The following is a 57,671-nucleotide window of genomic DNA, read 5'->3' on the forward strand; positions in this document are numbered from 1 at the left end:
ATCCACGTACATTAAACGCACACAGAAGGATTACAGTTTAAGTTTAAAACTTCAAATCGTGAAAGAAGTTGAATGTGGAGCATCCACTATTACTAGTTGTCGTAAGAAATATGGTATTCAATCTCATGGTACTATTTTAAATTGGCTGAGAAAATATGGTAACTTTGATTGGGAAAACCAAAGACCTTATGCCATGGAAAAAACACCTGAACAACGTATTATGGAATTAGAAGCCCAGGTAAGGCTTCTTGAAAAGCAAAAGGCTTTTTTAGAAAAGCAGGCTTATATTGCAGATAAGAAGTCCATATTTTTTGATATGATGATTGATCTGGCTGAGAAAGAATATCACATTGATATTCGAAAAAACTCACCACCCGAACAATCGATTACTTCCGCAGTAAAGAAAAAGAAACTTTGATTTTTACTTGTGGATTGTTAGGGTTAAATAGACAAATCTATTATAGAAGTATCAAGCGTACGAAAGTTTGTAAAGATAAAGCTTCAGAGGTAGTAAAGCTGGTAGAGAATCTTCGTGTTAAGATGCCCCGGTTAGGAGGCAGGAAATTATATTTTATTTTACAGAGATCCTTAAGCTCCATTAAGGTAGGGAGAGATAAATTCTTTGCCATCTTAAAAGCTAATCATTTATTGATTGAACCTCGCAAAAGCTATCACATTACAACCAACTCTCATCATCGTTTTAGAAAGCATAAGAACCTGCTCCTTGACTATCAGATAACAAAGCCCAACCAGGTATGGGTTGCAGATATTACTTATATAGGGAACCGAAAAAATCCAAGCTATTTAAGTTTAATAACTGATGCGTATTCTAAGAAAATAATGGGACACTTTGTTGCAGACAATTTAAATACACAGAGTAGTATTATAGCTTTAAAAAGAGCTCTAAAGAAGTATAAAGGTATGAGAGAATCTTTAATCCATCATTCCGATCGTGGTTTACAATACTGCTCGAATGAGTATCAAAGACTTTTACAGAAACATCAATTAAAATGTAGTATGACACAAAACTCTGATCCTTATCAAAATGCAGTAGCAGAGAGAATAAATGGTATTTTAAAGCATGAGTTTGATATTGATAAACATGATATAAACAACAATTTAAGGAAAAAGATAGTAAATGAATCTATCGAAATCTACAATAATTTACGCCCACATTTTTCAAATCATTATCTAACTCCAAACCAAATGCATAAACAGTCACAAATTAAAATGAAAACCTATAAAAACAAAAACCAAAGCAATAGTAAAATTACTCTGGTTTAATTATTTATTTTTGTACTATAATCTGTATCAGATTTTCAGGACTAGTCACAGGAATTAACTTCCTGCTTCATTCTTCAAACTCCCAGCCTTTATAAAAGCTCTTCTTCCTGAAAATATTGTATAATCGCCTTTTTCATAAGCAAAGTCTGCTCATTAGGCTTTAATTCCGGAAGTTCTTCCAGGCTTTCAAACTGTGGCCATCCGTCTTCATAGTGTGTAAATTTATAATATCCAAAAGGTTCAAGCAATCTGCAGACTGCAATATGAATCAGATTTACCTTGTCTTCTTTCGTATATTTTTGCTGGCCGCTTCCCAATTCCTGTAACCCTATCAGAAATAAAAGGGTTTCAATGGGCGGATTCTTCTCAGTCTGAAAATTATCTTCGAAGAACTGTTCTATTTTTTTCCAATATTCGGATTCGTTAATCATTCTTTTTGATTTTCTAATTTTAATAAAAATGCGAATTCCAACGCATCTTCCTTCAGAGATTCAAATCTTCCGCTTGCTCCTCCGTGTCCGGAGCTCATGTCAGTTTTAAATACTAACATATTATCGTTTGTTTTTAGCTCTCTCAGTTTTGCTGTCCATTTTGCAGGCTCCCAATACTGTACCTGAGAATCATGGAATCCTGTAGTGATCAGCATGTGAGGGTAATCTTTAGCTTCTACATTATCATAAGGAGAATAGTCTTTCATATAATGGTAATATTCCTCGTCATTTGGATTTCCCCATTCATCATATTCTCCGGTTGTCAAAGGGATTGTATCATCAAGCATCGTAGAAACAACATCTACAAAAGGCACCTGTGCCACAATTCCGTTGAATAACTGAGGCTCATAATTCACCACAGCACCTACCAATAGACCTCCGGCACTTCCTCCCATCGCATACATGTGTTTTGATGAAGTATAATTTTCCTTAATTAAGTATTTTCCTGCATCAATAAAATCAAAGAATGTATTTTTCTTAAACAGCATTTTTCCATCCTCATACCATTCTCTTCCCAGATATTCTCCACCACGGATATGGGCAATAGCATAAATAAAACCTCTGTCCAGTAAAGATAATCTTACATTCGAAAAGCTGGCATCAACAGTGTGTCCGTAACTTCCATATCCATACAGAAGAAGCGGAGTGTCAGCAGACTTTTTGGTATCTTTATGATACACTAAAGAAATAGGAACTTTTGTCTTTCCATCTCTGGAGTCTGCCCAGATTCTTTCTGAAACGTAATTTTCAGGAGCGAACTTTCCACCCAAAACTTCCTGTTGTTTCAACAGCTTTGTAGTCTTGTCCTTCATGTTATACTCATAAGTGGAGCTTGGCTGTGTAAGAGAGGTGTAACCGTAACGTAAGATCTCTGTATCAAATTCCAGATTGATCCCGATATAAGCTGTATAAGTAGGATCGGAGAAAGGTAAGTAATAAGATTCCTGCGTTTTCTCATCAATGATTTTGATCTGAAGTAATCCTCTTTCTCTTTCTTCAAGAACCAGATAATCTTTAAAGATTTCAAAACCTTCCAATAAAACTTCTGCACGGTGTGGAATAACATCAATCCAGTTTTCCATACCGCAGTTATCAATCTTTGTCTTTACAATCTTGAAATTGATCGCATCATCGGCATTGGTAATGATATAAAACTCATCCTCATAATGTTCTACCGAGTATTCGAGGTCATCTATTCTTGGCTGGATCACTGTCCATTCTGCAAATACATTATCAGAAGGGATAAAACGATGTTCATCAGAAATAGTGCTTGAGCTTGCAATGAAAATATATTGTAACGATTTTGTCTTAAATACATTAACATCAAAAGTATCATCTTCTTCGTGGAAGATCAGTATATCTTCTGCAGAATCTGTTCCCAGCTTGTGTCTGTATACCTGAAATGCACGAAGGCTTTTGTCTTTTCTGATATAAAAAATATGCTGGTTATCATTCGCCCAAACAGCTTTTCCTGTCGTATTAGGAATAGTATCTGGTAAAATTTCTCCGGTCTTTAGGTTTTTAAAATTAAGCGTATAAATTCTTCTTCCTACATCATCAGAAGAAAAAGAAGCCAGTTCGTTGCTAGGGCTTACGGCAACACTTCCTACTTCGAAAAACTCTTTGCCTTCTGCGAGAATATTAACGTCCAGTACAATTTCCTCCTCATTGTCGAGGCTTTTGTGCTTTCTGCAGAAAATAGGATATTCCTTACCTTCTTCATAACGTACTATATACCAGTACTCATTAAAAAAGTAGGGCAAAGATTCATCATCCTTTTTATAACGGGCTTTCATCTCTTCGAAAAGCTCTTCCTGAAGGGCTTCCGTATCTTTCATGATGAATTCTTCGTAGGCATTTTCTTCCTCAATATATTGGATCACTTCAGGGTTTTCCCTTTCATTCAACCAAAAGTAATTATCGGTTCTTATATCGCCGTGGATTTCTAATATTTTTTCTATTTTTTTTGCCTGTGGAGCTTTCATCCGGGGTATTTTATTTTTTTACTGAATAGAATGTTCTTATACTTTTTCTTCTGAAATTAAGTAATTTAAGCAGAAATCCTTTCAATATTAATTTTTGTTCAAATTTAGGTAAAAAAAAACCATCTTTCCTTTATTGAAAAGATGGTTGGTAGTATTTTTATAATTAAAGCCTATTTATGAAGGACTTTAATATACTTTTCAAGGGCCATTGTCATAGAAGGAGTTTCCTTCGTAGGTGCCATTAAATCTACTTTTAAACCCGCTTCTTCTGCAGCTGCCAAAGTCGTGTTTCCAAAAACTCCGATCTTTGTTTCATCCTGCTTGAAGTCAGGGAAATTTTGTTGTAGCGATTTGATTCCCTGCGGACTGAAGAAAATCAGCATGTCATAATCTTTGACATTGATATCTGTAAGGTCGCTGCATACGGTACGGTACATAATTGCTCTTGTCCAGTCTACATTAGATGCATCCATGGTTTTTACAATATCCGGACTCAAAACATCTGAAGATGGCAACAGATATTTTTCAGTTGGGAATTTTTTGAAAAGAGGAAGCAGATCTGAGAAGTTTTTCTCCCCGAAGCTGATTTTTCTTTTTCTGTACACAATATGCTTTTGAAGGTAGTTGGCAATTGCTTCCGACTGGCAGATATATCTCATGGTATCCGGAACAGCAAAACGCAATTCCTCCGCGAGTCTGAAGTAATGGTCAATCGCATTTTTACTGGTAAAAATAATACCGGTATACTGCGTCAGATCTATTTTCTGTGTTCTGAGCTCTTTATTGTCAACCCCTTCGACGTGGATAAATGGACGGAAATCAATCTTTATTTTTTCCTTCTTCGCTATATCCAGATATGGAGAAGACTCACTAGGCGCTGGTTGAGAAACCAATATAGACTTTATTCTCATCATTGACTTTTATTAAAAAAATAACAACTTCCAAAGCAATAATAATGGTGCGATTTGGAGGGTGCAAATATACAAAAATTTATAATACCATTTCTCGGGAAGAATCTTGTTCTTGTGAAATAAATAGAAAAAGACTTTGAAAATGAATACAAAAGCGAAGAAGCAGAAATAATATAAAAACATTTTATTTCTGTCTATCGGGAAGTAATAGTGGGCTACACAAAGAATTATTAGCAAAAATGAAAGAATGAAATAAAATTTTGTGGAGGTAAAATAAAAAATAGTCCATTTTTTTCCATCCCCTATACTTTGGTAAAATAGAAATCCTAATGTTGATTTTGTTAAATAAAAAAGCAGCACTGCCAGAAAAGTATACCCGAATTTATTAAGCTGATACCCCAGAAGCTGAAGATCTGCAATATATTTCGGTACTATTGGAACATACTGTGAAATTAATACAGACAGAGTAAGTGTCGTTACACAGGACGTGATGATCCAGCTGGGAAGGTTGTTGCTTGCATCAAAATATTTCTGAAGCAGAAAATCCTTAAGGCTGGCATCCCTTTCTATGACGTTCATCATAAAAACATATAAAAATATACAGCCCACAAGGATAAAGATTACCCAATCATTGTTCTCAGGTATTCTTACGTGATTGATGAAGTGTTGTGATGATGGCAAAATTTAAGTTTTTTTTATTTATTATTTAACTTCAGATAACACAGCCCGGCACAGATTTTCCTGTCACAAGATCCGTGATTCTGCAGTTAAAATATTTGCTCTCATCGATTTTACGTATTGTTCAGATCTGTTGAATAAAAGTTTCTGTTTCATCCGCTTAATCCCCGAGAAATATTTTTGCAAAATTATAGATTATTTTGTATAAAATAAAAAGGTTAAATAAACTATCTTTGCAAACTGAAATGAAAAAACTCGTCATCATCCCGACATATAACGAAAAGGAAAATATTGAAAATATTATTTCCGCGGTTTTTGCATTGGAGGATGACTTTCATATCTTGGTAGTAGATGATTCTTCTCCTGATGGAACTGCAGAAATTGTAAAAGAATTGCAGAAAAAACATCCGCATTATCTGCACTTGTCAATAAGACACGTGAAAGACGGATTGGGAAAGGCATATATTCATGGGTTTAAATGGGCCATCGAAAATAAATACGATTATATTTTTGAGATGGATGCTGATTTTTCACACAATCCTAACGATCTGCCGAAACTTTTTGAAGCATGTAAAAATGCAGATATGGCGATCGGTTCCCGTTACTCAAAAGGAGTGAATGTAGTGAACTGGCCTATGGGAAGAGTTCTGCTTTCTTATTTTGCATCCAAGTATGTAAGGTTTGTATTAGGACTTCCAATTCATGATACAACAGCAGGATTTGTATGCTTTTCAAGAAAAGTATTGGAAGAAATAGGATTGGACAATGTGAAATTGAAGGGATATGGATTTCAGATTGAAATGAAATTCAGAGCATTTAAAAAAGGTTTCAGAATTGTAGAAGTTCCTATTATATTTACCAACAGAATTCTGGGAGAAAGCAAAATGAATGGTGGAATTATCCATGAAGCTGTTTTCGGAGTGCTGAACTTAAAATGGAAATCAATCATCAACAGATTATGAAACTGATGAAAAAGCTACTCTTTATTTTCGTTTTGCTGGGCCTGTTTTCGTGCGATGGTTATATTGATAAGCCTAAAAATCTGATCGATAAAGGGATGATGGCAGAAATCATTGCCGATCTTGCGATCAACGATCAGGCTATTTTTGTATATCCTGACAAAAATATGGAAGCAGGGACAAGGGCTGTTTTGAAATCACATAAGGTAAAACCGGATGATTTTGTAGACAGTTTCAAATATTATGTGATTAAAGAAGAAATGGATGGGATTGCCAATGATGCGCAGGAAATACTGCTGAAAAAAGATCCCAAAGCAGATAAATATGTAAAGGATAAGCTGAAACAGAATGGTGCTGTAATGCCTATAGTAAGGTAAAATAGACACAGAAACAGAAGTTTCTGCGATACAAAAAATCACTGGTAAAACAGTGTATAAACAAGTATAAAGATGAAATTTTTTAATATAGAAAAAACCTCTGAAGGAAAAGCAAGAGCAGGGGAAATTACCACAGATCACGGGAAGATTCAAACTCCTATTTTTATGCCTGTGGGAACTGTAGCAAGTGTGAAAACAGTTCATCAGAGAGAATTAAAAGAAGACATTAAAGCTCAGATTATTCTGGGAAATACTTACCACTTATACCTTCGTCCTGGCATGGAAACAATGCAGGATGCAGGTGGTTTACACAAATTCATGAACTGGGATCTTCCTATTCTTACCGATTCAGGAGGTTTTCAGGTGTTTTCATTGGCAAGCAACAGAAAGATGACCGAAGAAGGTGCGAGATTCAAATCTCACATCGACGGAAGCTATCACATGTTCTCTCCGGAAAGATCGATGGAAATTCAAAGACAGATCGGAGCTGATATTTTCATGGCTTTTGACGAATGTACTCCTTATCCTTGTGACTACAACCAGGCGAAATCATCGATGGAGCTTACCCACCGCTGGCTGAAAAGATGTATTGACTGGACGAATGATAATCCTGAATTATACGGACATAAGCAAAGGCTTTTCCCTATTGTTCAGGGATCTACTTATTCCGATCTTAGAAAAATTTCTGCAGAAGTGATTTCTGAAGCAGGAGCAGAAGGAAATGCGATCGGAGGACTTTCTGTTGGAGAGCCTGAAGAAGAAATGTACAGAATCACTGATGAAGTGACAGACATCCTTCCAAAAGAAAAACCAAGATACCTGATGGGAGTAGGAACTCCGTGGAATATCCTGGAATCTATCGGATTGGGAATTGACATGATGGATTGCGTAATGCCAACAAGAAATGCAAGAAATGCAATGCTTTTCACCTGGCAAGGGGTGATGAACCTTAAAAATGAAAAATGGAAGCGCGATTTTTCGCCTCTGGATGAATTCGGGACCAGTTTTGTAGATCGTGAATATTCAAAAGCGTATCTTCGCCACCTGTTTGTATCTAAAGAATATCTGGCAAAACAGATTGCTTCGATTCATAATCTTGCCTTCTATCTTGATTTGGTAAAAGTAGCCAGAGAACATATTATGGCAGGAGATTTCTACGAATGGAAAAACTCTGTAGTACCGGTTCTTAGACAAAGACTGTAAGAAAAATATGCTTAAAATTGTAGACAGATATATCATTAAAAAATACCTTGGAACTTTTAGTTTCATGTTGGTGCTATTGTCTATAGTCGTATTGGTAATCGATGTTCAGCAGAAGATTCCCAGGATAGAAAATGCCAAGGCCATTGATCCGAAACTGGATCTGACCTATTTCCTTATCCATTTTTATCCTTTCTGGATCATCAATCTTGTGGTGACCTTCCTTTCCATTCTGGTATTTATTTCGGTGATTTATTTTACCTCCAGAATGGCAAATAATACAGAAATTGTTGCTATTATCAGTAGTGGAGCCAGTTTTCACAGGTTTTCCAAGCCCTATCTGGTAACCTCTATTTTTATCGGATTGATTGCTCTTGTGGTATATCATATGGTGCTGCCGTGGGCCAATATCAAGAAAAATGAACTGGAAGCCTATACGTATAACGCGGCCAATAAAGAAAAGATTTTAGGAACAGCTCCTGCTTCTTCACAGCTGAGTAAAACGGAATATATCTTCGTTGACTCATGGAATAAAAGAGAAAAAAGAGGTTCTAGTTTTGTCTATCAGAAGTATGACAAAGACAGAAAAATGATCTATGAGCTAAAGGCAAGTGAAGTATACTGGGATAAAACCAAAAAACAGTTTGTCTTAAATAACTATCTGGAAAAAACAATCAATAAAGATAATACTGAAAAACTCGGTAACGGAATAGAATTAAGAAAAAACTACGGCCATTCGCCGGAAGAACTTTTCCCTAACGAACTTTTGGGACAAAATAAAACCACTCCTGAACTTTTGAAATTTATCGAAAGAGAAAAAGAAAGAGGAAACAGCAACCTGAATTCTTACCTGAATGAGCTTCACCAAAGAACTTCCATGCCTGTTTCAATCATTATTCTGACATTCCTGGCACTCTCCCTGTCATCACAAAAGAAAAGGGGAGGATTGGGAGTTAACCTCGCCATAGGGATCTCATTAGCCTTTATTTTCGTGTTTTCATTCGAAGCATTAAAAGTGGTTTCGGAAAATAAAAGTTTATCTCCGGCTGTAGCCATGTGGCTGCCTAATATGGTGTTTTTACCGCTTACTCTTTATTTGTATATCAAGAGAGCCAATCAGTAAAGGAGTTTTACTTCTTTGTGGTAAAAAGAACGCATTCCGTCTTCCAGTTCGATCCAGAGTTCACCCTTTTCGTCTGCATGTCGGATGATGCCATTTTGTCGCGCTTTTTCAATTTCAAAAACTGAGACCTGATCCTTTCTGAAAAGGTTTTTATTAAATCCATCCAGAATTTCCTGATCTGAAGGTATGTTTTTAAGCCTTTCAGACAAATATTCATGAAGGTTGAATGCAAGATCTTCCAGGTCAAACTGTACTCCTGTCTGTGTCAGAAGTGAACCTGCATTGGATATTTCATCAAAATCTTCCTGAAGGATGTTGATCCCGGCTCCGATGATGAAATAATTATTTTGATTAATTTTTTTCTTTTCTATTAAAATTCCAACGATTTTTTTACCTTTAAGGATAATATCATTCGGCCATTTGATTTTCACCTCAGAGTCAGACAATTTGGCAAGGAAATCCCGGATCACCATTGCGGTATAATAATTGAACATAAAGTCGGAGCACAGGATGTTCTGAATATTCACTGCCAGCGTATAAGCCAGATTTTTTCCGGCAGTCTGAGTCCAGATATTTCCATACTGACCACGGCCTTTAGTTTGATTAAAAGTATGAAGTCCTATAAAATTTGAATCTCCGTAAAGTAAAAACTTTGATATTTCGTCATTAGTAGAAGAACATTCTTTCAGGTAGAAGAGTTGGCTCATTTAAGAAAACTTTAAGAGATTAAGAGGGTAAAAGTAAGGTTAAAGTAAAGAAAAAACAATAAATTTGCAGATTATAGTATTTTTTTAATGAATAAAACAGCAGAAAAACAAGCGTTAATAGATAAAATCGTTGAAGCTATCCAGGATGTAAAAGGAGAAGACATTATGATCTTTGATCTTTCCAACATCGAAAACTCAGTAGCAGAAACGTTCGTGATATGTAGCGGAAACTCAAATACACAGGTAGCTGCATTGGCAGGAAGTGTAGAGAAGAAAGTAAGAAACGAACTACAGGACAGACCTTGGCACGTAGAAGGTACTGAAAATGCAATGTGGGTTTTGGTGGATTATGTTTCAGTGGTGGTTCATATATTCCAGAAACAGGTACGTGAGTACTACGACATAGAAGAACTTTGGGGTGACGCAGTCATTACCAGAATTGAAAATGAATAATAAAAATTTTAAAAAGTCTAAATGAATAATAAAGGATTCAACTGGTTCTTTCCTATTGCAATCGTAGCTCTTTTGCTATTCTTTGGCTCCAATTTCCTTGGAGGTGATGCAGCAAAATCTATTGATGAAGATGGTTTCTTTAGAGAAATGCAGGCGGGTAAAGTCCAGAATATAATTATATACAAAGACATAGAGAAAGCTGATGTTTTCCTAACAAAAGAAGCAAAATCGGCAATGGTTTCCAAAGCCGGAAAAGAAAACAACCCTCTTTCTGCCTTCGAAATGGCTCCTAAAGCAGATTTTTCTGTGAAATACGGAGATCTTCAACTTTTCCTTCAGAAATTTGAACAGGTCAAAGCCAGCAATCCGGTTATTAAAACAACTAAAGATTACGGTACAGGTAAGAGTGCATTAATGGACATCTTAGTTCCTGCATTGGTTTGGATTTCTATTCTGGGATTATTCTACTTCCTTCTTTTCAGAAAGATGGGCGGTGGCGGAGGCCCTGGCGGACAGATCTTTTCAATCGGAAAATCTAAGGCAAAGCTTTTTGACGAAAAAGAAAGAATTCAGGTAACATTTAAAGATGTTGCAGGATTGGAAGGAGCAAAAGAAGAAGTTCAGGAAGTTGTGGATTTCTTGAAAAACTCTGAAAAATATACAAAACTGGGAGGTAAAATTCCTAAAGGAGTTCTTTTAGTAGGGCCTCCGGGAACTGGTAAAACCTTATTGGCGAAAGCTGTTGCAGGGGAAGCTAAAGTTCCGTTTTTCTCACTTTCAGGTTCTGATTTCGTTGAAATGTTTGTTGGGGTAGGAGCTTCCAGAGTAAGAGACCTTTTTGCTCAGGCTAAAGCGAAATCTCCGGCCATTATCTTCATTGATGAGATTGATGCTATCGGACGTGCGAGAGGGAAAAATAATTTCTCTGGCGGAAACGACGAAAGAGAAAATACATTAAACCAGCTTCTTACTGAAATGGATGGTTTCGGAACAGATACCAACGTTATCGTAATGGCAGCAACCAACAGAGCGGATATCCTTGATAAAGCTTTGATGAGAGCAGGACGTTTTGACAGATCTATTTATGTAGACCTTCCGGAGCTTCACGAAAGAAGACAGATCTTTGATGTTCACTTGAAAAAGATCAAACTTGATGATAATGTAGACAGAGAGTTTCTTGCCAAACAGACTCCCGGATTCAGTGGAGCAGATATTGCTAACGTTTGTAACGAAGCAGCACTTATCGCAGCAAGAAACAACCATACTTCAGTAACAAAACAGGATTTCCTTGATGCTGTGGACAGAATCATCGGTGGTCTTGAAAAGAAAAATAAGGCAATCAAACCTTCTGAAAAAAGAAGAGTGGCTTACCACGAAGCAGGGCACGCTACGATCTCCTGGTTGGTAGAACACGCATCTCCACTTTTAAAAGTGACGATCGTTCCTAGAGGACGTTCACTGGGAGCAGCATGGTACCTTCCTGAAGAAAGACAGCTTACCACTACAGAACAGATGTTGGACGAAATGTGTGCAACATTAGGAGGTAGAGCAGCAGAACAGGTAATCTTTAACAATATCTCTACAGGAGCACTTTCTGACCTGGAAACAGTAACGAAGAGAGCTCAGGCTATGGTAACGATCTACGGATTAAGCCCGAATATCGGTAATATTTCTTACTATGACAGTTCAGGCCAGTCTGAGTACAATTTCGGAAAACCATATTCTGAAGAAACGGCAACCAAGATTGATGCAGAGATCAAATCCATCATCGAAAACCAATATGAGAGAGCAGTAAGAATTCTTGCTGATAATAAAGACAAGCTGGATGCTTTAGCCAGCAAACTGCTGGAAAAAGAAGTGATCTTCCGTGAAGACTTAGAAGAAATATTCGGAAAGAGAGCATGGGATCCTGAATTGACAGAGAAGCCTGTAACCAATACTATTCCTGAAAAAGATCAGCCCGTAGTAGTGGAAACACCTCAGATCAAAGAAAAAGAAGAAGAAAGCGAAATACAGGCTCCGGAAAGCCCAACACAGCTTTAGGATTCTTAAAAAATAAAATTCATAAAAACCTGACAACTGTAAAATTGTCAGGTTTTTTCATATTTAAGGAGATATTTTGGACACTATTGTAATTTATTTTCTATTTTTGTATAAAGTTGACTAAAAATAGATTAAGTTGAATTTATTCAAGAGGATTGTAAGCAAACTTACCAACCAGCCTGAAGAAGAGGACAAACAGAGCCTGGAGAAGCTTGGGGATTCGCTGAAAAATGCGGATCTTGACTATAAGTTTGCGCAATTATTTACGCATTCAGGGGGATTTTTTAATTATTGTGCAGATGAAGCGGAGGCTCTACAAACTTTAAATCAAATTATCAAAATAGAAGGTATCCACAATCTTTTTTGTTGGGATAAAGAACTTCAGAACTTTTTGAACGTTGTGAAGTCTACCTATACTTCAGAACTACAGCCGTCTAATGACGCCGCATTCATTACCTGTGAATATCTGATCGCTTATGACGGCAGAATCATGCTTTCACATAATAATATTCTTCATTATCATTCTTCAAGGCTTCCCGATAGAATTATCATCATCGCCAATGTTTCTCAGATTGTAAACAACCTGAATGACGCTATGGGGAAAATAAAAAGGAACGGAAATATCAAGAACCTTACTTCCATAAGCGGAAGCCAGTCAAAAATGGACAGTTCTTCCAATTCCAATACAAAACTGTTTTTATTGCTGCTTGAAGATTAAGCAACCACTTCTAAATTTTAAATTTTGGACAAAAATCTCATTCAAAGAACCCTGTCAGGTATCGTTTATGTAGCTATCATTATTCTTTGTTCTACTCCGCTGGGAGCACAGCTGCTGAATAGTATTGCACCTGGTCTTATCAAGCAACAGTATCTTTATCATGGATTAATGAGCCTGCTGCTGATTGTAGGAACATGGGAATGTGTCAAAATCATGAAGTTTGGAAACGGCTATGAAAAATGGGTCGTATATCCATTGGTTATTTTTATATTCTACATGTTTTCCAAAAGATATTTTAATCACGATTTCTTTTTTGATTTCAGGCTTAGTGAAATACTGGCACTGGCACTTATCGGGATTGCTGTGGTTACTCTATTCAAATATCCCAACGAATTATACTTCGACAGTGGGAAACTTATTTTTACTGTTATTTATGTGGCTCTTCCGTTCAGTTTTGCATTAGGATTGCCCAAGTTCTCCACTTATAATGGAACCTTTTCTCTGGAAGTTCTGTTCCTGTTTATCCTGATCTGGAGCAGCGATACCTTTGCGTATCTGGTAGGAAAATTCTTCGGTAAACATAAAATGGCTCCTAAAATATCCCCTAAAAAAACATGGGAAGGGTATGCCGGAGGTGTTGTTTTAACATTGGTTTTATCCTACTTTATTGAACAGTATCAGCCTGAGCTGAGAGGCAACTGGATGGTAGTAGGATTTTTGATTGCTGCCTTTGCTCCTTTAGGAGATCTGGTGGAGAGTCAATTGAAGAGAAACTTCGGTGTAAAGGACAGTGGAAACATTATTCCCGGGCATGGAGGAGTTTTAGACAGGCTGGATAGTTTTATTATCTGCGTTCCTGTCGTATATTTGTACTTTATTTTAGAAAAATTTATTTAGTCTCATGAAATTACATAGAGAATCCAAAGGAACAATTACCGTTGCAACCCTGCTTTTTATTATTCTGGGTGCTTTAGCAATTTATTTCCTTGAAATATGGTCACTGGTGATCATTATGCCTTTGTTGGTTATTTACGCTTTAGTCTTCTGGTTCTTCAGAGTTCCGGATCGTAATATTCTTGATCACAGAGAAAATGTTATTGCTCCGGTGGACGGAAAAGTAGTAATGATTAAAGAAGTGGAAGAGGATGAATTCATAAAAGGAAAAGCTCTCCAGGTTTCTATTTTTATGTCTCCTCTCAATGTTCACATCTGCAGATATCCGGTTTCGGGAGAAGTGATTTACAAAAAATATCATCCGGGCAAATATCTGGTAGCATGGCATGAAAAGTCTTCTACAGAGAACGAAAGAACTACGGTAGCTGTGCAGACGATGACTAATCATAAAGTAGTTTTCAGACAGATCGCCGGATATGTTGCAAGAAGAATTGTTTTCTATTGCAATGAAGGCGATAAAGCAAAAGCCGGACATGAGTTCGGATTTATTAAATTCGGTTCCAGAATGGATGTATTCCTGCCTTTGGATACTGAGATTATCTGTAAAATCGGAGATATTACAAAAGGAGGTGAGGATGTAATCGCCAAATTGAAAGAAAATTAATATTCTTATCGTATATAAAATCAAAAGAGGGCTATAAAAGCTCTCTTTTTTATTTGGCAGAAAAGTACCTCAATTGAGTGTTTTAAGTTTAAATTACGCATGAGTAATATTGCGTATCGGATGATGAATGCTTTTACGTTCAGATCAATAATTTTGCATGCTTAAAAACACAAGCTCATGCTTTTAAGTGATCTGAGGTAAATGCTTCTTAATTTATTGTCAAAAATGGTATTTCATTTGATAATTTTAATAAATTGTAACGAGAAACACCTTAATCATATCCTTTTTAATGCTGAAGAAGACTATACATTTCGTTTTGTAGATTTTTTATTTTGCATGAAAGGCTGTTAATATTGGGAAATTTATACTTTCAGGAGTACGAATGCCAACTTAAGCTTGTGAGAGCATAAAAAAACAACAAGATGATTTATAAGTTTTTCTTTAAGGTGATCAACGACGAAGCTGAGAATATGGATGATGATTTTGAAAGCAGTTATCTTCATCTTATTAACCGGTATTTGCTTTTATTGTTTTTCATATTCCTGTTTTATTCTATTTTTATTATTACTTTTTTCGGGGATATGCTGATCTCCATATTTCTTACTATTATTACATTTTTCTGGCTGTTTCTCATGGCTATCAAAGGAAAGACCAAACGGTTCAGAAAGGTTTTAAAACCTTCCATTATCGGAATATTTGTTTTACTCACATTTATCGTAAATTTTTTTAATATTTATACTTACAAAAACGCTGGAGTAGAGTACTTTTACTTTTGTCTTCTGTTTGCTGTTCCATTCTTTCTGAACTATAAAAAAGATTCTTTCGCCATCTTTTTCATTACTTTTATTATAAGTGTTAATTTTATTGCATGTCTGTATTTTGATTTTTCTTTTCTTCCAAAAAGCAGATTCATAGAAAAAGAAGATTTTAAAACAATAAAGCTGTTGAATATTTTATTTTCCGTAGCCTCTTTCCTGATGGATATTGTGTTTATTACCCAGAAAGATGCATTGATTCATGGATTGATTTCTGATAAAAAAGAAAAAGATTCTACGATCAAGGATCTGGTAAAAACCAACGCAGAACTCATGAAGCATCAGATGCTGATCAATCACCTGTCAGAAGAAAACATTCAGGAAATTTTAAATTTAGCAGAAAGCAATTCGCCTATATTTTTTGAAAAATTCCAGGTGTTTTTCCCCCACTTTATTCCTGATATTTTAAAAATAAATCCTAACCTTATCCATTCTGAACTCTATTTCTGTGCGTTGATGAAGCTTGATTTTGATACCAAAAAAATCGCACAGTGTACCAATAACAGTATTCGGGCTGTAGAAAGTAAAAAGTACAGAATCCGGAAAAAGCTCAATATTTCCTCAGACATCAATATCAACAGCTTTCTGATTAAAATTTAAATAAAATTCCGGTTTTTATTACTCATACGTAGTGTTGAGTAGTGTCAGGTGGTATTTATTGAGTTTCTTGTCGATATTTTTACTTAAAAATACTGTGATGAATATTAAGAACATTCATATTGGAAGTCTGATCAGGTCCAAAGTAGAAGAACATCAGATTTCAACAGAAAGGATTTCCCGATTTTTAAACAGGCCGGAAGACGAAGTAGAGAGTATGTATCATGCTAAAAGTATGGATACCGATGTTCTGTTGAAATGGTGTAAGCTTTTAAAATTCGATTTCTTTCGGTTCTATACAGGACATCTGATTTTGTATGCGCCACAGTCAAGAATTGATCATGAATTCTGTCAAAACAAAAATACGCTTGTTTTCAGAAAAAGCATTTATACACAAGAGGTTAAAAATTTTATTCTTGATAAAATAGAAACCGGGACAATGACGGCCAAGGAGGTTATGGAACGGTATAAAATACCCAAGACTACTTTATATAAATGGATGAAAAAAATATAAGATGATTCCTGATTACAAGCAGATTTATACCGATATTCTTGAAGAAAAGTTTCCTGAAAAATTACGGGATGCAGTCATAAGGCTTAAGCTGGAAACATTGCATTCAGCTTATGATATTCTGAAATTTAATCAGCTGATTTTTGGAGAGGCTGAATATGAAGTTGGCCTTAATAATCAGAAGCTCCGGTCCTATGATCGGGAATCTATTCTTCGAATTCTCAGTTATCAAAAAAGAAATGGACTGACCAATGTTCAGGTGAGTCATCATTTTAAGATAAGCCGAAATACCATTGCCAAATGGAAATCCATTTTTGAATCATAAAAAGTGTTGTATTCTGTTTAATCTAATTGTTTTATTTTTTTCTATTACATAAGAAAGAATTGATTTTATCCTGTTTTGATTTTATTTTTGAATATATGGTTGGGTTTTGTGTAATAACTCAACTTTTTTATTTGTGTCTGATGTTATGATAAGTTACTGGTGTTTTGTGAGTTTTACTACGCATGAGTAGTATTGCGTAGCGGAAATTAATCTGTAATCGTCTGTCGTTGATAATTTTGTGGAAGCTAAATGTCATGGTTAAAATTTTTAATTATCAAACAATTATAACTTATACAATGATGGAAACAAAATTTACAATGCCTCCAATCAAATTGCTGCTCATAGCAATGCTCTTTGTTTTTGGAAAATCTTTTTCTCAGACCAATAATGGTGCAGTAGGGATTAATACTACAACGCCGAACTCCAATTCCGTTTTGGATGTTGTTTCAGGAAATAATAACAAAGGTGTACTTATTCCCCGATTAACAGAAGCGCAGCGAAATGCCATTACAATTAATCAGTCCAAAGATGACGGCCTGACTATTTACAACACCACAGAAGACTGTTTCAATTACTGGAGCCTTGCGGATAACGAATGGAAAAGTGTCTGCGGACAATTGGGTAAATCTGTTTTTACTATAGACTGTTCCACTTCAAAAGCAATGGGAAGCTATGTAAAAGGAAAAGAGCTTGCCAACTCCAATTATCTGAGCATTGCCGTGAATGTGACAAAACCCGGTAATTATATCATTTCCGGAACCACCGCAAACGGATACAACTTCTATGGAAGCGGAGTGTTTCTGAATACCGGAACACAAACGATACAGATTCCGGGACAGGGAACTCCCCAGAATATTCAGACAGATAATGTTGCTCTTGAAGCCAACGGAACTGAAGTAACTTGTACTCCAGCTATATCTATTACGGTGCTGAGCCCTGCAGGTACCTATACCATGAGCTGTGGAACTGCAACAGTAAATGGAGTATACAAAGTGGGGACAGCTCTAACAGCTTCGAATACAATTACCTTACCTGTGAACGTTTCGGCATTGGGAAGTTACACGATTACTACCAATACCGTTGACGGAATTTCCTTCAGTGGATCAGGTACATTTACGTCTACAGGAAATCAGAATATTACATTAGGAGGAACAGGAACACCAACCTCTACATCGGTGAAAACAATTACAATTACTTCCGACAGCCAGGGAGGAGTATCTACAACATGTTCTGTAAATGTAGTGGTTGTTATTCCTAAAAAAACGGTTCTCCATATCGGATTAGAAACAGCGTACGGTTATAGCGCCTATACCGGTCCCTCTAGAAGTCTGATGGATTCTCCCACAAATTTCGGTACCGCTGCTTCCAGTATTGTTAAATATGAAGGGTTTACCCATGCTTCTTTAGGAAATTCCCCTTCATCAACGGCCCTTCAGACAGCGCTTAATAATAAGCCGGATATTGTTGTCATTGGCTACAACTATACACCTAATGCTACAGATGCAGGGTATATTGCTTCCTACCTTAATAAAAAAGGAGTTGTCATTGCGATGACAGATGATACGGGTACTGCACAGAACCTGTTCAGAGGGATATTCTCTGATCCTACCATTTCAGCATCTTATGGAGGCGGCGCAGGTTCTGTGTATGCGCTTACCAATTCTGATGATCCTATCCTTAACGGGCCTTTTGGAGATGTAAGAGGGAAAAACTGGGGTGAAGATGCTTCTACCACAGTAAATATTTCAGGACTGACAAGTGGATTTGTTCCATATAGTTATGCGCAGCCTATCAACAGCACAACTGCCAGAACAGGAATTTCAGGATTAAGAAATACAAGTTTAAACTTTGTATGGTTTGGGGATGGAGGCTTTCTAAGTAATGAAAATGCCAATGGAAATCAATATCCGAGTAATACAATAGAACCTTTTGTAGCACCAAGCTCAGGAGGATATTTCCCGGTTCAGAAGTCTTCTTATGGCTATGCTGGAAACGGATATACAACTGGAGGAATGCAGGTTCAGAATTCAATCCTTTTTGCGAATATGATTGCCTGGGCAATTAAGCAGGCAGAATTTAACGGAATAAACACACAATGATAAAAGGTTTTTAAAGATGACTGCGGCACGATTATTCGTGCCGCAGTTTTTTATTTTATATGTCTTTTAACTTCCTGTACAAGGTTTAATATGAATTCTACAGGAATATCCTCTTCCATATCAATAAGAAGGATTTTAAACTTCTTTCTGCCGTCCTGGACCAGTTCAGGATAATCAAGCCGGTCACCATGATAAAAACTCAGGTAATGTTTTTTATATTTTTTGCTGTAATAGAAATAGCACAGCATTTTCTTTTTGTATTTGATAAACGGAAGCCCGAAACTGAATGTTTCTGTAACATTTTCCGGATCTGAAGCTAAGATCGTATCACGCAAAAATAAAAGAGTACTTCTTTCAGGCTCTTCGATTCTGTAGAAATACTCTTGTATAGGGTTCATTTTAATTCAGTTAAAGATTAGTCGAAGTTTTGAAGTTCGACAAGCTTGTGATACATTCCTCTTTTTGCGATCAGATCGTGGTGAGTTCCCTGTTCCACGATATCACCTTTTTCCATTACTACAATCCAGTCTGCTTTCTGAATGGTTGAAAGACGGTGGGCAATGACTAAAGAAGTTCTGTTTTCCATCATTTTCTCCAGCGCATCCTGTACAAATCTTTCAGATTCCGTATCCAGTGCCGAAGTGGCTTCATCCAGAATCATGATAGGTGGGTTTTTCAATACCGCCCTGGCAATAGAAACCCTTTGTTTCTGACCTCCAGAAAGTTTACCTCCGTCATCTCCGATATTGGAATCATATCCTTCAGGAAGTGTGGTGATAAATGCATCTGCATTGGCAATTTTAGCGGCTGCAATCACTTCTTCTCTGGTGGCATCAGGTTTACCCATCAGAATATTATTGTAAACGGAATCATTGAATAATACTGATTCCTGGGTTACCATGCCCAATAGCTTACGATATTCCTGTAATTTTAAATGTTTGATATCTGTTCCGTCAATCAGAATTTCTCCTTCCGAAACATCATAAAATCTTGCTAAAAGATTGGCAATCGTTGTTTTACCACTTCCACTTTGCCCAACAAGAGCAACTGTTTTCCCTTTTGGAATAGAAAGGGAGAAGTTTTTAAGAATCGTATGATCTTTATCGTAATAAAAACCAATATTATTAAATTCGATAGAATGATTTAATGTGGAAATAGAAACAGGATTGGGTACTTCATCAATTTTCACATCGGCATCCAGAATGGCTAAAACTCTTTCAAGAGAAGCTTCACCCTTCTGTACATTCGAAATAGATTGAGATAAACTTTTCACAGGAGGTAAAATCTGGAAGAAAATACCCAGGAAAACCAAGAAATCTGCAGGTGAAATACTTTGCTCTACAATAATTTGTTTTCCACCGTACCAGGCGATAATTAAGAACGTCACCGATCCTAAAAATTCGCTCATAGGCGAGGCCAGTTCCTTTTTTCTACCTAAATTTATTGAACTGTTGATCCATTTCTGCATAGACTGCATAAAACGGTTGTCCATTATTTTTTCTGCGCTGAAAATCTTAATCACCTTTGTAGATTTTAGTGTTTCATCTACAATCGAGAAAATATTTCCCATCTCATTTTGAGCCTGGTGAGAATCTTTTTTCAGGCTTTTTCCTATTAAAGCAATCATGGTTCCCATGACAGGCAATACTAAAAGAGAAAAAAGCGTCATTTCTGTACTTAAAAAGAAAAGCGTAACCAATGTACTGATCAGCATGAAAGGTGCATTGATTAATTCAACTAAACTTCCTAAAATATTACCTTCAACTTCACCCACGTCATTGGACATACGGGACATCAGATCTCCCTTTCTGCTTTCTGTAAAAAAGGAAACAGGTAAAGCAAGAATCTTTCTGTACATTGCTCCACGAAGGTCTTTGGTAACCCCTACACGGTAATTGATCAGTAAAAATGAACCTAAATATCTGAAAAGGTTTCTCAGTAAAAACATAAACGCTGTTACCACACAAAGCCACGCCAAAACGTTAAGTGCTCCATATTGGGTTACTAAACTCTGAACATAATAATTGGCATATTCTTTTGCGTAGGAGAAAAAATCTAAAATTTCTCCCGAATACACAGGGGGATGGCTGTATTTTTTAGCCTCAATGGTTCCGAAAAGCATTCCCAGAACAGGTAGAATAGTCCCTAACGAAGCAATCTGAAATACAGAATACATAAGATTGAAAAACAAACTTCCGTAGATGTATTTTTGGTGAGGTCTTGCGAACTTTAGTATTTTAATATATTGGTTCATTCAATGAAAAAATTGGATAGCAAAATTACGTAAAATTAAAAGATAAGACGTTCTTAATCCTGTTTTACTTTACCGGATAAGTTTCAAAAAGTGTCTTTTTGTTACAACTCAGCGTTATGAAGCTTTATTTTTTTGAATAAATAAACCTGAATAGGGCTTAAGAAGGGGAGGTCGTAAGGTATTGCTGTTTAATAAAAAAACCGCTGAAACAGCAGTTTTTTATTATTTCACTTAAAATTTCACCTGGTCATTATACTTAGGAGCAAAATTTTTAGGACTCAGTTTATCCAGTGTTTTACCCAAATTATTGATAATCTGCGTCATATTATCAAAATCTACAACGTTGATATCATCATTTTCATGGTGATAATGAGACGCTTTGGTCATATCCACCGTAGAAAATGAATGGGCAATGATTTTCTTTTTGACAAAGCTTACATTGTCTGAACGATAGAATAGCTGCTGTTTTGCATAGGGATCAGCATTGATTTTTAATCCGTTTACTGCATTTTGATTGAAAAGTTCATCAAGATCAGAGAATCCGTCTCCTGTCATATATAATGCATTTTTTCCCCATTGTGATTCTGTAGCAACCATTTCAAAATTGAAAAGGGCTGTCATTTTATTATAAATGTGATCCAGATTTTTATCGGTGGAAATCGCTCTTGAACCCAGCATTCCTTTTTCTTCTCCATTGAATGCCATAAACACCATAGAGAATTCAGGTTTTTTGTTTTTAAAATAATCGGCGATACCTACCAGAGTCGTGATTCCGCTGGCATCATCATCTGCTCCGTTATAAATATTATCTCCGCTTTTATCACTGGTTCCGATATGGTCAAAATGTCCTGAGAAGCCCAGATACTGATCGGATTTTCCTTTTTTGATTCCGCAAACATTGTATACGGTCTTTCCGTTGTAGTCAAAAGGAACCAGATAAGATTTTCCGGTACAGTATTCCAGATTATTTTCTTTGAAAAGCTTAGCAATATAATTGGCCGCATTTTCATTTTCCTGAGTTCCGATTTCACGGCCTTTCATTTCATCTGAAGCGAGAGTGGAAAGAACTGTTTTTACTCTTTCCTTGGAAACTTCCTGTCCAAAAGTAAATATGGAGAATAGTGATAAAGTAAGATACGTTAGCTTTTTCATTGTCTTTTGTTAAAATTATATGATCTGTCGTGTTTTTAATCAAAAAGTTGCAATGAATTTACATAATTTAATTTAAGAATGAATGACAAATAAAAAAACAGCTCCTGAAAAGAAGCTGTTCTCACTCAAAAAATCGTTGTAAGGCTATCGAAGTCTGTCTACAGATTTTACGAGCCTCTCATCTTTACGGATGTAAATGTTTGCTATAAGCAGACAGATCACCGCAATCAATGGGAAAATCGGCTCAATACCCTTCTCAGGAAAATGAATTCCTCCGGATAAGTTTAGTAACCAGTACGCCAATACACCAATCAACAAAGCGTTTATAATGATGCTGATGGTATTCAGCAAAATTTGTCTTTTTCTGTTTTTGAAACTAAAAATACTTAATGCTCCGATAATAACAAGTACTATACAGCCTATATTAAGTAAAGGAATACTGTCTGAAATGACAACATCCTGTCCTGTTATAAAAAGGAAAACTGCAGCCAAAACTGCTAATAAAGTCCATATTGTTTGTATTCTCTGTAGCATTGAATATTAAATTCTTGGCAAAAATAATATAAATTTTGCACAATTCAAAAATAAGTGTAGATTTGCATTATACAATGTACTTGAAAACAAAAGTCACCGGACTTACTTTTCTTACTCACAATTAATTACATTTTTACATTAAATATGTTTAACATAGAAACGTTAAGGTCAAAATCCGTAACGGAACTGACTAAAATCTTAAAAGATTTGGGCGTTAAAGTTGCAAGAAACAGCAATGAAAATGACAAGATCTTTGCTATTCTTGACTTTCAGGCTTCTAACCCTAAAGTTGCAAAAGATTATTTCAACGCCACAGAAACCGCCAGTGTAAATACTGAAGAGGCTCCAGCAGAAAAACCTGCCAAAGCCCCGGCAAAAAAAGCTGCCCCGAAAAAAACAGCAGCCAAGCCAAAAGCACCAGCAAAAGCTCCGGTAGAACCTAAAACAGAGGAAATAGTAGAAGAAAAGGTAGCTGCATCTGAAGAAGTAAAACCGGAAGAACCAAAAGCTGAAACCGCTGCAGCAACAGTAACAGAAGAATCAGCAGCAACTGCCCAGGCAAAAAAGAAAAGAAAAAGAGTTTCTACCAATGCAGCTAACGCAGAAGTATCTCAGGAAAGAACTGAAACTCCAAAAAACACAGAACCTCAAGAGCCTGCTCAGGCTGAAGAAAAGCCTAACAATCCTCAACAACAGGCAAACAGACCTCAAAAAGGACACAACCATCCACAGAACAGTGGAAACCAACATAAAAATCAAAACCAACAACATCAACAGCACCAAAACCAAAATCAGAATCAAAACAGACATTCTGAAAAGGCAGAGGAGCAAAACGACCATAAAAAAGAATTTAATTTCGATGGATTGGTAAGTATTGAAGGTGTTTTGGAAATCTTACCGGATAACTACGGATTTCTACGTTCTTCAGATTTCAGCTATATCTCTTCTCCTGATGATGTGTATGTTTCTACAGCTCAAATCAGAAATTTTGGTTTAAAAACAGGAGATACAGTAAAAGGAATTGTAAGACTTCCAAAAGAAGGTGAGAAATACTTTTCATTATTAAGACCTACAGAAGTTAACGGACGTGATCTTGCATTTATTAAAGACCGTGTTGCTTTTGAATATCTTACTCCGCTTTTTCCTGAAGAGAAATTCAACCTTGCAGGAAGCGGTTCTACAGTATCCACAAGAATTGTAGATTTATTCGCACCTATCGGAAAGGGGCAGAGAGCAATGATCGTTGCACAGCCTAAAACCGGTAAGACGATGTTGCTTAAAGATATTGCTAATTCTATTGCAGCCAACCACCCGGAAGTATATATGATGGTTCTTCTGATTGACGAACGTCCGGAGGAAGTTACTGATATGGAAAGAAGCGTAAATGCAGAAGTAATTGCTTCTACATTTGATGAAGCTGCTGAAAAACATGTAAAAGTTGCCAATCTTGTTCTTGCAAAAGCACAAAGAATGGTAGAGTGCGGACATGATGTAGTCATCTTGCTGGATTCTATCACCAGATTGGCAAGAGCATATAACACGGTAACTCCGGCATCTGGAAAAGTACTTTCCGGTGGGGTAGATGCCAATGCACTTCACAAGCCGAAAAGATTCTTCGGAGCGGCAAGAAAGATTGAAGGGGGAGGATCTCTTACAATCATTGCAACAGCATTGATTGATACAGGATCAAAGATGGATGAAGTAATCTTTGAAGAATTCAAAGGTACAGGTAACATGGAACTTCAGCTAGACAGAAAAATTGCCAACAGAAGAATTTATCCTGCTATTGATCTTGTAGCATCAAGTACCCGTAGAGATGATCTTCTTCTTGATGAAGTAACTTCACAGAGAATGTGGATTCTTAGAAAATATCTTTCCGAGATGAACCCTGTAGAAGCGATGGAATTTGTAGATAAAAACATCAAAGGAACCCTGAATAATGAAGAGTTCCTGATGTCTATGAATAAATAATAAGTTAAATTGTTAATAGGCCGGGCTTCTATACTTTGAAATAAGGATGTAATAAATCCTCAAATTTATAGAAGCCTGGTTTTTTATTGATCAGATGTTCGGCAGCAAATAAAGCTCCGTTACCAAAGGCATCTCTTGAAATAGACTCGTGAATAAGCCTTACCGTCTGGAATGGAAAACCGAAAATAACCTCATGTTTTCCTACAATTCCACCGGCTCGGATCGTATTTATCTTCTCATCTTTCAAATCCAGAACATCTGCAATACGGATAGCTGTTCCTGAAATTCCCTGTTTATCTTTAAAATGCTCTTCCACTATTTCAATATCTACAGAAGGAGCAATCTTTTTTAAGAACTGAGCGGCATAAAGCAGATAATTAATACCCAAAGTAATATTAGGTGACCAGAATACAGTGGCTTTCTGAGCCAGTTTATTCAGGAAACGCACTTCCTTATCTGAATAATGTGAAATGGCGGATATGATTCTTACTTTCTTTTGTGCGGCAGATTCTCCGTAAGTATAAATTCCATCTTGTGATGAAAAGTCGATAATGGCATCTACGGGATGCTCTTCTAGTAATTCTTCCACACTCATTTTTTTCTCTGAATAAAAATGACCGGGATCATTACTTTCCACCCCAAGAAAATCTGCGGCATCTCTAGCAGACGATCTGCTTGATTTTCTGTAGATCCATTGCAGAGAATGATCTTTGTTTTGAAGAATAACTGAGGCTACAGCTTTTCCCGCTTTTCCGAATCCAAAAAGTCCAATTTTCATAATAATAAGTATATAAGGTTAAATATTCAGTGATAAAAGTGTTTTTGTATAAAAATTTACTTCATATTGTGGAAGTTACGAAATTGAAAATAAACGATGCTTTGAATAGGATATAATGCTTCGCAATGAAGAGTTTTTTTTGATGAGATTAAAAATATTTAAAATTTAATTCATTCTAAATCAATATATCAATGTTAAAGATTTATTAAAGTAATCCACAATCCTTGATAATACCTTAAATATTGGCTAATTTTGGAATATAACATTAAAAATAAAGATTATGTCATTTGAATTACCAAAACTAGGATATGCATACGATGCATTAGAGCCAACGATCGATGCAAGAACTATGGAGATCCACCATACAAAACACCACCAGGCATATATTGACAATTTAAATAAAGCCATTGAAGGAACTGAACTAGCAGGAAAAACTATTGAAGAGATCTGCCAGACAGGAACTGATAAGCCAGCAGTAAGAAATAACGGAGGAGGTCATTTCAACCACTCTTTATTCTGGGAAATTTTAACGCCTGGAGGAAGCAAAGAGCCTGTAGGAAATGTAAAAGCTGCTATTGAAAACTACGGAGGTCTTGATAAATTCAAAACTGATTTTTCTGAGGCTGCTAAAACAAGATTTGGTTCAGGATGGGCTTGGTTGGTAAAAAATGCTGACGGTTCTGTATCTGTTTCTTCTACACCCAACCAGGATAACCCATTAATGCCTGTAGTAGACGTTAAAGGAACTCCGGTTTTAGGATTAGATGTTTGGGAGCACGCTTATTATTTAAACTACCAAAACAGAAGACCTGACTATGTTTCTGCATTCTTTGATGTAGTAAACTGGGATAAAGTAGAGGAATTATTCAATAAATAATTTTCAGTTATTATAAAAATTAAAAGGAGACTGTCTCAAAAGGTAGACCAACACTCTGAGAATTTCTTAAATGACAAAATTTGTCAGACAAGAAGTTTTAGAGAAAGGTGCTTTTTAGACAGTCTCCTTTATCCTTTAATTTAAGAATAGATTGTCTTTTTTAAATTTTTCGTTAATAACCTTTGGGTCTGCTAATTGGACACTATTCCCCATATACATTTTAGCTTTTCCGGCAGGATCTGCATAAAAATCGGTTCTTTCTTTAATGAAATTTGCTTTTGTTGTTTCAATAAAGTTTTTTGGTAAAGTTATAATCAAGTTTTGTTTCTTAATACCAATCAAACTAAATGTAAAATAGGAGTTTAAATCATATACTTCAACAATCAGCCCTGGAAGACCTTTAAATCGGAATGGACCATCATTTGATGGAATATCAGACGTAAACCAAGCAATAAACTTTCTGTTGTCTAATGTACAAACTGCTTTTTGGCAATTAAATTCACCTATTTTCTTTTTCTCATTTTCTATTTTCCATGTTATTGTTTCAGCGGGATATCCGTAAAATTTGTTGACAATTTTATCAAGTATTTTGATTTTTTTATCTATACTATAAAATACTTCATGATTTACCCTTGCTTGTGGCATGGCGGCAAAGTTTATAGAGTAATTCCCTTTCGCAAAATTGCTTTGTACGATTGAATCTCTACGCATTTTTGAGAAGCTTTTATAGATAGATTCTTTACCATCTGAAAGTAGTACCATCGTTTCGTCAAATTTTCGGCCTTTATCTAAGGAATCACGCATGAATGTATATTTATAATAAAATGCAGTATGTGATTTCACTTCTTGTGCCTGAATGAAACTTGTAATACTAATAATAAGCATTAATACTATTTTTTTCATTTTTTACTTAATTATAAACTCAGATAGTTTATTTACTATCTGAGTTATTTTTTTTATTACTGATGGCAGTTAATTTGTTCAACGGCTTCTGCATCGCTCATTAAACACTCGGTCCCCCATTCGCTACACCATGTTGTGTATGAATTAAGCCCACAAGATGTTTGAACAAAAACCTGTATACACCCAAATGCTTTTACTTTGTTTTCCTTTTCTCTGATTTCTGTAACCTTGAAATTACTATTTGACATTAACATGCTTTTAGCATTTACTAATCCTGCAGCTCCGAAAGCTGCTAATAAAATAATTTTTTTCATAATGAGTTTTTTAATTCGGTACTAAAATATAAAATAAATCTAATTGTTTGTGAATTATTTTTTTTATGTTAAGTATCTGTTTTTTAGTTGTTTTCGCATCGTTTAAAAAGGATTGTATTTTTACTACGAAAATTCGGAATACTATTAAGAAATACTTTTTGTTGAGTATTTCAATAGAATTTTAACAGCATTCCTATAAAAAAGGTTCAGCATTACGCTGAACCTTTTTTATTAAGGATTATTAAAATCTATCTTATCGCATCGCTTCCGGATAATCCGTTCAGTCTTAGTTTGTATTTCCAGTTTACATACACGAAAACCTGATATAATTTATATTCAAACTTGATTCCGTAATTTTCCTTAGGATCATAATCGATTCCGGATTCAATAATATTTCTGTATCTGCCGGAATGATAATAGCTGTTCCACTCATTGACCAAAAATGTGTTTTTTGTCTTCAGATAAGATTCTGTGTACTGGCTGATAGGTCTGGCAACAGCGCTCAGAAAATAATCGAACTGGGTATCGATAACCGTAAGGTCCCATTCTCCGTCTTCATTTTTAGAAGGCTTCATTTCATGTTGCTCTTTATCTTTCTTTGGTGTTTCCTGAGAAAAACAGCTGAAAGGTACCCATGCAATTATTACTAACAAAATAATACTTTTCATGATATAGGTATTTATATAAAAAAAGCACTCCAATAAGAGTGCCTAACTTTTTTATGGTTCTTTCTGAAGAACTACAAATGCAGGAAAGTGGTCACTGTAGCCTCCTGTAAACTGGTCTCCATTCCATGATCTGAAAGGATATCCTTTGTAATTTCCTTCTTTATTGACAAGATAAGCTGGAGCGAAAATTTCTGCTTTGTAAACGGAGTATTCTTTAGTTACCTGGTCTGAAACCACATTTTTAGAAACGATAATCTGATCAAATAAGTTGGGAGCATCCTGATAAGCTAAAGAAGCAACTCCTTTCTTATATAAAGGATACATCAGGTTTAGATAAGGAGTTTCTTCACTTAAATCTTTAGGGTTTGCCTGAGCTTTCAAGTGGTTTTTTAAACTTGGGCTCACAGGATCATCGTTAAAGTCACCCATAGCAAAAAGCTTTGTTGTCGGATCTGCGGTTCTTACGCTGTCCATCTGTTGTTTTAACAAGGCAGCAGCTGCATTTCTTTTAGGCAGAGAAATGGCTTCACCACCTCTTCTCGAAGGCCAGTGGTTCATAAAAAATGCTACTTTTTCATTATCTAAAAACCCTGTTACCACAAGGATGTCCCTTGTGTATTCTCTTTTTCCGTTGTCACCGTAAATGACCAGTTCTTTTTTTAATGAATTGGTAGGGGTGAACCTTCTTTTCTGATAGATCAATGCCACGTCAATTCCTCTATAGTCATAAGAGTTGTAATGAATGATTCCGTAGTCATACTTCTTTAAAGCGGGTTCGTTCACAAGATCCTGAATGACCTGTCTGTTTTCAACCTCGATTAAGCCTACTACTGCCGGAGCTGTTTTGGTATATTGTGCTCCCATTTCAGAAATTACCTTAGCTTCGTTGGCCAGTTTTGCCTTATAAATTTTAGTTCCGTAGTTCTTTGCACTTTTCGGGGTAAATTCTTCAGAGCCACTTTGTATTCTTACTGCTTTTTTACCTTTTAATGCACCATCGCTCCATGGCCCGTCATATTTTTCAGCTTCCAGAAACTGGATTGAATCCATAGGAATACTTCTGTGGAAAGCAGGATTCTTAATGTCTTTGGTTCCATCTATATAATCTGCTGAACGAATAGTATCCCAAAGGTTTTCTACATTTAAAAACCCTACGGTTGCTACTTTTCTCAGTTTTCCTTGTTGTTGGGAGAATGCCACGATCGAAATAAACAGGGCAAACAGACTCGAAAATCTCTTCATCTCTTTGGAGTTTTATTATACTATTAATTACAAATTTACTTTTTTTTAACTCGCTGCGTTTTAAATATTTGTAAATTTAAAAGCAGTAATTTGAGTCTCTCTTTTATAATCATTCTTAAAAGATTGCAATGTTAAGGAAAAAATACGTTAAAAAAGTTCTGAATTGCAAAATTTGATTAAATTTGTGCCCCCAACTTTTAAACTGTTGAAAATTAACAATAAAAGTATTAAAAAAATAAATATACTCATGATTAAAAAATTATCATTGATCTCTTTATTTACTTTGCTGCCTGCGTCCTATTATTATGCGCAGACCACTGTGTTTGCGTATCTTAAGGATGCAGACGGCAAGCCAGTTGAGCAGGCAAATGTAGATCTAAAAGGAGCAGGAAATGATGCAAAGGCAGACAAAATCGGATATTTCCAATTTAAAGATTTGATGCCCGGACATTATCAGATTATGGTTACAAAACCCAATTTTGAAACTAAAATTTTTGAATTTGACGTAACCAGTGATGAGAAAAGAAAAGATCTTGGAGTAATTACTCTTTATTCTGCATTGAATGGTGCAGATCAAGGGTTGGCTATTATAGAAGATTCCGGAGAAAGTGATGGTGGTGGTGCACAGCAAACAGCAACAGTAGGATTATTACAGTCATCTCAGGATGTTTTCAGCAGAATTGCAAGTTTTGATTTAGGACCTTACTGGTTCCGTCCAAGAGGAATTGATAGCAGAACAGGTGAGAATATGATCAATGGGGTTTCTATGGCCGCAGCAGATAATGGAGATGTAGACTTCAGTACCTGGGGAGGATTGAACGAAATTACCCGTTATCCGGAAATTTCAGCTAACCATGCACCTTCAGAATATGCTTTCGGAGGAACTACCGGAGTATTTTATAAGAATACAAAAGCCAGCGAGTACAGAAAAGGAAGTCAGCTGACTTACTCTCTGACGAACAGAAATTATACCAACAGATTATCCTACAGATTTTCATCCGGAATGAATAAGAACGGATGGGCATTTACAGGAATGATCGCAAGGAGATGGGCACAGGAAGGGATCCAGGATGGTACTGCTTATGATGCATACAGCGGATATATTGGAATTGAGAAGAAATTCAGCGATAGTCATACGATGACTTTAAATGCCATTGGATCTAAATATGCAAGAAGCTCTTCAAGTCCAAGTACTCAGGAAGTATATGACTTCAGAGGTGTTCATTATAACTCTTACTGGGGATGGCAAAACGGAGATAAAAGAAATGAAAGAGTAAAAAGAGGTTTCCAGCCTATGATCCAATTGCAGGATTTCTGGAAAATTAATAAAAACTCTCAGCTTTGGACGTCTGTTTCTTACCAGTTTGGGAAAGAGTATAGCTCAAGATTGGATTGGTACAGAGCTAATAACCCGTCTCCAACCTATTACCGTAATCTGCCAAGCTATTGGTTAAACTATAAAAATCCGTCTCCTGAGCAGGCTGCCAACATCGGAATTACAAGAGACTGGTGGACCAATGATGATCAATCGCACACACAGATCAACTGGGATAATCTTTATAATGCGAACAGAAACGTAGAATACAATGCATTACTAGGCGGCAGAAGAGCGGCTTATTATCTTGTAGACGATGTAAAAGATGATAAAGTATGGAATGTGTCTACCCACTATACGTATAATTTCACGGATACTTCCCGTTTTATTTTAAATTTATCTTATCAGAACTACAGATCTGAACAGTACAGAGAAGTGAATGACCTTCTGGGTGCTGATTTTGCCCTGAATATGGATCCATTTGCATCCAATACCAATGCAGGAAGTGTCTGGGGAAAATTTAATACAAGAGAAAGCGATACGGATGTTGCCAAAAAAGAAGGTGACAAAATCGGATACAGCTATATTTTCAGAAGGCAGGAATTCAAAATAAACCCCGCTTTCAAATTCTCAACAGGAAAATTTGATGTTTTTATTTCCGGATTGTTCGGTTATACTACGAACAGCAGAGAAGGATTGTTCCAACATTATCTTTATGAGTCTTCTTACGGAAAAGGAGCAGACCAAAACTTCTGGAATGCTGGTGTTAAAGGACAGGTTACCTATAAAATCAACGGGAGAAACTTCCTGGTTTATAACGGAGCTTACTTTTCACAATCTCCTTTCTTAAATGATATTTACTTTAATACAAGAGTAAGTGGTGTTACCACTCCCGGAATCAAAAATGTTGTTGTTGATGCCAACGATCTGAGCTATGTAATCTCTACTCCGATTCTTAAACTTAGACTGACAGGTTACCTTGTTAATACACAAAATGAAACAAGCGTACAAAGATATTTCGCACAGGGCGTTAAATTAACGACTTTAACTGAAAGTGGAGAACAGGCTCCAATTCAGGATGGTGCTTTCATTACGCAGGTATTGGCAGGAGCCAATAAGAGAAATATGGGTATTGAGCTTGGGGCACAGGTAAAGGTAACTCCTACTTTAACAGCCAGTGGATTATTAAGTGTAGGACAATATACTTATACGAACAACCCTACCGTTTATTTTGCCTCTGATGCCGTTGGAACTTTCAGAGAGCTTGACGGAAATGGAAATATCGTATCAAGATCTTATACCAATATGGGCGAAGCAACCCTTAAAAACTACAGACAGGGTGGAACTCCTCAGGAGGCATATACACTAGGTCTTCGTTACAGCAGCCCTAAATACTGGTGGCTTGGAGCAACATGGAACTACTTTGGACATTCATTCCTGGATCCATCTCCTGTAACCAGAACAGAAAGATTCTATACCAATCCAAATACACCGGGAGTACCTTCTGATAATGTAACTGAAGAGGAGCTGGCAAGAGTTCTTACGCCTACAAAATTACCTTCAGCATTCTTCTTCAATGTGAATGCAGGGAAGTCCTGGATGATTGGTAAGTATTATGTATTGGTGTCTGCGTCGGTCAATAACATCCTTAACAACAGAAACTTTATTACCGGTGGATTTGAGCAGACGAGAAACGTTAACTATACTGACTATGCTAATGATTATGACAGCGGAAATATGGTATTCGCTCCTAAATATTGGTATAATCAGGGTAGATCTTATTTTGTTAACCTTCAATTCAGATTCTAAACAACTAAAATTAAAAATCGAAAACAATGAAAAATATATATTTTAAAGCGGCGATTTTCAGTGCTATTTCAATGCTGTCCTTCTCGTCTTGTGTAAAAACCGATGATTATGAAGTGCCGGAAATCAAATGTACCAACAGATTTGCAGCTGCAAATCACCCACTTACTGACCTTGCTACCATTGCAAAAGCAAAACCGGGTGAAGCTGATATTATCAAAGAAGACTACATTGTTGAAGCTTATGTTTCTTCAAGCGATGAGTCAGGAAATATTTACAAAATGATGTTCCTTCAGGATAAACCTGAAAACCCGACTCAAGGGATCGAGATTGATATCGATGGCGGAAACCAATATCTTGATTATCCTACAGGAGCTTTAGTAAGAATTAACCTGAAAGGATTGATCGTTCAGGGTGTTAACGGAAATATTAAAGTAGGTACTTATGATCCAAACTATCCTATCGGTAGAATTAACCCGAATAAAGTATCCAATTACCTGGCAAGAGTTTGCGATGGGCAAAAGCCTGTAGTAGCTGCAATGAAGCCATTGGAGTTTAACTCTATCTCTGATGCTTTGAAAAACGGTGCTCACATCAACCAGCTTGTAAAAATTAAAAACGTTCAGTTTGAAGAGCCTGAGCTGACAAAAACTTTTGCTGATGAATCAGCTACAGGTGATCGTTATATTACGGATAAAAAAGCAGGAAGATTAGACCTTCGTTTCAGCAACTATGCAACGTTTGCGAAATCTCCGATCTCTCCTAAATATGAAAAAAGTGGTGATATCGTTCTTCTTTTAAGCCGTTTTACGAGTTCAAGTAATGCGACAATTTTCACAGATCAGGCTTATATAAGAGATCTTAATGATATTAACTTCCCGAACGCCAGATTCACTCCAGGTGAGCCGGAACTTCCATCTGCTAATGCCGTTAATCTTTTCCCGAGCTCTGATTTTGAGAACTGGCCATCTTTCCTGTCAAGTTTAAATAGCTTTGGACTTATGTCTTATGCCTCTCAGGGTCTTGGTTTGGGATATAATGATACAAACTCCCTTCAGATTAAAGGTACACCTGCCAATAATGATTATGTATTTACAGCGAATGCGGCATCAGGAATACCAGCAGCTCCGAAGAGAATTACAATGTATATCAAAGGGACTGCATCAGGAAAATCACTTTCTTTCAATGTATACAGAGCAACACCGTTAGCTCCTAATACATCTGCTTTCTATACATTCAATTTAGCAACATTCTCTACAGGTGCTACTTTAAGCCCGGAAAGTACGAATTCATATAACGGATCTATCAATACGAACGGACAATGGAGACTGATTGAGCTTACGCTTACAGGTCTTACCGATCTTAATACTACCGCTGGAAAAACAATGTTTGCCCTTAAAACAGGAAAAGATGGAGTGTATGATCTTCAGATTGATAACATCAAAATTGAGTAATTCATTAGGATAAAATATATTCTAATATATTTATAAAAATCGGGCAGCTTTCAAGCTGCCCGATTTTTATTTATACTAGATTTTACTTGCGTTTATTTAACCGTAATTGTTGGATCCCAGTAAAAGTAACCGTACAGAATCTGTTTGTTACTGTCATTCGGATCTAGAATATAAAGTCCAAACTGTACATAGAAATTCTCTGTACCTGTAGCTTTTACTTTAGAATCGATACTTGCAAAAGTAATATCAGCGCTGGCAGCAGGAAGACCGTTTTGAGAATTCAGATTAGGTACCGCAGCCTGTCTTCTTTCAACAGAATTGTACATAAAGCTGTTAAAAACCTGATCACCGGACCAGTATTTAATATTGTAGATGATCACAGCATCATCAGAATTTTGATAGATTGATGTTCCTCTGAAAGAAACCATATCTCCGGCTCTTGCACTGAAGTTCAGATCAGCTGTTCCCTGTCCGGAAATAGCGTTGGCATTTGAAACGATCATATGCTGGCTGTTGTGATCAATTCCTGTAGGATTATTAGGATCCTTACTTGGATTTGGATAAGTAGATCTTACATAATCTGTGTCAATAACGATCAGGACATCAATTTCCTGACTGGATGATTTTAGTTCTATATCTTCCATGATATTTAGTTTTTGTCTGGTGTTTCTTACTCATTTGGCTTTTCAGATTCCGCCCCGTTATTTAAGTGATTCCGGCTTCACCTCTTGGTTGTAATTACATTACAAATGTACATTGCTGGAAATGAAAATATTAGAGTGAAAATGCTGAAATTTATGATTAGGTATTTGTACTTAATTAATCTCTTTTATGTGATTTGTTTTCCCAGACAAAAAAATACCCTGAAAATTTAATTTTTCAGGGTACCCATTTTATAATGGTTAAATCTAATTTTTGTTTAAAAAGAAACCTCGTTCACTTCTTTTCCTCTTTGGAAGTTCATTGTTTTCTGGCTGCCTTTATAGGCAATGTTTACCAGATTGATCTGCTTAGGAAAAGCGCTTAAAAGGATCGTATTTTTAATCTTTAAGGTATTGATATCCGAAACACCTCCGGTTTCAAAATATACCCATACTGTTTCTCCACTGACCTGACTTCCCGTAAAGGTAATCGTTTTGGGTGACCCATTGACAAATACATCAAAATTATTGTTCACATATTTTTTTACCTCTGCCTCAAATCCTGCCGTGTTAGGGTTAATTTTAATAGCGTCAGAGATATGGCTTGTATTCATTTTTGTGGTAAACTTCAATGTCTTGCTTCCATCAATATAGTCAACTTTGGTCATTGAAGAGAAAAAGTCTACATACATAAAACTCATTAACACAAAAAATGTTAAAATTCCTGATATATATAAAAGTTTTTTCATCTTAATTAATAGATTTACAATCATACTTGTTCGTTATAAGTCACAAATAATATGCCAATTAAAAATTTACATTCACAGAATATTTATCATAAAAGGCCTTAATATGCGCTACAGCTTCGTCAGCCGTATCTACCACACGATAAAGATCAAGATCATCTTCAGCAATCATTCCCTCTTTTAACAGAGTTGCTTTAAACCAATCCAGTAGTCCTCCCCAGAATTCACTTCCTACTAAAACAATTGGGAATTTTCCTATTTTATTGGTCTGAATCAGGGTCATCGCTTCAGTAAGTTCATCCAGCGTTCCGAATCCTCCGGGCATTACTACGAAACCTTGAGAGTATTTTACAAACATTACTTTTCTCACGAAAAAGTAATCAAAATTCATAGAATAGGATTTATTGATGTAAGGATTGAAATGTTGTTCAAATGGAAGGTCAATATTAAGTCCTATCGATTTCCCTTTGGCATTAAAAGCCCCTTTATTTCCTGCTTCCATGATCCCCGGGCCGCCTCCGGTAATAATTCCGAAACCTAGTTTGGTGATCTTTTCAGCGATATCTACTGCCATTTCATAGTATTTGTTCTCCGGCTTCAGTCGGGCAGAGCCAAATATAGAAACACATGGGCCAATTTTAGCCAGTTTCTCATAGCCGTCTACAAATTCAGCCATGACCTTGAAGACCATCCAGCTGTCTTTGGTGATTGTTTCGTCCCAGGTTTTCTGTCTGAAACTGTTATGCAGTTTTGTTTCGTTGCTATCAAGTTCTGGATTTACTAAACTTTCATCCCTGGTTCCATCAATTTCCATTGCAAAAATTTATTTAAAATGTTTTTCGGCTTCTATTACGGATGAAGGTCTTCCGACGTCAATTAGAATACTGTCATGTACAAAACCATGTATGTGCTCGGTCTGCATAAGATCCAGATATTCTTCCATAACAGAGAATTTGCCTGTTCTTTTTATTTTTTCAAAGATGACAGGATTGATACAATGGATTCCACTGAATGCAAGAGCTTTAAAGCCTTTATTGAATTCTGCCAGCCTCTGTTCTCCGGTTTGCACATTCAGCCAGCCTCTCAAAACCATATCATCATTGAAAAGGAGTTTTCTCGAACTTTCTCTGTCCGAAACCGCTAAAGTAGCAAAATCTTTTATCTTTTTGTGATATTCTACCAATGCATTGATGTTCAGATCGGTCAGAATATCAGCGTTCATGATTAAAAAATCTTCTCCGTGATCTAAAAATTTTCTTGCAAATATCAAGCCGCCGCCTGTTTCCAGAAGTTCATTGGTTTCATCAGAGATTTCAATCTTGCATCCGAAATTATTGTTTTTATTGAGAAAATCAACAATCTGTTCTCCAAAATGGTGAATGTTGATAACAAAATCAGTGATTCCGAAGCTTTTCAGGTATTTTATATTTCTTTCCAGAAGCGGAATTTCATTGACTTTTGCCAAAGCTTTCGGGTGGTGATCTGTAAAAGGTTTCAATCTGGTACCTTTTCCTGCTGCGAAAATTAAAGCTTTCATAATAGTATAAGTAATGAATGATAGGTAATGAGTAATATAAGTGTAATGAGAGAATTACTTATTGCTCATTACTGATTACTAATGTTCAGTTGCGGTTGTTCATCGTGTTGAAGGGTTACCTGAGTTCCTTCGGGATATTTTTCTTTGATAAATTCTGCAATTTTTATGGCACAATATACTGATCTGTGCTGTCCGCCTGTACATCCGAAATTAATCTGAAGATGTTCAAAGCCTCTTTCCAGATAATTATCAATATTGATGGAAACAAGAGATTTTACCAGTTCCAGAAACTTTGGCATTTCCGTTTTTGTTTCCAGATATTCCTGAACGCCAATGTCATTCCCGGTCTGGATTTTATATTCTTCAATCCTTCCCGGATTTAAAATTCCACGGCAGTCAAAAGCGAAACCTCCGCCATTTCCTGTATTGTCTTTAGGGATTCCTCCTTTTTTGTATGAAAAACTGTGTATTTCGATGTGTAGCATATTTTTTTATTTTTAAACCATTAAAGTTTATTTAGTTATCTTAAAATTGCTTCGTATTTGCTCAGATATTTTGATCTGTCAGTCTGAGCGGAGCCGAAGACTTACTTATTTATTATTTCCTCAATTTTTTGCTTTGCCTTCTCTGATGTCAGTTGCTGAATTACTTTCTGCAGTTCCGGGTAATTGTTCATCTGTTGCCATGAGTCTGCAAATTGTGTTATATTCTGAATTCCTTGGTCCAGACTGGCCATGAAATGCTGTTTCCTCTGTATCAGCCCCCGGAATCCGTATGCTCCCAAAACTTGCAGAAATCGCATCATTTGAACAGGCATCACTGCATTTCTTAACTGAACCTTTGTTTCAGGATCTTCATACTGCTCAATATAATATTCCAGCATTTCCTGTTTGAAATCTTCCGGGAAATTGGCTTTAGCCTGAAAAAGAAACGAGATAACATCATACATTAACGGTCCTTTCATTGCCGATTGGTAATCGATGAAAGAGACTTCATTCTTTTCATTCACCATGATATTTCTTGCCTGAAAATCACGGATCATAATTCCTTTAGGTTCAAGGTTCTCAATAAGTGCTGCAATTCTTTTAAATTCTTTGAGAAGTGTTGATTTGTTGTATTCAAGTTCCAGAAAATCGGCCACAAAGTTTTTGAAATAATAAAGATCATGAATCACAGGGAGTTCATCATAACTTTCATATTCAAAGGTTTTTGAAAAATCAATTTTTCCCTGTGTCTGCATCTGCAGTTGGTAAAGCTTTTCCAGAGTCTGTTGTACCAAAGCTTTTACGGTGGGTGACAAGTATTCTTTTGCAATCACATCAGAAAGGGTCTGTTGTCCCAAAAATTCCTGGATATACATCTTTCTGTCCTGTGAAACAGCAAGAATGGTAGGAGTATTAAGGTTCAGCTCTGAGAATACCTGGGAATAATAAAGAAAACTTTCATTTTCCGGGATATTTTCATTGTACGTGATGATGTATTTTTCGGTACCGGCAGTGGCCAGAAAATTGACCCTCGCGGAGCCGCTTTGAGCTAATGTGACGAATTCGGAAGATTTTTTACCTAAATGGTTTTCAAAAAATCGTTTTGCGTTTTCAGAAGTCATAATATGGAAACAAATATACTAAATTAACATGAGTTGGAAATTATAGTGTAAAGAAGTGATTAGTAATACGAAAGAGTATCAAGACAGAACTGTATAATTTTACATCTATTGAATGTTTTTATGAAAAATTTTAAGGCTTAGATCCGGAATAGGTTGGGTTTTACTCCTGATTTTTAACTTTCTTTATTCAAATTCAGGATATTACATGCTAATTTTTATCTTTGTAGTATGCTGAAAGACTTTAAACCTGTTTTAGGTATTTTATTGCGTTTTATTGTTATCTACCTGGTGCTGCTTTTTGCCTATCAGTTTTATCTGAATAGTGGGAAAGACTCCGGATTGGATTCTTTTTCAAGAATGATTGCCAATCAGGTAACTTCTCTGCAGAACGCGATAGGTTATCCTACAGAACTTTATGACGATGTAAAGAACGAGCAGGTTTGGTTTTATGTTAAACAGAATTATGTGACGAGAATGGTAGAAGGGTGCAATGCCATTTCTGTCATTATTTTATTTGTATCTTTTGTTTTTGCCTTTTATAAGGGAATGAAAACCTTTGTTTTTGTGGGAGCAGGATTGGTATTATTGTATATTATCAATCTTTTAAGGATTGTAGGATTGAATATCGTTATGTCTGACTATAAGGAATACGGAAAGATGTTTCACGATTTCATTTTTCCTGCCATTATTTACGGAAGTGTGGTTTTACTGTGGTTAATCTGGATTAAATTTTTTGCTTTAAAACATGAAAATTCTTAGCTGGTTTCTGGTGATCGCAGGAATCTGCGGATTGATAAGTGTAAGAGCCGTGGAAGGAATTATTTTTTATGATCCTTTTTTAGACTACTTTCACGAAGCCAATAAACATATTGAGTTCCCTGCCTTTGAGTGGGGAAAATTGATTGCCGGACATGTTTTCAGATTTATTTTAAATCTTTTTTTTTCCTGCCTGATTATCTACGGTTTATTCAAAAATAAAGACTGGACTATACAGGGAGCGGTGATGATGATTGTTGTCTTTGCCATTACATTACCGATTTACCTTTACTGTATTCACAGCAAGTTTGAAATAGGATATCTTTTTTCTTTTTATATGAGAAGATTTGTGATTCAGCCGTTGATTATCCTTTTGATTGTTCCTGTATTTTATTATAGAAAGCAGATGATTGATAAAGAAAAATAGGAATGAAACGGGTTTTTTATTCACCTTCATGAATTGTGTGTTTATCCACACTGGTCACATTCTCCGGCGTCCATTCTACACGCTTGACGAAATCTTTTTCACGGACAGGGCAGTCCTTGATTTGGCAGACCGGGCATGAAATCGGTTTACAGTCATCCATATGAAAATTGAACTCAATAGTACGTTTAATATTTTTAGCAAGAAGGATAATTACCTTTTCCATTTCTCCATGAGCATCACGAAGGTCATAATACCATGGAAGAGTAATATGGGCATCAATGTGTAATGAGGAACCGAATTGCTGGATTTTCATATTGTGCACGTCAATCCATTCTGTTTGTCTGTTTTCTTCAAGGATTTTAATCACCTGATTTAGTATTTCAGGATCTTGCTCATCCATAATACCACTCAGAGATTTTCGAACGATTTTATAGCCTACAAATATGATGTAAAGCCCAAAACTTAAAGCTACTACTGAATCCAGCCAATAGATTCTTGTGAAGTAAACAATGATTAAACTGGCCACTACGCCAAGGGTTGTAATGGTATCCGACTGAAGATGTTTACCGGAAGAGATCAGAACCAGAGAATTTTCCCGTTTCCCTTTCTTGATGGAAATATACCCCAGCAGGTAGTTAATAACTGCAGTGGCTGCGATAATCCATATCCCAAGATCAATTTTGCTCAGCGTTTTTCCTACAATAAGACTGTGAACTCCTTCATAGATGATCATAACACCGGCTATGGCAATCAAAGCTCCTTCAATTCCGGAAGTTACGAATTCTACTTTCCCATGGCCATACGGATGGTCATCATCTTTAGGTTTGGCTGCAAGATGGAGAGAATAGAGCCCCATGAATGCACTGATGACATTGACGATGCTTTCCATAGCATCAGAAAACACAGCATCAGAATTGGTAAGCTTCCATGCAATAATTTTTCCGACAAAAAGGATAATTCCGAATGTGGCGATGAGCTTCTGAAATCCTATTTTTTCTTTATGGGCATTTTTCTGGGTGTTCATAATTGTGTTTGATAAAAAAAAGAATCTCAATTCTGAGACTCTTTTTATTTTGTTAGTTTATACTAAGTTGTTTGCTACAAGGTATTCTGCAATTTGTACAGCGTTGGTTGCTGCTCCTTTCCTCAGATTGTCTGCAACGATCCAGAGGTTGAGCGTTTTAGGCTGTGACAGATCCCTTCTGATCCTTCCAACGAAAACTTCATCTTTTCCTTCTGAATAAAGGGGCATCGGGTAGTGGTTGTTTTTTACATCATCCATTACGATTACTCCAGGAGTTTCAGATAAGATTTTTCTTACTTCGTCCAGTTCAAATTCATTTTCGAATTCAATGTTTACGCTTTCAGAATGTCCTCCCTGAACAGGAACTCTTACCGCAGTTGCTGTTAAGTTAAAGGTATCGTCTCCTAAAATTTTCTTAGGTTCCTTCATCAGCTTAATCTCTTCTTTTGTGTAATCATCATCAGCAAATACATCACAGTGTGGCAATGCGTTTTTGAAAATCTGATAAGGATATACTTTTTCAGTAGAATCATCTCCGCTGATTTCACCGTTTAACTGGTCTACAGCAGCTTTACCAGTTCCTGTTACAGACTGATAGGTAGAAACAATGACTCTTTTTAAATCATATTTTTTGTTCAAAGGTCCAAGAACCATCACCAATTGAATGGTAGAACAATTCGGATTTGCAATGATTTTATCTTCTTTTGTTAAAACATCAGCATTGATTTCAGGAACGACTAATTTTTTGTCAGGGTCCATTCTCCATGCAGAAGAATTATCAATGACTGTTGTTCCTGCTTCTGCAAACAGAGGAGCGAATTCAAGAGAAGTAGAACCACCCGCAGAGAAGATAGCAATATCCGGTTTGGCAGCTATAGCGTCCTTCATGCTTACGATGGTAAATTCCTTCTGTTTATACTTCACCTTCTTGCCTACAGATCTTTCGGATGCTACCGGGATTAATTCTGTTACAGGGAAGTTTCTCTCCTCCAAAACTTTAAGCATAACTTGTCCAACCATTCCTGTTGAACCTACTACAGCTACTTTCATTGATTTAATTAAAAATTTAAGATTAAACTATTTATAAATTATAACGCATATAATTTCTTTGTCTGTTTTAAGCCCCGAAGACTCTTGTCCAAGGGAATGCAAATGCAAATAAACCTACTGCAATCAATCCCATAATTACTACTCCTAAAGAAATAGTATCATTGGATTTTACTTTTTTGTTGACAATCGTCATCAAAACTGCTGCAATAAGCATAGAGAATGGATGTTCAACATATTGGAATCTTAATGCTGCATTTTTCATTACTTCTCCCATGTTTAAACCTTTGCTGAAAGTGGTGATCAGCATAATGATTCCCAATAAAAACTGAACGTGGAAGAAAATCATTGTGAAAAGTGTTGTTTTCTTCAAAAATTTGTTCACTTTTCCACTGAAACCGAACATGGTAGCTAAAAGTGCAATAACAAATAATGTTACCAAAAGAATTTCAAGATACCCGAAACCTTTGTGGGCATTAAGTAAAATGTTGTAAAAATCCATAATCCTATTTTTTTTGTACACAAAGATAACAAAAATCCCGGCTCAAAGCCGGGATTGATATTGAGAAAATCTAATATTATGATATTATTAGAAGTTGAATGATAATGTTGCTGCCCAGGTAGTTCCGAAACCGAAATAAGCACGGTTACCAGTTGCTAGACCTTTGTACATCATACCAAGTTGTTCGTAAGTCTGATTTTGAGAATTAAGTGTTTTTCCATCAGCCAGATATTTTGGTTTATCGTCAGCAAATACACTTGTAGCAGAATCAGAGATGTAAACTTTATCAAATAAATTGTAAACGTTAGCTCCGATTGTGAAGTACTGAGCTTCGTTTTGTAATCTGATTTTGTAAGAGAAACCTACATCAAACAGGTTGAAATCTGGTAATTTCAATACTCCTCTTTCCTGTGCGGAAACGTTAGTGAATGTTCCTGCATCAATTGTAGAATAAAGTTTACCTACATATCTCCATGTTCCAAAGATATTAAGATCTTTTACCGGTTTAACAGTAAGTCCTAATGATGCAGTCATCTGAGGGATACTGTTGTTGCTTGAACCACCTACCTTAACTTTATCCAGGTATAGTTCGTTACCTGCTGAACCAGCTAAAGTAACAGGGTTGTTATTGTCATCAAAAGAAGCTACACTAGCATTTCCTTTATAGTAGTAGTCTCCCCAAGAGAACATCCCTTGAACTTCAAGGAAACGGTTTGGTCTGTATACTCCATCAAATTCTACTCCCTGGTGAACCTCAGTAATACCGTTGATTTCAGAGTAACCTGTAGTCGTTGAACCGTCTGCTAAAGTGAAAGTCTGACCTGTTTTTCTTAACCATCTGTCTTTCCACTGTGTTCTGTATACGTTAACGTTTGCAGTGAATTTTGCAGATCTGAATCCATAACCGATTTCAGCAGAAGAAATTTTCTCGTTAGACAGGTAAGGATTAATAAACTGCTGGTTACTTGGGTAAACAGTGTTTAGGAAAGGTTGCTTGCTGTAATATCCTAAGTTAGCAAAAACGTTATGTTGCTCATTGATGTTATAGTTAGCTCCCCCTTTAATGTTATATCCGAAAAGGTTTTTAAATCCTGTTTTCGTGTTTACAGTCTGACCTTTTACTGTACTTCCGTCTACTACAAAGTTGTCAATTCTCTGATAACCTTGATTAGATACGGATCCTTGTAAGAATGCAGATAGATTATCTTTAGTATATTCTACCTGTGCAAATCCACTGTACCAAAGAACTTCTCCGTCATTGCTATATCCAATCTGATCTTCAGATGGAGCTAGTTTACCTCCAAAAGGATTCCAGCTAAGCTTTTTGTAATCATAAGCATTGCTTACGATTCTTGGAGCAAAATTTTGGTTTGCTTTGTCTTTATATCCTGCTGCTCCATAAAGATCACTAACAACCTGATAGTGGTAACCATAGTAATATCTGTCATCTGTTCCTATTGAGAAATTCCAGTTATCATTGATTTTATGTTGGAAGTTTGCTAAGATACCATACCAGTTGTGAGAGTTGATACTTGATCTACGAATTAGAGTACTTCCGGCACCCGCAGTATTTAAGTTAACTGCTGCGTTAGCTGCGAAGATAGCATCATAGTTAAAGTGACCTGCTGCATCATAGAAATCAGTCATTCCTTTTCCTCCTACTTTTCCTAAGTCACCTGTTCCACCACCTCTACCATTAGACATATATAGAACAGTACTTAATTTAGACTTTTCACTCATTGTCCAGTCCCAGTTCAACATCATTACCGGTTTAGAGTAATAGTTTGATCTGTTTGCTAAAGCAACTTTGTTTCCTGAAGCATCCGTGTAGTATCCGAAGTCAGAATTGTATCTTCTGTAAGGACTTTTTCCATCGTATTCAGGATTATAGTTGATATAATTTTGAATTGTTGGCGCAAAAGTTCGCTGATCGTGCCACTGAGGAGCAGAAGTTATAGTAAACTGTAAGTTATGTTTTTTGTTGATTTCATAACCTAATGCAAAGAAGTATGCATAAGATTCATAATCAGTGTTTTCAATATAAGTACCTCCGGCTTGTCTGCTCATTAAGAATGAAGCAGAAACTCCATCTTTAGATTTACCAGTGTTGTAAGAAAATGAAGTTTTTAAATAATCATTGTTACCAACACCTAATCTGATAACCCCTCCTTTTTTCATATCAGCAGAACGGGTAAGGAAGTTTACTGTTCCTCCTACAGAAGCAATAGCCAATTTAGAAGAACCTAAACCTCTCTGAACTTGTAATGTACTTGTTACATCGGATAATCCGGTCCAGTTTGAGAAATAAACAGTACCACCTTCCATATCGTTAACAGGCATACCGTTTACCATTACAGCGATGTTTCTTGATTCGAAACCTCTGATTGTAAGACCTCCATCACCAAAACCACCTCCGGATTTTGTAGCGTAAACAGATGGAGTAGTGTTCAAAATCTCAGGTAATTCCTGGTTACCTAATCTTTCTGCAAGTTGTGCTGCTTTAATGGTAGAAGCAGCAACAGGTGTTTTTCTATCTTTAGCGATATCCGTTACACCTCTTAAGATTACCTCTTCAATATCTTTGGACTTTTGTACTGTGTCCTGAACTTGTTGAGCGTAATAAACACTAGCTGTAGATAAAGTAATTACTGCAGTTAGTATCGATTTGTTGATTAATTTCATAATCGTTAGTAATAATTAGATTTAATTTTCTGCAAAATTCGCAAAATTAAATTTAACTATTATTAACTCAATGTTAATTTTTAATCAGTCTTAATAATGTTAAAGTGTTAAAAATCAATATTATGGCTAAAAATCGAATTTTTGTATGAAAAAAGTCATGTTATTGAATTTTTAACAAAGTGGTGGTGTTTTTGTTAAAAATTCAAAGCTATTTCACTGCTTTGAGACTCAAATCTATATTCTCAGCAGAGTGGGTAAGGGCTCCCACAGAGATATAGGTAACGCCTGTCGATGCAATTTCTTTCAGCATATCGCGGGTAATTCCTCCTGATGCTTCAGATTCACAAGAGCCGTTGATCATTTTTACAGCCTCCTTCATGGTTTTGACATCCATATTATCTAACATGATTCTGTCAACTTTCGCATTGATAGCTTCCTGTACCTCTTCAAGATTTCTTGTTTCAACCTCTATTTTTAACTTTTTCTTATTCTTTTTAACGTAATCCTTTGCCATTGCTACTGCATTGGTAATGCTTCCATTGTAATCAATATGATTGTCCTTCAGCATAATCATGTCATAAAGACCATATCTGTGATTGGTTCCGCCTCCGATCGCCACTGCCCATTTCTCACACATTCTGAAGTTGGGAGTTGTTTTTCTTGTATCTAAAAGTTTAGTTTTGGTTCCTACTAATCTGGAATCCCATTCATGGGTAAGGGTGGCAATACCGCTCATTCTCTGCATGCAGTTCAGTACAAATCTTTCTGTAGAAAGGATTGACCTTGCACTTCCTGTAACCGTAAGTGCTACATCTCCGAATTTACAAGGCGTTCCATCTTTAATAAAAACTTCAACTTTCAGATTTTTGTCAAATGTGTTGAAAATGATTTCTGCCAGCTCAACGCCTGCAAGAATACAGTCCTGTTTTACCAAAAGCCTGGCACTTTGTACAAGATCCTGTGGAATAGTAGATAGGGTAGAGTGGTCTCCATCCTGAATATCTTCCTCAAGTGCACTTTTTATAAATGTCTTTAATGCTTTATCTGTTACGTATGCTGGTCTTTTCATTATATTATGCTTTTAAGCTAAATCTTTATTATAAAACGCTCCCTTATTCTCTGTCATCTCCATAGATTGGGTAATGATGAGGTGGGCAACAGTTGTCAGGTTTCTTAATTCCGATAATTGCGGGGAAAGAATAGAGTAGTGGTATATTTCATCAACTGCGGCGGCAATTTCCTGGTGTTTTTGCAGAGCCATGTTCAGACGTTTATTGCTTCTTACGATACCTACAAGATCGCTCATCATTTCCTGAAGTTGTTTTCTCAGATAGCTTACGATAACCATTTCGTCCATGATTTTCATACCTTCTTCATTCCATTCCGGAACGGCTTTCAGATCATCAAAATTGAAATTGTTTTCATTAAGAAGGTCTACTGTTTTAATCGCTGCATTGTGCCCGAAAACTAAACCTTCAAGAAGTGAGTTGGAAGCAAGCCTGTTGGCGCCGTGAAGTCCTGAGTTGGTACATTCTCCTACAGCAAAAAGATTTCTGATGGAAGACTGTCCGTCTCTGTCTACTTCAATTCCTCCCATCAGATAATGGCAGGCAGGTACAACAGGAATCAACTGAGTGAAAGGATCAATTCCTTCGTCTTTGCATTTTTTATAAATATTCGGGAAATGTTCTAAGAATTTTTCATGGTTCATTTCCTTGCAATCCAAGCCAACAAATTCGTCTCCGGTAATTTTCATTTCGGCGTCGATGGCTCTTGCAACAATATCTCTTGAGGCTAATTCTTCACGTTCATCATATTTATGCATGAATTTTTCACCTCTTTTGGTCCTTAATTTTGCTCCATCTCCACGAACGGCTTCTGAAATTAAAAACAACATTCCATCCATTTTGCTGTACAAAGCGGTCGGGTGGAACTGGTAATATTGCATATTGGAAACCTTTCCTTTGGCACGGGCAACGAAAGCAATTCCGTCTCCTGTTGCAATCGTAGGATTGGTGGTGTTTTTATAAACGTGTCCGGCACCTCCTGTGGCAACCAGTGTTATTTTAGAAGTAATTTTTTTGATGGTTTTGGATTTTTCATCCAGAATATAAGCCCCATAGCAATGGATGTCACCTTCATTAAGTTCTTTTCCCGGAACGTGGTGCTGAGTAATGATGTCAATGACATAATGATGGTCAAGAATTTCAATATTCGGGCTGCTATTGGCTGTTTCCAGTAAAGCTCTTTCGATTTCAAAACCTGTGATATCTTTATGATGGACGATTCTGTTTTCGGTGTGGCCTCCTTCTCTTCCTAAAGCGAATTTGCCGTTCTTCATATCGAACTGTGCTCCCCATTCAACAATTTCATTGAATCTCGCAGGAGCTTCTCTTACCACCATCTCTACGACGTCACGTTTGTTTTCTCCGTCACCGGCACGCATCGTGTCATCAATATGTTTTTGAAAATTGTCATTCTGAAAATCTGTAACGACAGCGAGACCGCCTTGTGCATATTTGGTGTTGCTTTCGTCTTCATCAGACTTGGTTACAATAATGATTTTGGCATCAGGGTGCTGTTCAGAAACTTTAATGGCATAGGAAAGTCCGGAAATGCCGGAACCAATTACTAATACATCCGCTTTTATCATATGCTGGCTTTAGGTACAATCGTTTAAAAGATTAAATAAATTTAAACAATTTTTCGTTTGGTTTTCTTACTTTTTTCATGTGCTGGAAGTGATCTTCTTCAGAACGGTAACCTAAAGCGAGGGTAACAGTTACTTTTTCTGTTTCAGGATCGATATTCAGAATTTCTTCTATAAGATCCTGGCGGAAGCCTTCCATCGGGCAGGAATCTATATTTTCAATAGCGGCGGCATACATAAGATTGGCCAATACTATATAAGACTGTTTTTCTGCCCAGTTGAAAATTTCATCATGTGTTTTCTGGTTAATATGCTGATTAATACTGTTTCTGAAAGGATCCAGTGTTTCCAGGGGAGTATCTCTTACTTCAGAAATATGATTAAAATAACCTCGGATATAGTTCTCCTCTATTACCTTTTTTGAAATAATAACAATAAGATGAGAACAGGTGGAAATCTGAGATGGATTATAAAAAGCAGGAATTAATTTCTGTTTCATCTCCTCACTTTCAACAACCACAATTTTGTAAGGCTGAAGTCCCAGCGAACTGGCAGACAGCTTTCCTGACTCAAGAATGTTGTGAAGAGTTTCCTGAGGAATAATCTGATGATTGAATTTTTTTACAGAATATCTTCTGCTTAAAGCTTCCAAATAATTCATACGACAAATTTAAGAATTGAATACGAATAAAGAGTCTTTAAAATGAAATATCTCCTGCCTGTTCGTACAAAAAAAATCACCCCGACCTGCGGGGTGATTCTTTTGATGTGGTGGAAAGTGTAATTATTCTCTGTTTTTTACAACAATCCAGCCTGAGAATTTTATCGGAGTACTGTTTTTATTATTTTCATTCCATGAAACAGAATACCAATAGTTTCCTGTAGGGACTTTTTTATGTCCATTGGTAGTTCCTGCCCATTTGTAGCCATTGGTTTTATCGGCCTGGAACATTTTATAACCATATCTGTCGAAGATGGCAATTTCCAGATTTTGTTTATTGGCTAATGCGGAGTAATCAACAAAATCATTGATCCCATCATCATTAGGTGTAATTATATTAATAAGATTCGGTACTGTAATATTAACTTCAACAGGAACGCAATTATAGCCATCTCTTACATATACTTTAGCTTCTCCTCTTGCAATATTGGTAAACACATTGGAGTCCTGCCAGTTGATATTATCCATAGAATACTGATAAGGAGGAGTTCCACCGTTAGCATATACTGTTACTGTACTTCCTGAAATGTCAACCGTGGTAATAACAGGATTGTCGGAAGGATATACTGTTACTTTTTGTGTCGCAATACAATCTCCGGTTTTCAGTTTTACCCAGTAAGTACCTACTCCTACATTCTTGATGGATTGTGTGGTGGCTCCTGTGCTCCATTCATAGCTTTTGAAACCTGCTCCTGCGTCTAATGTTGTGGTGTTTTCAATACAGATGGTCTTGTCAAGTAAAGTTCTTGAATAAACAGGAGGTATTACTGTTAGTGTAACTTTAGCAATAGAATAGCATCCATTTCCATTAAAAACTTTAATATAAACAACGCCATTAGGAGCAATGTATGCTGCCGGAGCGGAGACGGCATTGGTTCCACTGACAGCATCTGCCAGCGATGGGTAATATTCTTTTGTAAGACCGCCCTGGGAAACAACAGCTCCTGTAAGGTTAAAAGAAGCCATAGATGGGTTGGTTTCAATGAAACATGATTTGAGTTCAACGTCATTAACAACTACCACAGGGTAAATGTTCAGCGTAATTTTAGAAGTACTTACACAACCCTGAGGTGTGGTTACTTTTACATATATTGTTGCCGCTGCTGAAGCATAGGCAGAAGGATTTGTTATCTGGTTCGTACCGTTATTCAGGTCGTATAAGGTAGGGTAGAATTCTTTGGTAACTCCGGCAACAGTTGTTACATTAGCCGTGTTGAGATCAAAGGTTGCTGTTCCGGCGTTGTTATTATTACATCCGCTAAGAGTAGCATCTGTTGCTGCAAATGGAGTAGGATTAAGCTGAATAACACCATCACCATTATCACAAAGAGTAGACGTAGGATCTTTTACCACCACTTTAATCGTTGTATTTCCGGAATACTGGAAACTTGTAGGGTTGGCGATAGGAGTAGAGCTTCCCAATACATAATAAGTGAAAATATAATTTCCGGGATTATTTACAAATTGAGAATTATAAGAAGTAAGGTCTACTGTACCATTTCCGGTAGCTGGATTTGTACAAACGAATGGAGTTATGGTATTGCTTAAAATAGGAACTTTATCTACGTATACTTTAACGTCTTTGATAGAATGTCTTGCGCTGGCACCTCCGGTTGCTGCAGAGAAACCAAAATATCCCTGTGACATCCCTACTGCACCTCCGGAAGGAGCAAAAGACTGATCTACGATAAGAACACCATTTATTCTTACTTTGATGATCCAGTTTGTAGGGTTGGTAAGGTCTGTTTCACCGTTTACTTCAACGTGTCTGTAGGTGTCTCCCACAAACGGTTGGGTAGCAATAAGGTCCGGAGAGTGGAATGTGCTTCCGGGAGTGGTGTTGAATTCGATATTATTACCTGCTGTATTATTGGTACCATAAAGAATGTGAACTTTACTCATCTGGCCTTCAGTGGTATTGTTGAAAATATCAAAACCAACCATGAGGCCGGAAGCATTGGCAGGAATACCTAAACCTCCTCCTGATACAAATCCTGTTGGCGGATTGGCAAGATACCAGAAGGTAAAACCGTCTCCTTTTCCAAACTGTGTGGTTCCGTTTCCGTCTATTCTGAAATCGAATTCTACTTTCCATTTATCACAGTAGCTTAAGGTAATAGGAGTGGATAATTTTACAGCCCCATATCTGCTGGTCTGGTCTGTGGTAAGCCTTACAAAGTCTCCGCTTACTATAGCATCAGAGACAAGGTCCCAGCCCGTTGTATTAACAGGGTTTCCGGTAAGTTGATACGTTTGTGAAAATAATCTTCCCGGCAAGCATAGTAAGATAGTCAGTACAAAAATGAGTATATCTTTTTTCATAGTGGATGGATTGTGATGTTATACTTAATCTTAGAAATAAAATTGTTTAATTGGTGATAAAAAAGCAATACCTGGTCTCAATCTCTGATTGGGCAAATTCTGTTTTTAATACCGAAACTACCCCAAATGAGGTAGTTTCTGATACTAAAATTTATTCTCTGTTCTTCACCAATACCCAGCCTGAGTATTTAGTTTCAGTATTGTCTTTGTTGTTTTCGTTCCATGAAATGGTGTACCAGTAAGTTCCTGTAAGAACTTTTTTACCGGAAGCTGTACCGTCCCATGTAAAGTTTCTCATTTTTCCGGCTTCGTACAGTTTGTTGCCATATCTGTCGTAGACAATGAATATCAGATTTTTCTTGTAAGCCAGTGCTGAATAATCAATGAAATCATTTACATTGTCGCCGTTTGGAGTAATAGCGTTAATGAGGTTAGGAACGGTAATCTGAACTTCAACAGGTGTACAATCGTAAAAATCTTTTACATACACTCTTACTTCGCCTCTTGCTAACCCTGTGAATATATTTCCAGGCTGCCAGTTCACTCCATCCAGAGAAAACTGATATGGAGGTGTTCCACCTGCTACATTTACTGTGATGGTGTTGTTGTCGATATCAATGCTGGAAATCACAGGATTTGCAGACGCTTTTACATTAACAGTCTGTGTAGTGATACAGTTACCGGTTTTCAGTTTTACCCAATAAGGACCTACGCCTACATCTTTAATCGATGAAGTTGTTGCTCCTGTGCTCCATTCATAGCCGTCAAATCCAGGTCCTGCATCCAGATCTGTTTTTTCTCCGATACAGATGATTTTGTCTTTCAGGACAGAAGAAGTTACCGGTGGTAATACGATAAGGTTGATTTTAGCAATATTAAAGCATCCGTTGGCATCTGTTACTTTTGCATACACTGCAGTACTTGTAGATAAATACTGAAGCGGATTCATGATTTCATTGGTGCCGTCTAAGGCATTAGCGATGGATGTGTAGTATTTTTTGGCAGCGCCTGCTCCTAAAGTGGTAACATCTGCAGCTGTCAGATTAAAGATAGCACTCGTAATATTATTTTCAATGAAACATGATCTTAGTATAGCTTCTTTCACAGGAGTGTCCGGATAGAATGCAAGGGTGATTTTTGCTGAACCTGTACATCCCTGAGGAGTGGTTACTTTTACATAAACGGCTCCTGGAGCAGATAGGTAATTGTCAGGATTTTGGATCTCATTTGTATCAGCGTTGAGGTCTGCCAGCGTTTTATAATATTTTTTTGTAACTCCCGGAACATTGGTGACAGCTGCTGTATTCAGATTGAAAGCTGCTGTTCCTGCTTTGTTATTATTACATACCGTAATCGTTTTGTCTTCTGCTTTGAAAGGGGCCAGAACCAATAAAATTTTACCATCCGGGTTATCACACAGTAGTCCTGCATTATCTTTAATAACAACTGTTACTGTTGAGTTAGCATTGAACTGATAACTGGTCGGATTGGCAATAGGTGTAGAACTTCCAAACGGATAATAGGTAAATGTATAATTGGAAGGGTTGCTGACAAATTGTGAATTGAAAGTAGTCAGGTTTACTGATCCGTATCCGGTGGTAGGATTAGGACAGAACGACTGTGTTGCTGAATCCTGTAAAATAGGAACTTTATCCGTATAAATTTTTACATTTTTAATGGAATGTCTGGATCTTGCACCTCCTGTAGAAGCTGAAAAACCAAAATATCCTACAGTCATTGCTGCGGCAGCACCTGAAGGCGCAAAAGACTGATTGCAAATCACATTACCGTCTATTGTTATTTTTATAATCCAGCTTGTAGGAGCTGCAGGATCTACCTGCGCCGTTACTTCAACGTGTTTAAAGGTTGTTCCCTGAAAAGGTTGTGTAGTGTTCAGATCTGGTGAGTGGAAAGAACTTCCGGGAACATTAAAAAATTCGACATTATTGCTGTCAGTAGTATTTTGAACCAGTCCATAACCAACGTGCACCTTACTCATGGTAGCGGTTGTGGTATTGTTGTAAGTGTCAAGTCCTACTACAAGCCCTACAGCATTTTGAGATACTCCAAGGCCTGAGCCTAATACGCTGGCTACCGGAGGATTGGCAAGATACCAGAAGGCAATTCCATCTCCGTTGGAGGTTTGATTGGAATCCATCCTGAAATCAAATTCCACTCTCCATTTGTCGCAATATTTTAAATTGATGGGATCATTCAGCCTGATGGAACCGGATTGGTTGTTGGTATCCGGGGTCAGCTGAATAAAATCTGTGTTTACCTGAGTAGGGGAAACCATCGTCCATCCGGTAGTGTTCACCGGGTTTCCGATAAGCTGATAAGTCTGAGCGAAGGACTTCCCAGCTATACAGAGTAAGAAAACAGATAAATACAATAATAGATTTTTATTCATTTATAATGGGACTTAGATTAATATGTAAAGATATTAAATCCCAATTAAATAATATGTATTTAATGTTAATCTTGCTTAAATTTTAATAATATTTTAAAAAAATCCTGCTTATTATGATATAATGGTGAATATTGTTGAGGTGATTCCTTATTTATATTAATTAAATTAAAATAAGGAATTATTATCCAAACTCTCAAAATAGGTATCAATTTCGAGATCTGAGGAACTGGCTGCTGCTACGGCTAATTTATCGCAAAGTTCGTTTTCAAAATGTCCGGCATGACCTTTTACCCAATGCATTTTTGGGGTATGTTTATTGTAAAGTTCAACGAATTTTTTCCAGAGATCAGGGTTTTTTACATTTTTCCATCCTCTCTTGATCCATCCTGCAATCCAGTTTTGGTTAATCGCATCCGATACGTACTTGCTGTCGGTGTACACATGGATGTCATTTTCTGTAGATTTCAGTTTTTCCAATGCAGTGATGACTGCCAGAAGTTCCATTCTGTTATTGGTGGTTTTTCGAAATCCTTTTGAAAATGTTTTCTGGTAATTTTTTTCAGGAACGCGCATAAGAATTCCATATCCGCCTTTTCCCGGGTTTCCGCTGCAAGCTCCGTCCGTATAAATTTCGATTCTCAAATCTGCTTTTTAATAATTGATATATTGACCGTAAAATTGAACTGAATTGATCTGAATTTTAGTCTTTGCTTAAAAAGGGAAGTCATCATCGTCATCAAAGTCATTCATTGAAGACCCTGAAAGTTTTGAACTATCGGGAAGATCAAATGCTGCTCCTGGCTGAATCGTTGTTTTGATCTTGTCAAATCCGCTCGGCTCTCCGAAGTTGGAAGGATATCCTCCTCCGGCACCACCGTCAAGCGCCGCCTCAATATCCCCGAATTTTGCAAAATGTTTCAGGAATGATAATCTTACATCTGCTGTAGCACCATTTCTGTGTTTTGCAATAATCAGTTCGGCCTGGTTTTCGGTAGAAGTTTCCTGTCCTTCCTCGTCATTATCCCAAACTGTAATTTTATAATACTCCGGTCTGAAGATGAAAGATACGATATCCGCATCCTGCTCGATTGCTCCGGATTCCCTCAGGTCTGAAAGCTGAGGTCTTTTTCCAGGGCGGGCTTCTACACTTCTTGAAAGCTGAGAAAGGGCAATTACCGGTACGTTAAGTTCTTTTGCAATCGCTTTTAATGAACGTGAAATCATGGAAATCTCCTGTTCACGGTTTCCAACTCCTTTTCCGCTGCTGCTCCCTGCGGTCATCAGCTGAAGGTAGTCGACCATGATAAGTCTTACTCCATGCTGCATTACCAATCTTCGGCATTTTGCACGGAAGTCGAATATGGAGAGGGAAGGGGTTTCGTCAATATATAAAGGAGCATTTTCCAATTCGGATACATTGGAGAATAATCTTTGCCATTCTTCATCATCCAGGGTTCCTTTTCTTAATTTTTCTGAAGAGATTCTTGTTTCGGAAGCAATCATTCTGGTGATAAGCTGTACGGAAGCCATCTCGAGAGAGAACAGTGCCATAGGAATTTTGTGTCCTACAGCAATATTTCTTGCCATGGAAAGCAGGAATGCTGTTTTTCCCATTGCCGGACGGGCTGCAATAATGATAAGGTCAGAATTCTGCCATCCACCTGTTTCCTTATCCACATCTCTGAATCCTGACGGAACTCCGGAAAGACCTTGTTTATCTTTTAAAGATTTAATGGTATCAATGGCTTGTTTTACCAATGAGTTGGCAGTATCGAATCCTTTCTTAATCGTTCCGTTGGTGATCTCAAAGAAAGATTGTTCTGCTTTATCCAGAAGTTCAAAAACATCTGTTGATTCTTTGTAGGAAGAATCAATAACATTGGCAGAAACATTAATAAGGCTTCTTAAAATATACTTTTCAAGAATAACACGTACGTGATATTCGATATGGGCAGATGAACTTACTCCCATTGTAAGATCAATGATGTAATGATCACCTCCTGCCTGACTCAGTTTGTCTTCTTTTTTTAGATCCTGAATAATTGTCATTAAGTCTACCGGGTGGTTGCCTTCATACAATTTCAGGATAGTAGAAAAGATGACCTGATGTCTGGGATCATAAAATACCTCCGGAGTAAGAAGGTCAATGGAATGGTCAAGACCTTTTTTGTCAATCAAAAAAGTTCCGATAACCAATCTTTCAAAATCCACTGCATTGGGAGGCATTTTTCCATCCGCAATAGACAATTCTTTTGCAAAGTTTCCGTGTGTCAGGGATGATAATGTTTCTTTCTGCGCCATGGTGCAAAGATAGTTTATTTAAAAAATAATAAAAAAATAGTATTCAACAAATTATTAGCAGTCTTTCGTAAAATGCTGTAAACAGGAGATTGCTCTTGTTGATAAAAAAAAATCACCTCTGTCTGAGGTGATTTTTCAAAAAGATGAAGTAAAAACTTATTCTTTATTTTTTACCAATACCCATCCTGAATATTTGGTTTCGGTATTGTCTTTATTGTTTTCATTCCATGAGATCGTATACCAGTAAGTTCCGGTTAGAATTTTTTTACCAAAGGCGGTTCCGTCCCAGGTGAAGTTATTCATTTTGTTAGCTTCATGAAGTTTGTTTCCATATCTGTCATACACAATGAAGATCAGGTTTTTCTTGTAAGCTAATGCTGAGTAATCAATAACATCATTTACGTTATCTCCGTTTGGAGTAATCGCGTTGATAAGGTTAGGAACTGTTACGGTTACCTGAATTGGAGTACAGTTGTAAGTATCTTTTACATATACTGTATTCTCTCCTCTAGGAAGTCCTGTGAATATATTAGAATCCTGCCAGTTAACACCATCAATAGAATATTTGTAAGGAGGAACTCCTCCTGAAGCTGTTACCGTAATGTTGTTGTTGGTAATTTCGATTCCTGAAACCACTGGCTGAAGGCTTGCGTGTACACGTACTTCCTGAAGTGTGAAACATTTTCCGGTCTGAAGTTTTACCCAATAAACCCCAACTCCTACGTTGTTGATAGATTGTGTAGTTTCGCCCGTGCTCCATTCGTAGCTTACAAATCCAGGTCCTGCATCCAAAGAGGTTTTGGCTTCAGCACAGATCGTTTTATCTTTTAATACTGCTGATTTTACAGGTGGTAACACAATCAGTTCTATCTTGGCAATTGAATAGCATTGTTTATCATTATCTACTCTTGCGTATACTGTCTTGCTTTCTGAAAGATAGTTTAACGCTGCTATAATAGGATTTGTCTGTGCTTTCGCATCGGCTACTGTGGTGTAATACTTAATGATGGTTCCCGTAGGTGTTGGAACAGGTACGCCAATATCTGCTTTTGAAAGATCAAAAGTTGAACGGGTCACATCATTATCGATGTAACAGTTTTGGAGTACAGCATCTTTCAGTACAACTGATGGGTAGAATAATAATCTGATTGTAGTAGTTGCAATACATCCGAAAGAAGATACTACTTTTGCATAGATTGTAGATTCAGCAGAAACATAGTTGGTAGGATCTGTAATTTCATTAACGTCTGCATTCATGTCTGCTGCCGTTTCGTAATACTTAATGGTTGCTCCAGTTCCTCCAAATACATTAGCTGTTGTTAAATTATATTTTGCAGTACCGGCTCCGTTGTTATTACAGGAGTACAAAGTGGCTGTATTGGCTGAGATTCCCACATTGACAAATTTGAATTTCCCGGTTATGAAACATCCGTTGATAGGGTTGCCTGGATTGGTGGGATCCTGGTATACAATTCTGTAATAATAGATGGTGGTTCCGTCTACAGTAGTTACTGTAAGAGGATTCTGTCCTGTAAGGGCATCGTTGGTTGTTTTGTGATAAGTAACTTTGAAATTCGGGCTGTTACCATTAATAATCGCTGCAGATAGCGTTGTAAAATCAAACTGGGTAGGCAGCGCACAAACCATCACCTGATTAGGATCAGTAGGAGTAGCTCCCGGAATACCCGGCGCAATAAATGGATTAGGAGAAAGAACAGGATCATTAAATGCAGAGCTTAAGCTTGCAGTTCCTGACCATTCTAAAGAGAAACCATTAACGGATCTACTGAAGTTGTCAATAACCAGATAATAGGTTTGTCCTACCAATACATCCATATAAGGACTCCATTTGCCATTGTTCATACTGGATGTGACACCTGGCGGATTGGTGGGGAATACAGCAGGGGGAGCAAGAGTAAGATCAAGTCCGGTGTCTCCCGGAGTACCACTATAGTTACATCTTATGGGCTGTATGAATACGTGATCAGCATTCTGCAATGAAGCACAGCCATTAGTTGTTGGCCCGTAAACTGCAAAATCATAATCATCACCCTGATCATTAGGTTTTATTTTAAATGCCAGCGTTCCTGGTGTGGATACAGTGAAAGTATACCAAACTGTATATCTTTCATTGGTGCTGAGGCATCCTCCGTTTTGGTTAAGAATTTCTATAATATTCCCCGGGCCTGAAGGGGTG

At 36.8% G+C, this 57,671-nt stretch carries 53 protein-coding genes (1 of these 53 running past the window's edge); 21 read left to right on the forward strand and 32 right to left on the reverse strand.

Annotated features, from left to right (window positions below; all coding sequences use genetic code 11):
* Both DDF69_RS22260 and DDF69_RS04885 read left to right on the forward strand, forming a co-directional pair.
* A partial coding sequence (locus tag DDF69_RS22260) for a transposase (protein ID WP_410494286.1) occupies positions 1-418 on the forward strand: 418 nt, incomplete at its 5' end.
* On the forward strand, positions 415-1,284 hold the full coding sequence (locus DDF69_RS04885; protein ID WP_228411904.1) for an IS3 family transposase: 870 nt from the start codon (positions 415-417) through the stop codon (positions 1,282-1,284). The genes DDF69_RS22260 and DDF69_RS04885, both read left to right, overlap by 4 nt.
* Before the next feature lie 89 nt (positions 1,285-1,373).
* On the opposite strand, the gene DDF69_RS04890 is transcribed toward DDF69_RS04885, so the two are convergent.
* From DDF69_RS04890 to DDF69_RS04905, 4 genes are all read right to left on the reverse strand, one after another.
* A complete protein-coding gene (locus DDF69_RS04890; protein ID WP_079240088.1) occupies positions 1,374-1,715 on the reverse strand; it encodes a hypothetical protein in 342 nt (113 codons plus the stop codon).
* A complete protein-coding gene (locus DDF69_RS04895; protein WP_114819795.1) occupies positions 1,712-3,760 on the reverse strand; it encodes a S9 family peptidase in 2,049 nt (682 codons plus the stop codon). Before DDF69_RS04895 ends, DDF69_RS04890 begins: the two co-directional genes overlap by 4 nt.
* A 170-nt stretch (positions 3,761-3,930) precedes the next feature.
* Complete coding sequence (locus DDF69_RS04900; RefSeq protein WP_114819796.1) at positions 3,931-4,671, reverse strand: uroporphyrinogen-III synthase; 741 nt, start codon at positions 4,669-4,671, stop codon at positions 3,931-3,933.
* Between the two features lie 12 nt (positions 4,672-4,683).
* On the reverse strand, positions 4,684-5,352 hold the full coding sequence (locus DDF69_RS04905) for a DUF4271 domain-containing protein (protein WP_114819797.1): 669 nt from the start codon (positions 5,350-5,352) through the stop codon (positions 4,684-4,686).
* Between the two features lie 242 nt (positions 5,353-5,594).
* Here DDF69_RS04905 and DDF69_RS04910 point away from each other — a divergent pair, with 242 nt between their 5' ends.
* The 4 genes from DDF69_RS04910 (at position 5,595) to DDF69_RS04925 (ending at position 9,008) form a co-directional block, all read left to right on the forward strand.
* On the forward strand, positions 5,595-6,311 hold the full coding sequence (locus tag DDF69_RS04910) for a polyprenol monophosphomannose synthase (protein ID WP_034691591.1): 717 nt from the start codon (positions 5,595-5,597) through the stop codon (positions 6,309-6,311).
* A gap of 5 nt (positions 6,312-6,316) precedes the next feature.
* Positions 6,317-6,685 (forward strand): DUF4296 domain-containing protein, encoded by a 369-nt coding sequence (locus tag DDF69_RS04915; RefSeq protein ID WP_228411924.1) that lies wholly within the window; start codon positions 6,317-6,319, stop codon positions 6,683-6,685.
* 72 nt (positions 6,686-6,757) lie between these two features.
* Positions 6,758-7,888 carry a tRNA guanosine(34) transglycosylase Tgt gene (gene tgt / locus DDF69_RS04920; protein WP_047427159.1) on the forward strand — a complete coding sequence of 377 codons (1,131 nt, stop codon included), beginning with the start codon at positions 6,758-6,760 and terminating at the stop codon, positions 7,886-7,888.
* Between the two features lie 7 nt (positions 7,889-7,895).
* Positions 7,896-9,008 carry an LptF/LptG family permease gene (locus DDF69_RS04925; RefSeq protein WP_114819799.1) on the forward strand — a complete coding sequence of 371 codons (1,113 nt, stop codon included), beginning with the start codon at positions 7,896-7,898 and terminating at the stop codon, positions 9,006-9,008.
* Here DDF69_RS04925 and DDF69_RS04930 read toward each other — a convergent pair.
* Positions 9,002-9,715, reverse strand: coding sequence for a biotin--[acetyl-CoA-carboxylase] ligase (locus tag DDF69_RS04930; RefSeq protein WP_114819800.1), 714 nt, complete (start codon positions 9,713-9,715; stop codon positions 9,002-9,004). The genes DDF69_RS04925 and DDF69_RS04930 overlap by 7 nt on opposite strands.
* Before the next feature lie 87 nt (positions 9,716-9,802).
* On the opposite strand from DDF69_RS04930, the gene rsfS reads away from it, so the two are divergent.
* The 9 genes from rsfS (at position 9,803) to DDF69_RS04975 (ending at position 18,834) form a co-directional block, all read left to right on the forward strand.
* The gene (gene rsfS / locus DDF69_RS04935) at positions 9,803-10,168 is read left to right on the forward strand and encodes a ribosome silencing factor (RefSeq protein WP_047097448.1); all 366 of its coding nucleotides are present in this window, start codon (positions 9,803-9,805) and stop codon (positions 10,166-10,168) included.
* A gap of 21 nt (positions 10,169-10,189) precedes the next feature.
* Positions 10,190-12,211, forward strand: a complete 2,022-nt coding sequence (gene ftsH, locus DDF69_RS04940) for an ATP-dependent zinc metalloprotease FtsH (protein ID WP_114819801.1) — start codon at positions 10,190-10,192, stop codon at positions 12,209-12,211.
* A gap of 136 nt (positions 12,212-12,347) precedes the next feature.
* Positions 12,348-12,929 (forward strand): LUD domain-containing protein, encoded by a 582-nt coding sequence (locus DDF69_RS04945; RefSeq protein WP_165790439.1) that lies wholly within the window; start codon positions 12,348-12,350, stop codon positions 12,927-12,929.
* Positions 12,930-12,953: 24 nt separating this feature from the next.
* Positions 12,954-13,826 (forward strand): phosphatidate cytidylyltransferase, encoded by an 873-nt coding sequence (locus tag DDF69_RS04950; RefSeq protein ID WP_114819802.1) that lies wholly within the window; start codon positions 12,954-12,956, stop codon positions 13,824-13,826.
* A gap of 4 nt (positions 13,827-13,830) precedes the next feature.
* Positions 13,831-14,487 carry a phosphatidylserine decarboxylase family protein gene (locus tag DDF69_RS04955; RefSeq protein WP_114819803.1) on the forward strand — a complete coding sequence of 219 codons (657 nt, stop codon included), beginning with the start codon at positions 13,831-13,833 and terminating at the stop codon, positions 14,485-14,487.
* Positions 14,488-14,909: 422 nt separating this feature from the next.
* On the forward strand, positions 14,910-15,902 hold the full coding sequence (locus tag DDF69_RS04960) for a helix-turn-helix transcriptional regulator (RefSeq protein WP_114819804.1): 993 nt from the start codon (positions 14,910-14,912) through the stop codon (positions 15,900-15,902).
* A gap of 97 nt (positions 15,903-15,999) precedes the next feature.
* A complete protein-coding gene (locus DDF69_RS04965; RefSeq protein ID WP_114819805.1) occupies positions 16,000-16,413 on the forward strand; it encodes a transposase in 414 nt (137 codons plus the stop codon).
* Between the two features lies 1 nt (position 16,414).
* Positions 16,415-16,735: a helix-turn-helix domain-containing protein gene (locus DDF69_RS04970; protein ID WP_114819806.1), complete on the forward strand. Its 321-nt coding sequence runs from the start codon at positions 16,415-16,417 to the stop codon at positions 16,733-16,735.
* Between the two features lie 296 nt (positions 16,736-17,031).
* Positions 17,032-18,834, forward strand: coding sequence for a hypothetical protein (locus DDF69_RS04975; RefSeq protein ID WP_114819807.1), 1,803 nt, complete (start codon positions 17,032-17,034; stop codon positions 18,832-18,834).
* 50 nt (positions 18,835-18,884) lie between these two features.
* Here the strand turns inward: DDF69_RS04975 and DDF69_RS04980 are convergent, their stop codons facing one another.
* The 4 genes from DDF69_RS04980 to DDF69_RS04995 all read right to left on the reverse strand — a co-directional run bounded on the left by DDF69_RS04980 (position 18,885) and on the right by DDF69_RS04995 (position 22,774).
* Complete coding sequence (locus DDF69_RS04980; RefSeq protein WP_114819808.1) at positions 18,885-19,232, reverse strand: DUF1801 domain-containing protein; 348 nt, start codon at positions 19,230-19,232, stop codon at positions 18,885-18,887.
* Positions 19,233-19,249: 17 nt separating this feature from the next.
* Positions 19,250-21,088, reverse strand: coding sequence for an ABC transporter ATP-binding protein (locus DDF69_RS04985; protein WP_114819809.1), 1,839 nt, complete (start codon positions 21,086-21,088; stop codon positions 19,250-19,252).
* A gap of 231 nt (positions 21,089-21,319) precedes the next feature.
* On the reverse strand, positions 21,320-22,240 hold the full coding sequence (locus DDF69_RS04990) for a M28 family peptidase (protein ID WP_034691565.1): 921 nt from the start codon (positions 22,238-22,240) through the stop codon (positions 21,320-21,322).
* A 144-nt stretch (positions 22,241-22,384) separates the two neighbouring features.
* Positions 22,385-22,774, reverse strand: a complete 390-nt coding sequence (locus DDF69_RS04995; protein WP_114819810.1) for a DUF4293 family protein — start codon at positions 22,772-22,774, stop codon at positions 22,385-22,387.
* Positions 22,775-22,918: 144 nt separating this feature from the next.
* On the opposite strand from DDF69_RS04995, the gene rho reads away from it, so the two are divergent.
* Positions 22,919-24,745, forward strand: a complete 1,827-nt coding sequence (gene rho / locus DDF69_RS05000) for a transcription termination factor Rho (protein WP_114819811.1) — start codon at positions 22,919-22,921, stop codon at positions 24,743-24,745.
* 28 nt (positions 24,746-24,773) lie between these two features.
* Here the strand turns inward: rho and DDF69_RS05005 are convergent, their stop codons facing one another.
* Positions 24,774-25,523, reverse strand: coding sequence for a 4-hydroxy-tetrahydrodipicolinate reductase (locus DDF69_RS05005; protein WP_114819812.1), 750 nt, complete (start codon positions 25,521-25,523; stop codon positions 24,774-24,776).
* A gap of 280 nt (positions 25,524-25,803) precedes the next feature.
* Here DDF69_RS05005 and DDF69_RS05010 point away from each other — a divergent pair, with 280 nt between their 5' ends.
* Positions 25,804-26,400, forward strand: a complete 597-nt coding sequence (locus DDF69_RS05010; RefSeq protein ID WP_114819813.1) for a superoxide dismutase — start codon at positions 25,804-25,806, stop codon at positions 26,398-26,400.
* 135 nt (positions 26,401-26,535) lie between these two features.
* On the opposite strand, the gene DDF69_RS05015 is transcribed toward DDF69_RS05010, so the two are convergent.
* The 4 genes from DDF69_RS05015 to DDF69_RS05030 form a co-directional block, all read right to left on the reverse strand.
* Positions 26,536-27,303 (reverse strand): GLPGLI family protein, encoded by a 768-nt coding sequence (locus DDF69_RS05015; protein ID WP_114819814.1) that lies wholly within the window; start codon positions 27,301-27,303, stop codon positions 26,536-26,538.
* A gap of 56 nt (positions 27,304-27,359) precedes the next feature.
* Positions 27,360-27,617 carry a hypothetical protein gene (locus tag DDF69_RS05020; RefSeq protein ID WP_114819815.1) on the reverse strand — a complete coding sequence of 86 codons (258 nt, stop codon included), beginning with the start codon at positions 27,615-27,617 and terminating at the stop codon, positions 27,360-27,362.
* A 248-nt stretch (positions 27,618-27,865) separates the two neighbouring features.
* Positions 27,866-28,285: a DUF6146 family protein gene (locus tag DDF69_RS05025; RefSeq protein ID WP_114819816.1), complete on the reverse strand. Its 420-nt coding sequence runs from the start codon at positions 28,283-28,285 to the stop codon at positions 27,866-27,868.
* Positions 28,286-28,336: 51 nt separating this feature from the next.
* Positions 28,337-29,527, reverse strand: a complete 1,191-nt coding sequence (locus tag DDF69_RS05030; RefSeq protein WP_114819817.1) for an endonuclease — start codon at positions 29,525-29,527, stop codon at positions 28,337-28,339.
* Positions 29,528-29,774: 247 nt separating this feature from the next.
* Here DDF69_RS05030 and DDF69_RS05035 point away from each other — a divergent pair, with 247 nt between their 5' ends.
* Together DDF69_RS05035 and DDF69_RS05040 are read left to right on the forward strand one after the other, a co-directional pair.
* Positions 29,775-32,651, forward strand: coding sequence for a carboxypeptidase-like regulatory domain-containing protein (locus DDF69_RS05035; RefSeq protein ID WP_114820013.1), 2,877 nt, complete (start codon positions 29,775-29,777; stop codon positions 32,649-32,651).
* A 26-nt stretch (positions 32,652-32,677) separates the two neighbouring features.
* Positions 32,678-34,102: a DUF5689 domain-containing protein gene (locus DDF69_RS05040; RefSeq protein ID WP_114819818.1), complete on the forward strand. Its 1,425-nt coding sequence runs from the start codon at positions 32,678-32,680 to the stop codon at positions 34,100-34,102.
* 92 nt (positions 34,103-34,194) lie between these two features.
* Here DDF69_RS05040 and DDF69_RS05045 read toward each other — a convergent pair whose 3' ends face one another.
* The 6 genes from DDF69_RS05045 to DDF69_RS05070 form a co-directional block, all read right to left on the reverse strand.
* The gene (locus DDF69_RS05045; RefSeq protein ID WP_114819819.1) at positions 34,195-34,746 is read right to left on the reverse strand and encodes an inclusion body family protein; all 552 of its coding nucleotides are present in this window, start codon (positions 34,744-34,746) and stop codon (positions 34,195-34,197) included.
* A gap of 275 nt (positions 34,747-35,021) precedes the next feature.
* The gene (locus tag DDF69_RS05050; RefSeq protein ID WP_226798727.1) at positions 35,022-35,492 is read right to left on the reverse strand and encodes a DUF6702 family protein; all 471 of its coding nucleotides are present in this window, start codon (positions 35,490-35,492) and stop codon (positions 35,022-35,024) included.
* 58 nt (positions 35,493-35,550) lie between these two features.
* Positions 35,551-36,303 carry a TIGR00730 family Rossman fold protein gene (locus DDF69_RS05055; protein WP_114819820.1) on the reverse strand — a complete coding sequence of 251 codons (753 nt, stop codon included), beginning with the start codon at positions 36,301-36,303 and terminating at the stop codon, positions 35,551-35,553.
* Positions 36,304-36,312: 9 nt separating this feature from the next.
* The gene (locus DDF69_RS05060; RefSeq protein WP_114819821.1) at positions 36,313-37,026 is read right to left on the reverse strand and encodes an NDP-sugar synthase; all 714 of its coding nucleotides are present in this window, start codon (positions 37,024-37,026) and stop codon (positions 36,313-36,315) included.
* Positions 37,027-37,094: 68 nt separating this feature from the next.
* On the reverse strand, positions 37,095-37,511 hold the full coding sequence (locus DDF69_RS05065; protein WP_114819822.1) for an RNase adapter RapZ: 417 nt from the start codon (positions 37,509-37,511) through the stop codon (positions 37,095-37,097).
* Between the two features lie 101 nt (positions 37,512-37,612).
* The gene (locus DDF69_RS05070; protein ID WP_114819823.1) at positions 37,613-38,632 is read right to left on the reverse strand and encodes an aminoglycoside phosphotransferase family protein; all 1,020 of its coding nucleotides are present in this window, start codon (positions 38,630-38,632) and stop codon (positions 37,613-37,615) included.
* Between the two features lie 228 nt (positions 38,633-38,860).
* Here DDF69_RS05070 and xrtF point away from each other — a divergent pair, with 228 nt between their 5' ends.
* Positions 38,861-39,391: an exosortase family protein XrtF gene (xrtF, locus tag DDF69_RS05075; RefSeq protein WP_114819824.1), complete on the forward strand. Its 531-nt coding sequence runs from the start codon at positions 38,861-38,863 to the stop codon at positions 39,389-39,391.
* Complete coding sequence (locus tag DDF69_RS05080; protein WP_114819825.1) at positions 39,378-39,815, forward strand: exosortase F system-associated membrane protein; 438 nt, start codon at positions 39,378-39,380, stop codon at positions 39,813-39,815. The genes xrtF and DDF69_RS05080 overlap by 14 nt, the downstream gene beginning before the upstream one ends.
* Positions 39,816-39,831: 16 nt before the next feature.
* Here the strand turns inward: DDF69_RS05080 and DDF69_RS05085 are convergent, their stop codons facing one another.
* The 12 genes from DDF69_RS05085 to DDF69_RS05140 all read right to left on the reverse strand — a co-directional run.
* Positions 39,832-40,839, reverse strand: coding sequence for a cation diffusion facilitator family transporter (locus DDF69_RS05085; protein WP_114819826.1), 1,008 nt, complete (start codon positions 40,837-40,839; stop codon positions 39,832-39,834).
* A 57-nt stretch (positions 40,840-40,896) separates the two neighbouring features.
* Positions 40,897-41,889: an aspartate-semialdehyde dehydrogenase gene (locus DDF69_RS05090; protein ID WP_047427247.1), complete on the reverse strand. Its 993-nt coding sequence runs from the start codon at positions 41,887-41,889 to the stop codon at positions 40,897-40,899.
* Between the two features lie 67 nt (positions 41,890-41,956).
* Positions 41,957-42,388, reverse strand: a complete 432-nt coding sequence (locus DDF69_RS05095; RefSeq protein WP_034691532.1) for a hypothetical protein — start codon at positions 42,386-42,388, stop codon at positions 41,957-41,959.
* Between the two features lie 87 nt (positions 42,389-42,475).
* On the reverse strand, positions 42,476-45,070 hold the full coding sequence (locus DDF69_RS05100) for a TonB-dependent receptor (protein ID WP_114819827.1): 2,595 nt from the start codon (positions 45,068-45,070) through the stop codon (positions 42,476-42,478).
* 208 nt (positions 45,071-45,278) lie between these two features.
* Positions 45,279-46,139 (reverse strand): carboxylating nicotinate-nucleotide diphosphorylase, encoded by an 861-nt coding sequence (nadC, locus tag DDF69_RS05105; protein WP_114819828.1) that lies wholly within the window; start codon positions 46,137-46,139, stop codon positions 45,279-45,281.
* Positions 46,140-46,151: 12 nt separating this feature from the next.
* Positions 46,152-47,723 (reverse strand): L-aspartate oxidase, encoded by a 1,572-nt coding sequence (gene nadB / locus DDF69_RS05110; protein ID WP_114819829.1) that lies wholly within the window; start codon positions 47,721-47,723, stop codon positions 46,152-46,154.
* A 31-nt stretch (positions 47,724-47,754) separates the two neighbouring features.
* Positions 47,755-48,381, reverse strand: coding sequence for an NAD(P)H-dependent oxidoreductase (locus tag DDF69_RS05115; protein ID WP_114819830.1), 627 nt, complete (start codon positions 48,379-48,381; stop codon positions 47,755-47,757).
* Between the two features lie 123 nt (positions 48,382-48,504).
* Entirely contained in the window at positions 48,505-50,763 is a 2,259-nt protein-coding gene (locus DDF69_RS05120; RefSeq protein WP_114819831.1) for a T9SS type B sorting domain-containing protein, read from the reverse strand.
* A gap of 151 nt (positions 50,764-50,914) precedes the next feature.
* Positions 50,915-53,173 (reverse strand): lectin-like domain-containing protein, encoded by a 2,259-nt coding sequence (locus tag DDF69_RS05125; RefSeq protein ID WP_114819832.1) that lies wholly within the window; start codon positions 53,171-53,173, stop codon positions 50,915-50,917.
* Positions 53,174-53,338: 165 nt separating this feature from the next.
* The gene (gene rnhA / locus DDF69_RS05130; RefSeq protein WP_114819833.1) at positions 53,339-53,815 is read right to left on the reverse strand and encodes a ribonuclease HI; all 477 of its coding nucleotides are present in this window, start codon (positions 53,813-53,815) and stop codon (positions 53,339-53,341) included.
* Positions 53,816-53,884: 69 nt separating this feature from the next.
* Positions 53,885-55,474 (reverse strand): replicative DNA helicase, encoded by a 1,590-nt coding sequence (gene dnaB, locus DDF69_RS05135; RefSeq protein WP_114819834.1) that lies wholly within the window; start codon positions 55,472-55,474, stop codon positions 53,885-53,887.
* A gap of 156 nt (positions 55,475-55,630) precedes the next feature.
* A protein-coding gene (locus DDF69_RS05140) for a T9SS type B sorting domain-containing protein (RefSeq protein WP_228411925.1) crosses the window boundary here: on the reverse strand, positions 55,631-57,671 show its 3' portion. The gene runs 107 nt beyond the window's last position; 2,041 of the gene's 2,148 nt are visible here — the last part of the coding sequence; the start codon falls outside the window, past its right edge — the gene reads right to left on this strand; its stop codon occupies positions 55,631-55,633.

The sequence above is a fragment of the Chryseobacterium sp. KLBC 52 genome, from assembly GCF_003347605.1.
Lineage (GTDB): Bacteria > Bacteroidota > Bacteroidia > Flavobacteriales > Weeksellaceae > Chryseobacterium.

What these genes read in the sequence shown, in the direction of transcription:
- DDF69_RS05070 (WP_114819823.1), bottom strand. Translation starts at nt 38,632, where the DNA reads ATGACTTCTGAAAACGCAAAACGATTTTTTGAAAACCATTTAGGTAAA.
- DDF69_RS05010 (WP_114819813.1), top strand. Translation starts at nt 25,804, where the DNA reads ATGTCATTTGAATTACCAAAACTAGGATATGCATACGATGCATTAGAG.
- DDF69_RS05065 (WP_114819822.1), bottom strand. Translation starts at nt 37,511, where the DNA reads ATGCTACACATCGAAATACACAGTTTTTCATACAAAAAAGGAGGAATC.
- DDF69_RS04925 (WP_114819799.1), top strand. Translation starts at nt 7,896, where the DNA reads ATGCTTAAAATTGTAGACAGATATATCATTAAAAAATACCTTGGAACT.
- DDF69_RS05055 (WP_114819820.1), bottom strand. Translation starts at nt 36,303, where the DNA reads ATGGAAATTGATGGAACCAGGGATGAAAGTTTAGTAAATCCAGAACTT.
- DDF69_RS04985 (WP_114819809.1), bottom strand. Translation starts at nt 21,088, where the DNA reads ATGAACCAATATATTAAAATACTAAAGTTCGCAAGACCTCACCAAAAA.
- DDF69_RS05050 (WP_226798727.1), bottom strand. Translation starts at nt 35,492, where the DNA reads ATGAAAAAACTTTTATATATATCAGGAATTTTAACATTTTTTGTGTTA.
- DDF69_RS04910 (WP_034691591.1), top strand. Translation starts at nt 5,595, where the DNA reads ATGAAAAAACTCGTCATCATCCCGACATATAACGAAAAGGAAAATATT.
- DDF69_RS04915 (WP_228411924.1), top strand. Translation starts at nt 6,317, where the DNA reads ATGAAAAAGCTACTCTTTATTTTCGTTTTGCTGGGCCTGTTTTCGTGC.
- DDF69_RS05115 (WP_114819830.1), bottom strand. Translation starts at nt 48,381, where the DNA reads ATGAATTATTTGGAAGCTTTAAGCAGAAGATATTCTGTAAAAAAATTC.
- DDF69_RS05100 (WP_114819827.1), bottom strand. Translation starts at nt 45,070, where the DNA reads ATGAAATTAATCAACAAATCGATACTAACTGCAGTAATTACTTTATCT.
- DDF69_RS05040 (WP_114819818.1), top strand. Translation starts at nt 32,678, where the DNA reads ATGAAAAATATATATTTTAAAGCGGCGATTTTCAGTGCTATTTCAATG.
- DDF69_RS05085 (WP_114819826.1), bottom strand. Translation starts at nt 40,839, where the DNA reads ATGAACACCCAGAAAAATGCCCATAAAGAAAAAATAGGATTTCAGAAG.
- DDF69_RS05090 (WP_047427247.1), bottom strand. Translation starts at nt 41,889, where the DNA reads ATGAAAGTAGCTGTAGTAGGTTCAACAGGAATGGTTGGACAAGTTATG.
- rho (WP_114819811.1), top strand. Translation starts at nt 22,919, where the DNA reads ATGTTTAACATAGAAACGTTAAGGTCAAAATCCGTAACGGAACTGACT.
- DDF69_RS05035 (WP_114820013.1), top strand. Translation starts at nt 29,775, where the DNA reads ATGATTAAAAAATTATCATTGATCTCTTTATTTACTTTGCTGCCTGCG.
- nadB (WP_114819829.1), bottom strand. Translation starts at nt 47,723, where the DNA reads ATGATAAAAGCGGATGTATTAGTAATTGGTTCCGGCATTTCCGGACTT.
- DDF69_RS04960 (WP_114819804.1), top strand. Translation starts at nt 14,910, where the DNA reads ATGATTTATAAGTTTTTCTTTAAGGTGATCAACGACGAAGCTGAGAAT.
- DDF69_RS04890 (WP_079240088.1), bottom strand. Translation starts at nt 1,715, where the DNA reads ATGATTAACGAATCCGAATATTGGAAAAAAATAGAACAGTTCTTCGAA.
- dnaB (WP_114819834.1), bottom strand. Translation starts at nt 55,474, where the DNA reads ATGGCGCAGAAAGAAACATTATCATCCCTGACACACGGAAACTTTGCA.
- DDF69_RS05045 (WP_114819819.1), bottom strand. Translation starts at nt 34,746, where the DNA reads ATGGAAGATATAGAACTAAAATCATCCAGTCAGGAAATTGATGTCCTG.
- ftsH (WP_114819801.1), top strand. Translation starts at nt 10,190, where the DNA reads ATGAATAATAAAGGATTCAACTGGTTCTTTCCTATTGCAATCGTAGCT.
- xrtF (WP_114819824.1), top strand. Translation starts at nt 38,861, where the DNA reads ATGCTGAAAGACTTTAAACCTGTTTTAGGTATTTTATTGCGTTTTATT.
- tgt (WP_047427159.1), top strand. Translation starts at nt 6,758, where the DNA reads ATGAAATTTTTTAATATAGAAAAAACCTCTGAAGGAAAAGCAAGAGCA.
- DDF69_RS04990 (WP_034691565.1), bottom strand. Translation starts at nt 22,240, where the DNA reads ATGAAAAAGCTAACGTATCTTACTTTATCACTATTCTCCATATTTACT.
- DDF69_RS04895 (WP_114819795.1), bottom strand. Translation starts at nt 3,760, where the DNA reads ATGAAAGCTCCACAGGCAAAAAAAATAGAAAAAATATTAGAAATCCAC.
- DDF69_RS05025 (WP_114819816.1), bottom strand. Translation starts at nt 28,285, where the DNA reads ATGAAAAGTATTATTTTGTTAGTAATAATTGCATGGGTACCTTTCAGC.
- DDF69_RS04995 (WP_114819810.1), bottom strand. Translation starts at nt 22,774, where the DNA reads ATGCTACAGAGAATACAAACAATATGGACTTTATTAGCAGTTTTGGCT.
- DDF69_RS04980 (WP_114819808.1), bottom strand. Translation starts at nt 19,232, where the DNA reads ATGAACCCTATACAAGAGTATTTCTACAGAATCGAAGAGCCTGAAAGA.
- DDF69_RS05030 (WP_114819817.1), bottom strand. Translation starts at nt 29,527, where the DNA reads ATGAAGAGATTTTCGAGTCTGTTTGCCCTGTTTATTTCGATCGTGGCA.
- DDF69_RS05095 (WP_034691532.1), bottom strand. Translation starts at nt 42,388, where the DNA reads ATGGATTTTTACAACATTTTACTTAATGCCCACAAAGGTTTCGGGTAT.
- DDF69_RS05080 (WP_114819825.1), top strand. Translation starts at nt 39,378, where the DNA reads ATGAAAATTCTTAGCTGGTTTCTGGTGATCGCAGGAATCTGCGGATTG.
- DDF69_RS05015 (WP_114819814.1), bottom strand. Translation starts at nt 27,303, where the DNA reads ATGAAAAAAATAGTATTAATGCTTATTATTAGTATTACAAGTTTCATT.
- DDF69_RS04930 (WP_114819800.1), bottom strand. Translation starts at nt 9,715, where the DNA reads ATGAGCCAACTCTTCTACCTGAAAGAATGTTCTTCTACTAATGACGAA.
- DDF69_RS04975 (WP_114819807.1), top strand. Translation starts at nt 17,032, where the DNA reads ATGATGGAAACAAAATTTACAATGCCTCCAATCAAATTGCTGCTCATA.
- DDF69_RS04965 (WP_114819805.1), top strand. Translation starts at nt 16,000, where the DNA reads ATGAATATTAAGAACATTCATATTGGAAGTCTGATCAGGTCCAAAGTA.
- DDF69_RS04955 (WP_114819803.1), top strand. Translation starts at nt 13,831, where the DNA reads ATGAAATTACATAGAGAATCCAAAGGAACAATTACCGTTGCAACCCTG.
- DDF69_RS05125 (WP_114819832.1), bottom strand. Translation starts at nt 53,173, where the DNA reads ATGAATAAAAATCTATTATTGTATTTATCTGTTTTCTTACTCTGTATA.
- DDF69_RS04900 (WP_114819796.1), bottom strand. Translation starts at nt 4,671, where the DNA reads ATGAGAATAAAGTCTATATTGGTTTCTCAACCAGCGCCTAGTGAGTCT.
- DDF69_RS05120 (WP_114819831.1), bottom strand. Translation starts at nt 50,763, where the DNA reads ATGAAAAAAGATATACTCATTTTTGTACTGACTATCTTACTATGCTTG.
- nadC (WP_114819828.1), bottom strand. Translation starts at nt 46,139, where the DNA reads ATGAAAAGACCAGCATACGTAACAGATAAAGCATTAAAGACATTTATA.
- DDF69_RS05060 (WP_114819821.1), bottom strand. Translation starts at nt 37,026, where the DNA reads ATGAAAGCTTTAATTTTCGCAGCAGGAAAAGGTACCAGATTGAAACCT.
- DDF69_RS05020 (WP_114819815.1), bottom strand. Translation starts at nt 27,617, where the DNA reads ATGAAAAAAATTATTTTATTAGCAGCTTTCGGAGCTGCAGGATTAGTA.
- DDF69_RS04970 (WP_114819806.1), top strand. Translation starts at nt 16,415, where the DNA reads ATGATTCCTGATTACAAGCAGATTTATACCGATATTCTTGAAGAAAAG.
- DDF69_RS05005 (WP_114819812.1), bottom strand. Translation starts at nt 25,523, where the DNA reads ATGAAAATTGGACTTTTTGGATTCGGAAAAGCGGGAAAAGCTGTAGCC.
- rsfS (WP_047097448.1), top strand. Translation starts at nt 9,803, where the DNA reads ATGAATAAAACAGCAGAAAAACAAGCGTTAATAGATAAAATCGTTGAA.